Origin of the sequence: Massilia atriviolacea (assembly GCF_003953935.1) — a bacterium.
GTDB classification, from domain to species: Bacteria; Pseudomonadota; Gammaproteobacteria; order Burkholderiales; family Burkholderiaceae_D; genus Telluria_A; species Telluria_A atriviolacea.
Genome location: NZ_RXLQ01000030.1, coordinates 1 through 41,463, shown reverse-complemented (window position 1 = coordinate 41,463; position 41,463 = coordinate 1). Strand labels below are relative to the sequence as shown.

General features: G+C 56.8%; 30 protein-coding genes and 2 pseudogenes. 9 read left to right on the top strand and 23 right to left on the bottom strand.

What is annotated here, in order from left to right; all coding sequences use genetic code 11:
- A pseudogene (locus EJB06_RS30520) lies at window positions 1–609 on the top strand (IS3 family transposase); the annotation flags it as partial.
- A 669-nt stretch (window positions 610–1,278) separates the two neighbouring features.
- Here EJB06_RS30520 and EJB06_RS30510 read toward each other — a convergent pair.
- Complete coding sequence (locus EJB06_RS30510; RefSeq protein WP_126077792.1) at window positions 1,279–4,164, bottom strand: LPD7 domain-containing protein; 2,886 nt, start codon at window positions 4,162–4,164, stop codon at window positions 1,279–1,281.
- Window positions 4,165–4,392: 228 nt separating this feature from the next.
- Between EJB06_RS30510 and EJB06_RS30505 the strand changes: the two genes are divergently transcribed.
- Both EJB06_RS30505 and EJB06_RS30500 read left to right on the top strand, forming a co-directional pair.
- Window positions 4,393–4,917, top strand: a complete 525-nt coding sequence (locus EJB06_RS30505; RefSeq protein ID WP_126077791.1) for a hypothetical protein — start codon at window positions 4,393–4,395, stop codon at window positions 4,915–4,917.
- Window positions 4,910–5,626, top strand: a complete 717-nt coding sequence (locus EJB06_RS30500) for a hypothetical protein (protein WP_126077790.1) — start codon at window positions 4,910–4,912, stop codon at window positions 5,624–5,626. Before EJB06_RS30505 ends, EJB06_RS30500 begins: the two co-directional genes overlap by 8 nt.
- 64 nt (window positions 5,627–5,690) lie before the next feature.
- Here EJB06_RS30500 and EJB06_RS30495 read toward each other — a convergent pair whose 3' ends face one another.
- The 16 genes from EJB06_RS30495 to EJB06_RS30420 form a co-directional block, all read right to left on the bottom strand.
- Window positions 5,691–7,898, bottom strand: coding sequence for a hypothetical protein (locus EJB06_RS30495; RefSeq protein WP_126077789.1), 2,208 nt, complete (start codon window positions 7,896–7,898; stop codon window positions 5,691–5,693).
- 57 nt (window positions 7,899–7,955) lie between these two features.
- Window positions 7,956–8,888 carry a DsbC family protein gene (locus tag EJB06_RS30490; RefSeq protein ID WP_164558084.1) on the bottom strand — a complete coding sequence of 311 codons (933 nt, stop codon included), beginning with the start codon at window positions 8,886–8,888 and terminating at the stop codon, window positions 7,956–7,958.
- Window positions 8,885–10,009, bottom strand: coding sequence for a secretion/conjugation apparatus DotM-related subunit (locus tag EJB06_RS30485; RefSeq protein WP_126077787.1), 1,125 nt, complete (start codon window positions 10,007–10,009; stop codon window positions 8,885–8,887). The genes EJB06_RS30490 and EJB06_RS30485 overlap by 4 nt, the downstream gene beginning before the upstream one ends.
- Before the next feature lie 505 nt (window positions 10,010–10,514).
- Window positions 10,515–10,637, bottom strand: coding sequence for a hypothetical protein (locus EJB06_RS32935; RefSeq protein WP_267876922.1), 123 nt, complete (start codon window positions 10,635–10,637; stop codon window positions 10,515–10,517).
- Between the two features lie 24 nt (window positions 10,638–10,661).
- A complete protein-coding gene (locus tag EJB06_RS30475; RefSeq protein WP_126077785.1) occupies window positions 10,662–11,174 on the bottom strand; it encodes a hypothetical protein in 513 nt (170 codons plus the stop codon).
- A gap of 11 nt (window positions 11,175–11,185) precedes the next feature.
- Window positions 11,186–13,342: a DotA/TraY family protein gene (locus EJB06_RS30470; protein ID WP_164558083.1), complete on the bottom strand. Its 2,157-nt coding sequence runs from the start codon at window positions 13,340–13,342 to the stop codon at window positions 11,186–11,188.
- Window positions 13,339–13,902: a hypothetical protein gene (locus tag EJB06_RS30465; RefSeq protein ID WP_126077783.1), complete on the bottom strand. Its 564-nt coding sequence runs from the start codon at window positions 13,900–13,902 to the stop codon at window positions 13,339–13,341. Before EJB06_RS30465 ends, EJB06_RS30470 begins: the two co-directional genes overlap by 4 nt.
- A gap of 31 nt (window positions 13,903–13,933) precedes the next feature.
- Entirely contained in the window at window positions 13,934–15,151 is a 1,218-nt protein-coding gene (gene traW, locus EJB06_RS30460) for a conjugal transfer protein TraW (RefSeq protein WP_126077782.1), read from the bottom strand.
- A complete protein-coding gene (locus EJB06_RS30455; RefSeq protein ID WP_126077781.1) occupies window positions 15,148–18,207 on the bottom strand; it encodes a putative type IV secretion/conjugal transfer ATPase in 3,060 nt (1,019 codons plus the stop codon). The genes traW and EJB06_RS30455 overlap by 4 nt, the downstream gene beginning before the upstream one ends.
- 11 nt (window positions 18,208–18,218) lie before the next feature.
- On the bottom strand, window positions 18,219–18,968 hold the full coding sequence (locus tag EJB06_RS30450; RefSeq protein ID WP_126077780.1) for an HNH endonuclease: 750 nt from the start codon (window positions 18,966–18,968) through the stop codon (window positions 18,219–18,221).
- A gap of 43 nt (window positions 18,969–19,011) precedes the next feature.
- Window positions 19,012–19,473, bottom strand: coding sequence for a DUF6750 family protein (locus tag EJB06_RS30445; protein WP_126077779.1), 462 nt, complete (start codon window positions 19,471–19,473; stop codon window positions 19,012–19,014).
- Window positions 19,474–19,501: 28 nt separating this feature from the next.
- Window positions 19,502–20,035, bottom strand: a complete 534-nt coding sequence (gene traQ, locus EJB06_RS30440; RefSeq protein WP_126077778.1) for a conjugal transfer protein TraQ — start codon at window positions 20,033–20,035, stop codon at window positions 19,502–19,504.
- An 8-nt stretch (window positions 20,036–20,043) separates the two neighbouring features.
- Window positions 20,044–20,844: a hypothetical protein gene (locus EJB06_RS30435; RefSeq protein ID WP_126077777.1), complete on the bottom strand. Its 801-nt coding sequence runs from the start codon at window positions 20,842–20,844 to the stop codon at window positions 20,044–20,046.
- 22 nt (window positions 20,845–20,866) lie between these two features.
- Window positions 20,867–22,126 carry a conjugal transfer protein TraO gene (gene traO, locus EJB06_RS30430; RefSeq protein WP_126077776.1) on the bottom strand — a complete coding sequence of 420 codons (1,260 nt, stop codon included), beginning with the start codon at window positions 22,124–22,126 and terminating at the stop codon, window positions 20,867–20,869.
- Window positions 22,127–22,135: 9 nt separating this feature from the next.
- Window positions 22,136–23,260 carry a DotH/IcmK family type IV secretion protein gene (locus EJB06_RS30425; RefSeq protein WP_126077775.1) on the bottom strand — a complete coding sequence of 375 codons (1,125 nt, stop codon included), beginning with the start codon at window positions 23,258–23,260 and terminating at the stop codon, window positions 22,136–22,138.
- 11 nt (window positions 23,261–23,271) lie between these two features.
- Window positions 23,272–24,045 carry a DotI/IcmL family type IV secretion protein gene (locus tag EJB06_RS30420; protein ID WP_229427362.1) on the bottom strand — a complete coding sequence of 258 codons (774 nt, stop codon included), beginning with the start codon at window positions 24,043–24,045 and terminating at the stop codon, window positions 23,272–23,274.
- A 281-nt stretch (window positions 24,046–24,326) separates the two neighbouring features.
- Here EJB06_RS30420 and EJB06_RS30415 point away from each other — a divergent pair, with 281 nt between their 5' ends.
- Window positions 24,327–24,779, top strand: a complete 453-nt coding sequence (locus EJB06_RS30415; RefSeq protein WP_126077774.1) for a hypothetical protein — start codon at window positions 24,327–24,329, stop codon at window positions 24,777–24,779.
- 64 nt (window positions 24,780–24,843) lie between these two features.
- Here EJB06_RS30415 and EJB06_RS30410 read toward each other — a convergent pair whose 3' ends face one another.
- From EJB06_RS30410 to EJB06_RS30400, 3 genes and pseudogenes are all read right to left on the bottom strand, one after another.
- A complete protein-coding gene (locus EJB06_RS30410) occupies window positions 24,844–25,725 on the bottom strand; it encodes a hypothetical protein (protein ID WP_126077773.1) in 882 nt (293 codons plus the stop codon).
- 72 nt (window positions 25,726–25,797) lie between these two features.
- Window positions 25,798–27,027: an ATP-binding protein gene (locus EJB06_RS30405; protein WP_126077772.1), complete on the bottom strand. Its 1,230-nt coding sequence runs from the start codon at window positions 27,025–27,027 to the stop codon at window positions 25,798–25,800.
- A 595-nt stretch (window positions 27,028–27,622) separates the two neighbouring features.
- Window positions 27,623–28,639: pseudogene (locus EJB06_RS30400) on the bottom strand (IS5 family transposase).
- A gap of 320 nt (window positions 28,640–28,959) precedes the next feature.
- On the opposite strand from EJB06_RS30400, the gene EJB06_RS30395 reads away from it, so the two are divergent.
- Window positions 28,960–29,370 carry a hypothetical protein gene (locus EJB06_RS30395; RefSeq protein WP_126077771.1) on the top strand — a complete coding sequence of 137 codons (411 nt, stop codon included), beginning with the start codon at window positions 28,960–28,962 and terminating at the stop codon, window positions 29,368–29,370.
- Window positions 29,371–29,437: 67 nt separating this feature from the next.
- On the opposite strand, the gene EJB06_RS30390 is transcribed toward EJB06_RS30395, so the two are convergent.
- A complete protein-coding gene (locus EJB06_RS30390) occupies window positions 29,438–32,347 on the bottom strand; it encodes a collagenase (protein ID WP_164558082.1) in 2,910 nt (969 codons plus the stop codon).
- 902 nt (window positions 32,348–33,249) lie between these two features.
- Here EJB06_RS30390 and EJB06_RS30385 point away from each other — a divergent pair.
- Window positions 33,250–34,344: a M24 family metallopeptidase gene (locus EJB06_RS30385; protein ID WP_126077769.1), complete on the top strand. Its 1,095-nt coding sequence runs from the start codon at window positions 33,250–33,252 to the stop codon at window positions 34,342–34,344.
- A 43-nt stretch (window positions 34,345–34,387) separates the two neighbouring features.
- Complete coding sequence (locus EJB06_RS30380; protein WP_126077768.1) at window positions 34,388–36,070, top strand: MFS transporter; 1,683 nt, start codon at window positions 34,388–34,390, stop codon at window positions 36,068–36,070.
- 145 nt (window positions 36,071–36,215) lie between these two features.
- On the opposite strand, the gene EJB06_RS30375 is transcribed toward EJB06_RS30380, so the two are convergent.
- Window positions 36,216–39,023: a TonB-dependent receptor domain-containing protein gene (locus EJB06_RS30375; RefSeq protein WP_229427361.1), complete on the bottom strand. Its 2,808-nt coding sequence runs from the start codon at window positions 39,021–39,023 to the stop codon at window positions 36,216–36,218.
- Window positions 39,024–40,012: 989 nt separating this feature from the next.
- Between EJB06_RS30375 and EJB06_RS33170 the strand changes: the two genes are divergently transcribed.
- The gene (locus tag EJB06_RS33170) at window positions 40,013–40,156 is read left to right on the top strand and encodes a collagenase (protein WP_370660167.1); all 144 of its coding nucleotides are present in this window, start codon (window positions 40,013–40,015) and stop codon (window positions 40,154–40,156) included.
- Window positions 40,157–40,321: 165 nt separating this feature from the next.
- Window positions 40,322–40,528: a collagenase gene (locus EJB06_RS33165; protein WP_126077767.1), complete on the top strand. Its 207-nt coding sequence runs from the start codon at window positions 40,322–40,324 to the stop codon at window positions 40,526–40,528.
- 502 nt (window positions 40,529–41,030) lie between these two features.
- Here EJB06_RS33165 and EJB06_RS30360 read toward each other — a convergent pair.
- The coding region (locus EJB06_RS30360; RefSeq protein ID WP_164558080.1) for a transposase at window positions 41,031–41,463 on the bottom strand (433 nt) is incomplete at its 5' end.

Here is a 41,463-nt window from a genome sequence, read left to right as displayed (position 1 = left end):
AACCTGTTGAACCAAACGTTCGCGCCAACCCGGCCTAACGAAGCCTGGGTAACCGATATCACGTACGTGATGACCGATGAGGGTTGGCTGTACCTCGCTGGCGTTAAAGACGTTTTTACGTGCGAGCTGGTGGGCTATTCGATGGGGCCACGCATGACGCAAGACCTGACGGCGCAGGCGTTGTGGCGGGCGGTACGCAGCAAGCGCCCGGCGTCTGGCTTGATCCATCACTCGGACCGGGGCACCCAGTACTGCGCGGATGACTACCGCAAGCTGGTCGCGCAGTTCGGTATGCGGGCGTCAATGTCGCGCAAGGGGGAACTGCTATGACAACGCGCCCATGGAGAGTTTCTGGGGCAGCTTGAAGAACGAGATGATCCATCATCAGAGATATGCCAGGCGGGCTGACGCGGAGTCAACAATCAAGGAGTATATCGACATCTTCTACAACCGCCAGCGGCGCCANATGCCAGGCGGGCTGACGCGGAGTCAACAATCAAGGAGTATATCGACATCTTCTACAACCGCCAGCGGCGCCACTCGCGCCTTGGCTACGTGTCGCCAGCATCATTCGCCGAAAACTTCAGGAAAGAAGCGCTGGCTGCTTGAAACGGACGTGTCCACTATTGACAGTACACCTCAGACCCCGAAAAACCGTAGCGAGCGGTGCAATTTTCGCGCTGCGCTGCTCACCGTATCTTCGTACGGCTGCGCTTGTCGGAACCTGCACCGCTCGCTACGGTTTTGAGGCCTCCTACGTGAAAAATGGACCATCAACTCGCATGATCACACTTAACCGTTACCGCCTAACGCCAGATACGACTCCAGAAGGTACTATTCGGATCTGTCTGGCTTGGGGGCGGAGGAGGGACAATTGGGAACTGAATCGGTATTGACCTGGTCGGCACCCCGGGAATCTCCATTGTTGGGATTTGGGTGGCCTCGCGAATCTTGTCGCTTGCGACGCGACATGCCTTCTCGGCAGCGTTATTGAAAATATCCCCAAGCGACGGGAAAACGGGGACAACCAAAATCGATGATATGCCGCCAACGCATCGTCCGACGACATTTGACGACGCACTCTCCCGTTTTTCATTTTCTATTGCCGCAGTCTTGTCGCGGTTATACCCATACTGCGCGCCCTGAATAGCCGCAGCTTCACTACGACATGCCGAATGAGATGAGGCACAGACACTCGCGATGAGGGCGAGTGCGATACCGTGATGGACCTTCATCGTGTCTGCTCCTGTTTGTTAGCGTGTCGGCGGTTGATCGGACTTACACCCCGGGGCGCTGCCGGTGCGCGCGGGCCGTTGCGGTTGGAATGGCAGCCCGTGAACTTGGTATTGGGCGGCGACTTTCGTCACGCCACTTCGCATCCAGGCGGAACGCACCGTTAGGGCGAGGGACGACGTCTCTCTCGGAGACGGATGAGGTTCTACCGGGTTGATCGGCTGAGTAGCTGGCATTTTTCGGGCGAGGTGCTTGCCGGGATGTATTTTCAACTTCCCAAACGACGCGTTGAATTCGTTTCGACGCTCCCTTCGTAGCCTTTCCTTCGGCGTCCAGGCCGGCGGCCGGGACATAAACCGACTTCTTTCCCAAATTTTGAAGAACAACGCTATGCCCTGATTTCACGCCGGCGCTCTCGGTAGCCCGGGCAAGATCAGCCCCCCAAACTGTATGTCGTCGGCCGTCAGCATTTTCGAGCTCAATGAAGTAGCTTGGCGGGCTGCCCGCGTTATGATGTAACGGGGCGCTGCCAAGACTAACCACAGTTCCTGCAAGACGGTTGATTGGATCCTCAGCCTGCACAGGCTGTGAACTGGAGGATGAATTTGAGGGGCTGCGGCTTTGTGCGGAAATGTCGTGCTGGGGACTTCTTCGGGCGTTGGCCGCGCCATCGGATTTGCTGATGTCGGCTTTGATGTGTGTTGTTTCGCTGCGTCCACCACTGGCGGCGGCCGACGCTGCACCATCAGGTATCGAAAAATTGGAGACTTCCCACTTGTTTCGGTGGCTCATGATTGTCTCCCGCCCAATGATTTTGCCGCTCTCGTCGCGGACCGGTTGCTGCACCTCAACTGGCTGCTGCCCGAGGTTTTTCAACAGGATCGAATCATGCATCGTCGCGTTCGCTGCTGCCAGGGCACGCGGCAAGTCAACTCCCCAAAGCGTTTTGATGACCCCATCGGTATTTTCCAACGTCACAAAGTAGCTCATTTTATTGTCAGGAATATTGTGGAAAGGTGCCTCTCCATGATCAAGCAGTTTTCCTGCCAACCGGTCAACCTTGACGGCCGACGGCGATGGCGCCGAGGCATCGGGTGAAGGCGAATCCCAGCCGGTAGGCGAGGCGTCGTGGAGATCTGTTGACAGCGTGGATCGGGGATACAGGTCGTCAGCGGTGGGCGACGCAGATGCACTTTGCTTCGCTTTCAGATCGATCGGGTCGACCGGATGTTCGGCCGAGGCCGCGAGGTATTTCACGGTCTCTCCCTTGTTTGCAAGCTCACGGTGCAAGGCATGTTGTTCGGGATTTTTCAGCCTGACATCAATCCCGTACTTCAGCATCACTTCGATTGCACGGCGTGCGAACTCTCTATTTCCCGTAATTTCGAACGCCCCTCCATATTTTTCTTTTGCAAGGAGTATGGCCCCCAATATCGCAAGCTCATCGTGATCGGTGCCCTTGACCATGAGTAGTTGGTCCCCGTGGTCAACGAACGCGGGGCGGTCATCGATTGAATACATGACGCTTCCGTCCTTGCGGCTGCTGTACGTCATGCGCTCAAGGAGATCGCCGATCGGCTCGATACTACGGTCGTTGGAACTCTGCATCCCAGGGGAAAAGCCGTTCAGTCCATGATGATCGATTTGCGCGGTACGCCGGGATTGATGCGACTCGGTTGCAGAGGCCGGCGCGAGAGGCTTGTGGGAAGATTCGTCGTCGGCGGAAATGAGATTTTCTGGCTCACCGGTAGATGACCGCTCGTCCACGTCAGCAAGAAACTCGTCGTCGGAAGAATGTCGACGGTAAGCGTGCGATGTCGGAAGCGGCGGGCTTTCTGATGCCATTTCTGGGCGGTCAGATGGTGAGTTCGATGGCCGTAAGCCTGGAAGAGAATCCGACATTCCCTGCACGGGATTTGCGGCCGGAGATGCGGGTGTATTCGGCGGCTGTCCATTCCTGTCGGCAGCCGTCCGGATTGATCCGGAAGTTTGTGCTTGCACGTCTTGAGTGTGCATTGTCTCAGGCGCGTTCGGAAGCTGCATTTCCGGGCGGTCTTGAATGCTTGAGATAACTGCCTGCACCTCGTCAATGTACTGCACACTGATACCGTCAAGCAGCTGCACCACGTTTGCGTGAATGTCTGCCATGCGCGCTTTGTTCATTAGCAGTACTTGAAGATTCTCATCGGCCCCAAAGATATTCTCGAGAATTTTCCATGGCATCAGGCCCTTGTTAGCGGCAATGAAATCTGCCACCGCTTGAACCTCGACCTGGACTTTTCCGTGGGACGGTATCTGCGCGGATTCGGCAACGTGGGCAGCCTCGCCATCGCTTTCATCACGGCCATGGGGCTTTTCGACCGCATCGTCTCGTCCCGTTGGTGACGTTATCGCAGCATGCACTTCCTCGATGCGCGTCTGGGGCAGCCAGTGAAGCCGCCGTCGAAGATCGTCGTTCATGATTTCCATTTTGGCAGAATCAGCTAGCAACTTTCTCAGTGTTGGAGATGCCTGCTCGATTCGCTCACGTATTTTCTTGGCTGAGAGATTGACTGCCTGCAAGAAAAATTCCGCGAGCATGATCAACTCAACAGTCGGCTTTGCGCGTGCGGCGAGCACTGGGTCGATCCAGCCCAATGCCTCCGCATAGCCGGGATATGCAAAACTGTTTTCGGCAATCCGGTTTTGTACGCGTACCTTTGCCTCGCTGCCGATGCTATGATAAGTAGCGACGTCGGCCAGGACCCAGGTACCTACCAGCTGCTCGGACAGGTGAGGTTCGCCGAGGGCGCGCTTGGACTTCCATCGTTCAAGGTTTTCATTTCCGCGACGCTCAGCGAGCTCACATAACAGATGAGCGGTGCGAACTTCTGCGTTTGCGGGAGCTGAAGGCGGGAGAATTTGCTCTGAATTCGTCGCTGCGGTTTCCATATCAGCACCTATTTGGGGTGATGTATAGTGCTTTTCGATGTTTCGCTGACAAAAGTCATGTGACGGCTGGCTACTTTCCCTAAAGTAAAGTATGGGCAAATCACATTTTCTGTATAATTTATCTTATACAAAATTCTGATGGTTTTGGTTGACTTCGCTATCAAGTGAGACGCAGATCAAACTTTGTGATGATGAAATCGTTTACCAATTTTTTTCTTCGGCATCGATATGACCGACCAGACTCCCCCAATCTGCGGCGCCGATCTTGAGCGATGGCGCGTTGGCAATGGCCTGACGAAGGTCATGGCTGCGGATGCGTTTGGGCTTCAGTTGGCGAAGTGGGAAGAATTGATAGGCAAGGATCAGCTATCCGAGCCCGTCAACGATCCGGTCGTTGCAATGATCTTGCAGCTTTATACCGAGCATCCGGAATCGGCACCCATACAAAAGGCGCTTGATATCAAGGAATTTTACGAGTTCCTCGGGTTGCAGGACAATCCAAAAGACAAGGAAGCGTTTGCGACCTTGATTGGACGTTCCGCCCCTTCTGTATACCGCCTGTTAGTCCATGACGGCAAACCCGGGCGTCCGCTGATCAGATGGATGGAAGCCGTAAAAAAATTGCAGCTAAGCCCGCGGGCGAGTCTGAAAACAATGGAGTCTGTGGTGAGCAAGGTTGGGTTTCGCCAGAAAATGGGCAATGTCCTCGTTGACGGATGGAAGCGGAGCAAGCGAAAGGTGAGTGATGAGTAGCGTTACAAAGCCGGCGTCCGCGATTGAACTCTCTACTGTCTATTTCTGCGAGGGGCCCGTGCCGCCAACGATTTCGCTGCGGGATTGCGGGCTCCAGTTGAAAGGGGCCCATCCGGAAGCGCTGACTGCATTTTACGGGAACCAAAGCAAGCAAGATGGTTTCATGGCAGCGCGTGAGTACGCAGAAAAAAATCGTCTTCAGTTTACCGTGATCGATTTTCTTGTCGCTTTGGACCACCGTATCAATCCTGGCTTGATGAAACCCGATGAGTTAGCGAACCATGACTTCATTGCTTTCCAGCGTCTCTCGCGTAGCGCCGCAGATGAGATTCAGAATATTCTTCAGAGCGGCGTGCCGGGCAATTCATCATGGGAGAATGCGGCCGATCCTGTTGCGGACGGGTTGAAGCCCAACCAGCTGGTGCTCGAATCCCCGGACGTAATCGATGCTCTCACAGCCACGCCGGCTTTGCGCCACGTTAAAGTCATCGCCCACCAGGCAAAACTTCTCATAAGCGAGAAGGTGCTCACTGTAGGCAGTGTGCCCTTTTTTCACTGGGGGGCAATTGTAGAAGCAAGCTGTCGCCTCAACCCAACCACTCGTGTTGCCCTTGACGGTCCAGGAAAAAACGATAAGCCAAGTGAAAAATCAACCCTGGCCCCAGCGCCGGGCGCGCGAGCAAAGTCGAAAGTCCCCCGTCCGCGCTGATGCGAAAATTGCTTGTGCATGCGTGGCTTTCCCCAAGGGGGCGGGCAACGCCGTCCGGCAGTACTCACACATTGCCGTCTTCCGTTCCTTCAAGATCCCAGTTGTCATCGATGCCTTCCGCGTCCGGCCGTGCCTTGTGCATGTACCCGCTTCGTCCTTCGATACGCGCCTTTCGCAAAGCGGCGCGTGCGGCCTGAAAGAGTACGATACCACGCTCAACCGGGCCCACCTTGAACCGCGATATCTCATTCATGTGGGAGGCGGCGGTTTTGATGGCGGTCAGGACTGGATCGTCGAGCAGGGGATATGCCTGTTCCTCGCCACGGCAAAGCTGGGCAAGAATGTAGTCCGCCAGGCGAGAATCCTTTTCGCCGATCTTTTCGGCACTGTGGGGCAGCTTGCGGAACGTTGGCCGCGCGATCTGGAGGAAACGGTTCAGATGCAAAGCCAGCTTCGCGCTCTTCTTGTCCTCGTCGCGGATGTAAAAGGATGCGCACGGCAAGGCTGAATTCTTGAAGATCACGATGCCCTCTCCAGGATTCAGTTTTTTCAGGTCGCTCAGTTTTATTCGATCCTGTTTCTGAATCCTGGTCGTCGTTTGAGCCCGGTACGACGTCGAAAAGGTGCCTTCCACAGCATCGTATCCGTCCAGCATGTTGAAATAGGCGTCGCCACCTGCCTTCCGGAACAGATCGAAGGTATCTTCAGGATCTTCCAAAGCCAAGGTCCATTTGATCTTGGTATTGGCAATCAGCGAGCCGACTTCCTTGCCGGCTTCGGCGCGCTTCAACGCTTGTACGTCCTGTGCGGAAGCCACCATCATGTAATTCAGCTCTCGGGCCTGGGCATACATCGTCGCTATGCCTTCTGCGAAATACGCCTGGAGTTCGTCGTTAATGATGATGGAGGGGTTTGGAGCGTTGGTGGGATTGGTATCGAGAATTTGAGCCCTTGTCCCTTCGAGGTGATGACCGAGGTCCTTGGCCATGCTGAGTCTCATCGCCGAGACGTACAACTTGCCGAGCGCTGCGGCCTCCGACGCCGACTTTTCCATCGAGGGGATCATGACGACGAGGATGCGGTTGTTTTGCAGCGCATCCGAGATGTCGACGTCGGGATACTTGTCCAGGAAAATATGGCCGTACGTGTCCATCAACATGGACAGCGTGCGCGCGAACTCACCGGTCAAATAACCGTGCTGGTTGTAGATCTCGGGGTCCCACTGTGATGGGTCGTGAGCGAGACTGGGATTAAAGCCGGGAAGGCCAGTTTCGAAGTAGGCCTTGATCGGCAGGAATGCCAGCTCGGGAATTTTTCCGTCGCGCCCTTCGAGATATAGCTGCACAAGATTTGGCAGTGCAAGATAGTGTCGGATTATGCCGACTGATATGTCCAGTTCGCCACGCGCGCGTTTATAGCAGAGTGTGCGCAGCACGGCGTCGATCATGTTCAGCGCGCGCTGCTGCCATTTCTGTCCCTCTCCGGTCGCTTTGGGAATGATCGACGCCATCAACTGAAGCAGAAAGTCCGCCGACCCATCCGCAAATGCGTTCATCGAATTTGATTGGCCGAGGTCGCGTCTTCCGATAGTACGGCCTTCATCGTGGTCGACCATGGCGAGAAACGGATCGGCCCCTCCAGTAAGAAAGTTCAACACAAGAAAGTCATCTTCGCGCCCGAGCCGGCGGGCGAGGGACCAGAGGCAGAAAGGCACATTTGAACTGGCTTTGCCGTCTCCATACACGCAGCCAGAGCCCCAGGACAGCGCGTTGTACGCCAGGCCGAGGAGGGTCTCGCTTTTACCGCCACCAGTGGTCGCGGCGAGAAACAAATGGGTTCTCGCATCCGAATTAGTGAGCCACATCTCCCGGCCTTGCTCGGCCGAATATTGAGAACGCAAATAGCCCAGGTACAAAATGCCTCCGGCGACCATGGCAGTGCGTGCTATTCGCGATTTGCTGATTAACCCAAACAGAAAGCTGTCCTCCACCAAGTCGTCTCGATAGTCCCCGTGATCCAGCCCACCTAGGTCTTTCGGCATCCGAAGCGGCATTCGGAACTGCCGGCTATAGAAGGACATGGAGATAAACAGGATGGTGAAAATCCACACCGGCCAGAGCAGTGGGATGTACAGTTGCAGGGCGATGAGCAACAGCAGAAAATTCCGGAAGTTCGATGGCCGAAACAAGGCGTCGGCAAACCGAGTTCCGCTGGGCTGGGTGTCGCGGGCAAGCTTCGATGGATCGATTTCTCCTGGTGGACGCACCAACATGATGTAGGCCTTTGCGCTTGTGTTCCGGACGCAGTCGAGCAACCGGCACAATTCAATTCACTGACTGGCAGGTGCGCCTTTTGCCCATGCCGCGATCGCAGCTGCCGTGTTCGGACTCGACTCTGGATAGGTGAAGCCGTTCGAGGCAATGATCGCCGGAGTGCCGCTCAAACCGGCAGCCCTGAAAATTTCGTTGTTGGCTGCAATCGCCTCGTCGCCCGCCGCGCAGCCACGAGCAACAGGTGCGCGGTCAGCGGCTAGTTCCCGCCACGCCGCCGCGCGCAGTTCCGTCCCAGCGCACATGATGGGGCTGACACGCTCTGCCGATTGTCGTCCGCCGATCACCGAGACAGGAAACAGATGAATTGTGAAGCGCTTCGCCAGTTTTGCCAGTTCTGGTTCGAGCGCTCGGCAGTAAGAACATCCGGGATCGGAAAAAATGTAGAAGACTCCCTCCTTGCCTTTCGATAGGCGTATCGAGAATTTTTCGGCCATGGCCCCGTCGGCCATCGCGCGAGCAAGTTCTGAGGACTGGGGGATGACCCGCTGAGGTGCCGCCGCGAGCCCTGACGAAACGGGCAACGCTTGACCGCTATGTGAAGTTTGTATTTGCGCTGACGCGGCTTTGGCATCGGATTGCCGTGTCAGTGCAATGTTCAACGACAGGGCAAGCAAGAGCGCTACAAGCGGCGCGATGACCCAGCCCAGAATTTTCTTCATCGCGTTCTTGACTCGCCGGATGAAAACGTAGCGCCGCATGAACTTCTGGAGATATTGAAAGGCGTTTTCTGCCAACTCTTCGCTTGGAAATCGCTCGATCATTGCCGGGGAGGGTTCGGTAAAGAAGTGAGCGCGAATCACCGCTCCCTCAAGGGCAAAGCGCACGCCGTCGTCGAGGCGTAGTGCGGTAATGCTGCCGCTTGCTCCGGTTGCAGCGAAGTCCAGAAGCATCGAGTGCCCGAACAGGCAAATGTCATCCTTTGTTCTCATGAAGGTGCTCCAGTACATGATGAAGGTGAGAGAAGTCCAACTTTGACAAGGTAGGCTTCGATGCCGTCAACGGCGTCGTCGACGCAGGGTTGCGTCAGCCGATAGCCGCGATCAGATGCAAAGTCTTCCCACATTGTCTGGGTGAATACGGCTGCGGATTCGACAAACGGCGCCTTTCGTCCAGTGGTGTTCAAGGCATACCAAAGCGGGCGGTCAATTCCCTTGAGCCATCGGAAATGTGATGAAGGCAGTCGGCCGAAAGCAAGCGCTGCGGCGTGCATCGCGTGGAGAAGGGTTCGAGGGTAAGGGTGCTTTGCGAGCCACTTCTCTGCGTCCGGATGGGACGCGTACTTGGCAAAGGCGGCGTCGCAAAGCGCGAGATCGGGATAGCCTCGCCTGTCGTTCCAGCTACCGGTGTGACAAGAGCGGTTGAGCTGATCCAACAGCACCTGGGCTGCGCCATGGTCGGCGCCGTCGGCGAGAAGGCGGGCGCCAAAGATTGCAAACATCGCCTTCTCGTGCCTGGATAGATCGCTCAGCGACGACACCGGCGCTCCCAGATCGGCGACGAAAAGGGCGCGGCATCGAATCCTGTCCAGCATCCCATTGACGATCAGGGAGTTCGTCGCGGCCCATTCTTCCGGGTTGATCGCGCTACGGTGGTCGTAAGGATCGGTATTGAGAAGGTCCCCGTAGTACAGGCTCGGGATCACTGCGGGCGAGTGTTTCGCCATGATCCGGGGAAGGTTCTGGGCCGTGATGCGGCGGCGCGTTCGGTTAGCCGGGTGAGTGTGAGCAAGCCATGCGGAACGCAGGGTCATTGCCAAGGGAATCCATATGAAGAGGTAGCCCGCCTTGTTCATCACCTTGACAAGCTGTTCAAGGGAGAGGCTTTCCGGATTCAAGGCAAGAGTTGCCGCTTCATGGCGCCACTGCTTGACGAAGCCAGGGCTGAGCGCCCAATCCGCACATCCGAGTTGATGCCACGTCCACTTCAAGCCCCAGTAGCTGATGTCTCCGTGGGCCGCAAGCCACACCACGTACAGCATGCCGCTAAAGATGGCGGTGATGCCAACGTAGACCGTTCCCATGTCGTCGCGCTTGACGTCGTGCCTCTCCATGCGTCACCTCAAAACTTCAGGGAGTTCAAATACACTTTCCGGATGTACTGCGCTTTGTGCTTGGCTGTACGGGAATGGTAGTGTCCAACGCCATCCCAAAAATTTCCGTTAGCTAGGTTTATTTCGTAACGCACGATATAGGCGGCAGCTCGTGCCGACCAGCAGAAGTCGTGAGTCAGAGTAAATGGGGAAATTCCGAATGCCGCCTCAAGTTTCCTGGCCCAGACGGTGTTAATCTGGAAGGGACCATGGTCCCGTGTGCCGTTAGTGTTCCGGCTGATTGTTCCGCTCCGGCCGCCTTCAGTATGCAATATGCCCAAGATTGCGCGCGCGGGCAGGGCGTAGTCGGCTGCAGCCTGGATCAAGCACGGAGGAACGTCTGGAGGTGGCGCGGTAACGGGTTGCATCGGGAGCTTTCCGGGAAAAGCATATTGCATGGCTGCTTTTGTATAATATATTCAATACGAAAAATAACAATCTGACTCTATGCCGGCATTGAGATTGGTCAGCAGACGTTGCGTCCGTCATCCTGGTTGAGCAGTGGAACAGCGCGACTGACCACGCCGTTGTCTGTTGCCGAGCAGTCGAGGGCGCGCCAGTCCTGCTGATCGAATGCTACCCCGCTCATTGAATTTCCGACCGCATATGAAAATTAGTATTGAAGAGCGAGATTGAGCTTGGCCGCCAGGTCGTGCCGGTGAGCTGGCGAGATGAAAATCTTTAGAGTGGATAACTCGAAGCTGTTGAAGCTAAACAGGACGTACGTTTTAAATCCATCCCCTTCGATTTTCCATGCGCGCAGGAAGTCAATCCTCTCGCACCGCGCGATCTTTTGCTTGATATCGACCAACAGAAGGTGGTCGTTCTTGTGGTCGATTCCAAAATATTCACATGCGTGGGGACCACTTATCTCGATGGTTGCCTGGTAATTGTCCGGCTTGATAAGCTGGATTGTTTTCCTGAGCGCGTCGTGCCGGTATTTCATCAGCTTTACCAAAACGATGAATCCCCCGAATGTCCAGATGGCGAAGGAAAAAAGCGTTTCTCGCTTGTCGGCGGATAACGAATTAAAGCTGAAGTCCCATAGGTGAACAATCGATGCAGGTACGATCAGGATTAATGAAATCAAATAGAGTGCGAAAAGTCGGGAAATCAGTTTTTGCATTTTGAAGGCCTCTATCGTTTAATGCCGTTGCCAGATTTGTGGCGCGTCCCTGAATCGGGAGGCGCGCCCTTTCTCATGTGCTCCAGTCTGCTCATCAGGACATTCACCGAGCTCTTCACAGCATCGTTCGTATCGCGCCCAACAACTGGTGACGCGGTGCCGCCAACCCAGTTAATGACCTGATCGGGTACGATAAAAATTAAATTGAAGCAACTGTGAATGAGCGTCAGGCAAATTGCAAAGTAAACAAACAGCAGGGCAACCATACTGACGAGTCCAGTTATCGAATCAAACTGAATATTGGCTATGGCAATTCCAAATATTTCATTCAGAAATGTTCCGCCAACCACCAAAATAGCGCCGCCCCCGAAAAATCCTATCACCATAAGCATTGGGCGCGCCATGACATTCAACAGAAAAATGTATCCGTGCGCTGATTTGGCCCCCATTCCATCGCCTTCTCCGCTCAGATGCGTGATTGCCCATAACGGCGCGGCAATAATCGCCTCCAGAACGACCACTAACCAGTTAATGATGGCGCCAAACCACATGATGAACGGAATCAGCGGAAGGTAGATGGACAGCCCTGCGCCAATCAGAAATACAGGAATTATTATCATCAAGAAAAATGGCGTTGCGGCCTCGACCGCGCCGGCAATGGCATTGCCGGCGCCGGTGACGACGTTTGTGACCACGGCTACAGCATTGACTCCCTCCGCGACCGATGCAGCTGCTTTGACACCGACATAGGTTACGGTGGCGGCCTCTGCGGATATCAACGTGTAATCGCCGAGATTTTTCATCTTGATCAGGGGATTGGTTGTTCCGCCGCCGCCACTGCCGACATCGAGATTGACCATGTAATAGACTATTTTCTGGCCGGGTTTTTCGAAGATTGAACCGAGAAATTTGCTTGTGTCGGTGTTCGTGACGCTTGTGGTCTGTCCGAGGGCAACCGCGTTCGTGTCGTTGGCTTGCTGAGTACGGTAAAGCTTCTGTACCGCGACGCGGACGCTTGAGACCCCTTGGTCGCCAGCAAAGCCTTCGCCGTATGTTTGCGCCTTGGCCGCCACGGCATTCGAAAGCTTGCTGTTTGCATGAGCAAAAGTTTGATACCAGGCCCCCAAAGTCCACCATCCGCCATCCTTGATTCTGTCGCTCAGCTTGGCAGCGAGGTCGCCGATGCTGCCCGCTTTTAGGCCGGCTTCCTGATTGACCGATGCTTCGTACGCAAGCGCCGCGCGTTGGATAGCGATCGACATGTCGGGCAACTGTGTGTCCATACCGTTAAGCTGGGACATGGATGCGTTGACAAAGGCAAGTGCCTCCTGTGAAAGAAACTGCTGCATGCGGTTTAGTGCAGTCAGATGGGCACGATAGATCGGGCTGGTATCAATGCTCGATCCGAACCACTGAACTCCCTGTGGTGTTGCTTCGAGCAGTTTCGCGTCAAGTCCGGCACCGCCACAAATCTTTCCCTGGCTTGGACTACGCAGGATGAAACCGCTGGCTGTACTGAACTGCTGAACATATTCGCCCGCGTAGCTGAAGCCGCCATTCGCTACCGCCAGGGCTTGGCCAGCATTCATGGAATGCATGCATAGATCTGCCTCGAGAACAGAGCGGGCGAGAGAGACCGTGTCGGGCATCGCAGGCTGAACAATCATTCCCTTGCCATTGTTGAACGCGGCGACTGCGGCATCGGTGCCCAGGTTGGCAATGCCCACGCCGAACAGGGACGCTGCCCACAGCATGAGCAGCTGCGACAAGGCCCATCCGTTCGCGGTTGGAACCAGGCTGGCAATGCCCCAAACCAGACGTACCGGTCCCCACATTGTTGTTTGGGATTTTCCGAAAACAGTCCCTTCGTGGGCGACCTGGCTGAGCTGGTGCCACCAGACATAACAGGCAAAAATGCCGCCGATGACGAGCAGGCCCGCATTGGTCACCTGAAACAGATTGGCGAGTATGGTATCGGACCCGCCGCCGGCGATTGCAAGCGGGTTGTTGACGACATCGCCGAAAATTGAGACGAGAGCTTGCCTGCTCTTGTCGCCGGACCGTTTGGCGGCCTCGCCGATTGCTGACAGCGAGGAGCCGTCACCGGCGAGTGCGGGAACGGAGACGCATGCTGCGATAGCGAATTGGACCCATCGCTGTAGTTTCACCTTCGCTCTCCTGACGATTTTCCAAGCTCGGGATCCAGAACCTCCCAGTACCAGCCGTCGATCTCCTTGATGAAGTCCTGCAGCCCGCCTTTTTCCGACGGCGACAACCGTTTGTTGCGGAGTTGCCAGAGCCGAAGTTGTGCCGACAGCGAGGCCATGAAGAACAGGGGTAGCGCCGACAGCAGGGTGGCGATTCCGAGCATGTGCCCGGACGCGATTGCGCCGATTGCAAGCACTGTGAACAGGGCAGCGGCAGCAAGCGCCCACCGCTTCTGGCGTAAAAAATGCCGCGTCAGCATGTCGACTGACGGTGCATTTGCAGCGCGCCTGTCCATCATTGCCTGGAAGGACTCGATATCGCCGGTGTCGTCAACGGCCTGTCGCGCCTTTGCCTGCGTACGGATGCCGTCGAACAAATCGCGGATGTAGGCGATATTGCGACGATGATTGTCTCTCGCCTGTCGGAATGCGTCGACATTCTTCTTGATCGCGCGGGAGGGCATGCGTAGAAGAGTTGCCCCTGCCTTGCAGGCGCAGATCACGATGTTCCTGAGCGACATGATGGTTCTCCTGGTGCTATACGGTATGGCGTTACTGCGTAACTCGGCCAGGAACCGATCGGTATTTCAGTGCGAGTATCGGCTCGAATTCCTGCCTCGCCTGGCTGGACAAGGCCATTCCGTTGATCATGTTCGCTTTTTGAAGTTCGTTCTTCATGGACAACATGAGCCAGCTGTTGAGGGAATTGACGCGAATGAGTTCACGCACCAGGTTATCTCCCGCCATGGCTTGTAAATCCTGCTGATAGGCCGTGTTTGCGTACCGCCGGCCAACCTCGAACGCTTCGAATTCCCGTGCCGACATGGTTCCGCTCGCTTTTGCGTTGGCGGATGCGATCAGCGCGTAGTAGCTCCTTGCGGCCGGTGAGGTGAGCGCCTCGCTCAGCAGCTCTTTGGTCACCGGGCTGGGCTGGCTGTCGGCAATGCGCTGTTCTTGTGGATCGGCCGCAGCGGAGGTGATCGCGTTGTACTGGTTCATCAGGCCGATGTACTGGGCGCCGGCGGCGGTGTCGGCTTCCAGCTTGCGTAGCTGCGGACCTATGGACCGGCGCGTGGTGTTTTGCACATACATCCGGGCCGCATCGATCTGCTGTTGCGAGTACGTCAGATCCTGCTTCTTGCCATTCGGCCCGGCACCCATCTGGATGGTGTCGAAGCGCTTGTCCGCGCCAGGCATGCTGGCCGATATGGAGGGGCAGGACTGGGATCCTCCATATGCGGCATGATCGTCGGCATCGCAGAACTGCGCATGGATTCTTGCTGCCCGGGACGCATCGACTCCCTGCGCCACGGGAGGCGTATTGACGGCCTGGGCAATCTGGTAATTGCCGATGGCGCCACCGCCGCCCGGACGAATGCCGCCTCTCGTCGCCGCAGCGAACTCGGCAACCCGGGCCGCGCCCCCGGATGCCGATTCAGCGCATATGCTCGATGGTATGTCGTAGCGCTGGCGCGCATCTTCGAGGCGGCGGTTAGTCTGCTGCACGGTATCGAAATCGCGCTGAGACTTCGATGCCGCTTCGATCGTGCTCGCGACTTTTTGTCCGTTCTGATTAATCCCCATCCCGATGTTGTAAAGGAGATTGGAAACACTGGTGTTCAGCGCGATGACCGACGAGTTTACGAGATTGACGGCGGCCAGAACAGCAGCGTCGAACACGGGATAGCCTGATGCCGATGCCGGGGTATTTGCTATCATTCCTGCAAGAAACAAGGCACAGGGTGCGCGGCGAAGTTTGATGGTCTTCATGTTGGTATCTGCCTATGAGTAGTGGCTGCGTAAGCGGCCGCCAGATTGTTCGCGAGCTGCTCGATTACCGTTGCGTCTTCGGTGCTGGAGGCGGCGGCACGCATCTGCTCTATTGTCTCGATCGCAGTGCCCAGTGGGAAATGCTCCGCCAGTATCTTTCTGGCCGCGTAGGTGCCGATGCGTTTGTAGAGACGGGTACGTAGCGCCACGTCTTCCAGCGTTGTCGAGAAGGCCCAAAGCTCAATCGGGCCGACGGTATTGGTCAGCATTTGAACGACGAAGCCGACTTTGGTTTTGAACAGGGCCAGGAAGTTCACGCCGTCAGGACCCGGCCCGACAGCTTCGAGCTGGAGGCGGCGGATCGCTTCGCTCGACACGCCATACTCGTCGCGCAGGACCGCTTCGTCCCCAAGATTGCCACCGCGCAAGACATATAACGAGGTGGCAGCGGCTCGCAGTGCCGGCGGGTGATCGGTAAGGTACTGGGATGAAGCAACGACCCTCACCCCGGCTTTGCGCCCCTCGCGCCCGTCCTTGATCAGCGTTTCCTCGAAGGGCTTGAGCCCTCCTGCATTGTGCGTTTCGTCAAAAAACTCCACCTTCTTTTCGTCCTGGATTTCCGCCACGCGCTTGAGGTGGTATGCGTGATACGGCGGCGGCAGAACGGGGAGTAGCGTTTCTTCGCGCAGGAAGTAATTTTTTGCTGCCATGTGTCGCGCAAACAGAAACATGATTGCCGACTTCACGTTGCCTTCAGGCGTCTTGCTGCCAATGACATCGTTCAGATCGATCGCGACCACGCGCGTCTCGCTATTGAGTTCGAACCTTGTTCTTGAATTAAAGAGCGCGTAGCTGGTCGCGGCCACTGTAAAGCAGCGGCGCATGTATGTCAGTATGGACTCGCCGTTGCCGTCGAGCCTCGCCTCGCCGAACAAATGGCGAATGGTTTCGTGATTGAGACAGGCGGTAAAGTCGGGCAGGCACGGAACTGCCTGGCGTTGCGCGTACGAGGCTTCGCGGATGAAGCCGCGTTCGAACAGCATGTCGGTTACCTCGTACCACGTTGCCGAGCTCCACCATTCGTCGTCGAATTCCGCCCGCAGTCCCGAGCTGGCGAGGACCGCATCGACTTCGGGAGCTACATGCGACTCGTAGAGATGCTGCGCCTTGCCGGCTCGATCCTCATACGCGATGGACAGGAGGAGGGTGTTGACACGCGCACAGTCCGCAGGTGCCGCTCGTCGCTCAGGGTCTGCGCACAGTGCGTTGAGAAAGTCGATCAGGAAATCCGCTTCCCGCGCTGTGGGGAAACGTGCGCCCAGTTGGGTATCGAACAGATTCACCGCGAATTCGGGCGAGTTTTGCAGCCGGAGGTAAATCGCTTCGTTTTTTCGTGGCGCGGGGAGCGAATCGCGGATCAGCTGTATTTGTCCGATGGATGAGGGCCCGACTTCGACAATCATCATCAGCGGCAGTTTGACGTTCCCGGCGTTGTGAAGGGTGGCGCTGCACATCGCACTGAGCAAGCCGGACTTCCCCGAGCCAGGGGTGCCGGCGAACAGGTCGATCCAGGTGTCCTGGAGGCGGCTGCCAAGCTGAATCGGATAGATCTTCCCGTCCAGGGTCCGCATCAGCATGTTTCCGCCTGTGCTCCACGGCGTAGCGGGGCGCTGCAATGGCAGCATGCGCAGGGCATCCGGGAGCGGAGGGACCAGCCGGTTCGCCAGGTTCCTCGTCGTGAACGCGGGAATGGTCGATGCCCATGCGCCGACAGGATCGCCATGGACGGAGGTGACCAGGCATGTTCCCCATGCCTGGAGCGCTTTTTCCAGTGCGGCCATGCGGCGCCGGGTACCGATCTCGGTTGAGGACCAGGTCGATATCGTGATCTTCATCGAGCAGATCGCATCTTCCTTGCTGCGTTCGACGAGGTCGACAAAGGACTGGCGGATCTGCCGGTTAGCTGGAAGCATGCCAACGAACGCCACCATCATCTGCCGTCCGCGCATTTCATCGAGTCCGCCCGGACTCAGGTCAATGCGTATGCGCCAGGGAATTTCACGGTCGACATTGTCGAGCAAGGCGGAGAAGGAGAGTGGGTCCTGCGGACCGAGTTCGATGGAGAGGTTCCCATGCACGAGTTCATCGGTCTGAATGAACTCGCCCTTCGTGCGCACATCGTTCGTGCAGATCTGGTAGCTGATTAGCGGCGCGGTCAGGTCCGAAGCATCGCGCTTGTCTTCCCTGCCATGCGGCGTGAAACGGTCGCCGGGCAGGGTAGGGCGGAATTTCTGGGAGGTGCGCTCCCGGTTGACCATGACGCGCACGGCTTTTACCGCCTCATGAGCGCTCATCTGCCGCATCATCACTCCCAGCTTGCCATCCGGGCCGCAGCGCTCATAGTCCAGGCGAATTCGGTCGAGCATCGCATCGTGCCGGTACTTCAACGCGATCAGAACCGATGCCGGGCTTTGGCCATGCTCGATTCGTGGCAACTTGTGATCCACGGCTTCTTGCCTGCGCAATTTCAGTTCCCGCTTGCTTTCTTCCTTTGTCATCACGCTCATGTGGGTGTAGACGACCAGCAGGTTCTGCTCCCATGCGACCAAGGGGGCGTTGCGGCGTACCCGATCGAGGATGATGTCCTCCGATCTGATGCCGATGCGGCGCGCCGTGTTGATCTGCGGCTCGGCCAGGCGCATGAGCTCATCGAGTGCGCGGTCCGGGTCACGCTCGAAAGAAAATGTAAGGGAGTGGCCGTGCTTGCGCATGTAGCCGTTTTGCCTGATTCTCAGGTTCTCGATCATTTTTTCGAAGTCGTCCGGCGATTGAATCTGGTAAGTTCCCTGGACGTCAAAAACGCTCAGCAAGGCGTTGTCGCGTGTGACCAGCGTGTAGGGATCGCGAAGTCCGGGTCGGCGCTTGATGTCTTCGTCAGTGAGCCCCACGGCCGTGGCAAGCTCGCAGTAGCTTGCCAGGTCGCGCCCGATCATGTACTTGGCCAGAAACGCAAGGATGTCTTCTGCCGCCTCGACACCTGATTCGAGCAGTTTCATCACGGTTCCCTTCAGATAGGCGCGTTCATGACGTCGTGGTGCACCTGGCGCCACCGCTGCAATGGATACGGTGCGTATGCCTCGGCGACCCATTTGGCGGCATGGGACGCAAGCGGCGCGGGGTGGAACACGAGCGCGAGATTGTGGAATACTATTTCACGCAGTCCCCGCTGCTCGTCGTTGAGGCGCGCCAGCGCATCGGAGAAGGCAGCCGGGGAAAAAGTCCCCCAAACCTGCTTCACATAGTCGCGATGCGACGCGGCCCAGTTGAGCAGGGCCAGTGCATCGGCCCGCTCATCGTCGTCGCCACTTTCCAGCGCAACCATCATCGAGCGCTGGAGGTGGTTCACATCCTGGCCCGACAGGCCGGGAAGATAGGCAACGACGGCGTCGTCGGCACCGAGTTCGCCAAGATGGCTCCATCCGTGGCATAACTGGTCGGCGGTCCACAGGTTATCTTCGCGGATGTCGTTGTGATTGTCGTTGGCATTGTGAATGCCGTTGTTCCGGCTTTCGAATCCGCAGAAGCGGCATCGGAATTTGTCGCGTCTCAGAGCCCGGTCGCGCAGGTCCGTGGCAGTAAAACCGGAAGCAGCGGGTTCGGTAGCGCCCGGCGCTGCATCGCCCCAGATGCGGCTCTTCGTGGAGATCAGCAGCGAGGGAAACAGGGGCGTGTCGAAGCCCTGGCCCAGCGATTCCTCGGGCACCGGAGCGTCGTCCGCCCTGGCCTCGGTGTCGGCATTGTTCGTATCGAAGTTCATGATTTTCTGGGCGGCGTATTGCAGCCGCCCATCCAAGTGAATGTCAGGTCGGAACCACGCCCATGTCGCTACGCTGTATACCGACCGATTCGCCCGCCTTGATCATGACAAAACCGATGGCGCCCAGTGCTGCACCAGCAAGAATGGGAACGAAAATCTGGCTGCCCTTGATATGGCTTTGCTCGCCCTCTTTTCCCTTCCGCCACCAGTTCCATCCACCGAAGCCAGCGCCGGCGAAGCCAGCCGCAGCGAATACCTTACCCAGGGATAGTTTCACACTATCTGCCTGTGTGCCGGCCTTGTTCACCAAGCCAGCGATACCGTCGCTGCCTTGTGCCGAGGCGGCGGTCGCCACCAGAAGGCCGCCACATACGATGGCCGCGCTGACGAGCATCAGCCGGTGCTCGCGCGAAGAACCTGACATGGCGTCGCGCGTTGCTGTCAGGCGCAAATGGGCTTGAAGAAGGCCATTGCCTGCTGAATTCCAAGCATTATGAAAGTTCATTTTTTGCTCCTTCGTGGTGAGTGAACGGTTACCAAAAAAGATGAGCGGACTGCCGGAACCGTTCGATGGTGTCGCCGATCTGCACCAGCAGCGATCCGCCGACCATATGCGTCAAGGCGCGCCAGACCGTATCATCGGCGCCGTGCGAAGACTGTCCTTCGACAGTCGCCTTCTTGAGTAGCGTGACGCCCTTGAAGAAATAGCATCCGCCGGCGACGCTTGCGAGCGTCAGCACCGCATTGATGGCGTCGGCCATCTTCCCGAATTCTGCGGCTTGTGCATAAGCTACCGGGCCATAGCTGATTGCGCCTGACGCCATTGAATTCCAGGTCGTGTTGATGAAGAGCCGCAAGTTGAGCAGCAGCGAGCCGACGATGATGATCGGCAGGATATCGCCGACGGTCACGGCGCTTTGTCCGGGCAAACGAGATGCACGCGACATGCGCAGCAAGGCACTCCCGACATACAGCATGCCTACCAGCGCACCTAATGCCCATAAAATCCTCCACATTGCGACCGGAAATTCTTTCGCAAAATTGACGAGCATCGCTGAGATATCCATGACATCCTCTAGCGGATGATGCCGCGTGACGTCAGCACCTGGTGTTCGCGCGCATCGATACGGATGACCTTGAAATCTTCGATGACGTCGCCTCGCTGCACAACGTTCAGATGCCCATCGCGTACTATCCAGGCCTGTCCGGTATAAATCGTGTTGAGCGAATAGCCAGGCACAACAGGCGCTGCAACTCTGTCGGCCGATGTTCGAGCTCGTTCGTTTGAACGGACCTGTTTCTCCCTTGGACTGTTCTTGTTTTTTGCCGAGTGCCCGGGTAATTCAAGGCTGGGTTTGTCCGGTGCACTCAGACGTGCCTCCACAACAGCAAGGCGCGCGCCAAGATTATCGATAGCCGCTACCAGTGCGGCAGCTTGCTGTGCCTGTGCCTGGATGATCTCCCCTGCCATTTCCAGCTGCTGGCTACCAGTTGCCCCAGGGCCGTCGCGCGGGAGGGCGACTTGTTTTCCGGATGGGCCACGTGGCGCAGTGTTCTGTCCTGTCCGATCGTTCGGGAGTGGGGTGGAACGAGATGTCGTCGATCTGAGTTGCGTGTTTAGCACAGGGGAGTTCTCGGTCGAAGGTGTTTTAGAGTTTTCCGCAGGCCATGCGAGCCAGACGACGGCGATGGCTACGGCCAGCCCCGCAAAATGGCGGGGGCCGATACTGGCGAGTGCATCGCCGTCATTCGTGCTCGTGCTTCGCATGCCAGCGAGCGTGTCGTGAGGGGGAGGCGTCGTTTCGCGAGGCAGAGCCATATCGAATACATCTGGTGCTGCTTCCGGTTCGTCATTCGGAGAATTTTCGTTGGTCATCTGAATGCCTCGTATTGGAAATCTAGCGCTGATGGACAGCTGTGTCCGGCTGGCTTTTACCTGCCGATTCCGGTGCCGCCGGGGCAGGCATGGCATCCTGTTTCTTGTCTACCTGCGGCTCGACCTCGTCGCTGCTAACGACCGGGTCTATGAACCGGATACCGATTGTTTCGTTGCGTGGGATGAGCACCTGTTTAACGGGAAGCTGTGCTGCATCCGCACGCAGCACCTGGCCTGCTTCTTCGGCGGCGCCACTTGCGATCGCACCGGCAATGGTCCTGCCTGATGGCGAGCCGGAACGCGACTGAATCTGGCCTCCAAACGGTGTGACGACCGTTTGCGTATTTGCCTGCTCGAACAACTGCCCGGTTCTCGCCAGTCCGATTGCCAGGGCCGGCAGGAGGATTCGGGAAAAGTAGCGGTTGTTCACTTCACCTGACAAGGAACTGCGCATCGTGCTCTTGTCGATCGACTTGGCGTTGATGCGATAGCTCCGATTTTTCCATTTCATGAACGTGAACGTCATATCCACGCTGTCGTTCATGCGTTTGTAGCCCATCGCATACAACGTAGCGCCCGCAAATGCTCCCGATGGAATGAAGGCTTCAACCATCGAGTCTTCGTCGGTATCGATGTCCGTTCCCAGAAGGGCAGGCACTAGCGAGAACACCGGCACGACCAGGTGTGGCTGCCGGGATTCGGCTTTACCGTGAGGCGCCAGTGCATCGAGGCGTATTGCCGGCTTGTCGGGCAGGCGTGTACGTTCGATTTCACCGATCCGAGCGGTGGAGTGCGGCACCGCAGCCCAATTCTGCAAGAGCCCTTCAGTTTGCTGTGCCAGGCGCTCCTGTTGTTTCGGATCGGGTGGTTCGGACGGTGCCTGGCCAGGGGCGGGGCGTTGGGACGGCTCCGCAATTCCGTCCGAAGGGGCAGGTGGAAATGGCGTAGTTGGCGCCTGTAGCTGATATGCCTCGGCTCGTGCAAGTGCTGGCGCGGGCGGTACGGTCTGCGGCCGCGAGGAAAACACTGACACGTAGGTCTCTTTCGATTGTGATGCAGCGGAAGCGTTCCTGACATTGTATTTTTCGAGCACTTCACTGTAGTGTTCGCTTTCGACGACCGGAGTGCTTCCATTCCGCAGGACGGCATTCACGGCCGACTGATTGACTGAGGCAGCCCCGGAGTAGCTGTAGGCGAGATATGCGCCTGCGATCAACACGACGGCTGCACTGGCAACGAGCACCTTCGTCTGTCGTCCAATGTCTTCCTGGATAGCATTCATGACGTCCTCCTAGTCAATTTCGAGCTGCATCGTCACGGACCGGCCACCTTCGGAAAAGGTGATGAACGGTGTAGGCGGAAGGCGGTACACCCTGGTGCCGTCGCCGGCAGCGATGCTTTGGTCGAACGCCGTTTGAATATCGAGGTCGGTACGCAGGAAGAGCGCGCCATCGAGTGCCCATGCTTTTGTCCGGATGTCGCGTGCCCCGTCAATCCGCACGGCCTTGGCGGCTGGCGGCGGAATGCCGTCCAGAAAACGCTGCATGGTTTCGTCGTAAAGCGCGATTTTTGCCGGTCCCATCTTGCCGTCGGGCGTGCCAGGGGCGCGTCCCGGAATGCGCAGGTCAAGGCGGTAGTCGACGACCCGGCTGTCGGACTTGGAATCTGGTTCGCCGGTGGCGAGCTTGATGACGACCGGAGTGGCAAAACCCTCCAGGAGCACACTAAGGTTTCCGTCTTCGTATGGTGAAAGGCCGGAGAGTACGACGGTTGCCGTACCTTTCAACCATTCGGCGTCGAAGTACCGGCTGTCGGAGACGCGCGGCGCGGCGGCAAGTGGCCACGGGGCTCCGGTGGCGTCCAGGAACATCAGGGTTGTCATCTCGCCGGGCAGCATCCGCGCAATAGGCGGCGTCGAGCCCGGTGCCAGGTCCACAGTGATACTGCTGATGCGGGGGATGGTCCGCACTGGACGGAATGCTTTCGCTTTTCTTGTGCGGTCGTAGCCTTTTCGCATTTGTACTATCTCGGCTTCGCTGAACGGAGAAACGGCTGCCTGCCCTTGCTTGAGATTGTCGGGCGGGACGAGAGGCGGAAGCGGGGCGATTCCGTCATGGCTTTGCACTGCGCGCGCTTTGTTCTGATGTTTGGCCGGGGCGTATGTATCCGGTCCGAAATTCGACTGCTGAACTGGCTGATTTGGAACGGGAGCGGGGAAGGCCGGCGCAGCATTTGCAGGCAGCGTCCGGGGTGTTGTTGGAACAGCGGACCGGGCTGACTGCGAGCCTGGGCTGACGGTGGAGGCGGATGGCGCGCGAGGCTGCTGCTCGGCCGCCGGCTGTGTTGGCTGCAGCAGGTTCTGGGCTACTGCCGTCCCTGCGAGAAGAACGGCCATGAGGGAAAGGGACAGCTTCATTTGTCTTTTCCTTACAATGGGGACGTCACCAGTTGGCCGATGCCAATGCCCTCGATCGAATCGAGAGTGGGTACTCGTTCGATGCGTACCGTTGTCAGAAAGCGCTGTGCAGGTAACCTGGTTGTCTGTCCTTCCAGGCGTACTTCGATCGGAAGCTCGACTATCCATTGATAGACGCCATTCTCAGTGCCTTCTTTTGTCAGCACGCCGGTGCCGGCGGAAATGGACATGTTCATGCGCTTTTCTTTTACGGTTTCCAGCACGCCTGATGCCTTCAGTGCTTCCAAAAACGACTTGAATCCGTCACGGGTATAACCGGGCCTTACATCCTCCAGTTGCTGTCTCCAATTGAGGAAATCCATCGTGAAAGAGCGCGTTACATTATCTTTCGCGTATTGGATGACGTCGGCCGTTTTACGGTACGGCTGGGACATCGGGATCATCGGGAATATCCGGCCGTTATCGGCAGCGAAGTACTGGCGATCCGGGTGAGCCGCGTGCCAACCCAAAAAAAGATTTGATACCGCCAGCAGCGCCACTGTACCTACCAGAATGAAGTTGAGTTTGACGGACGCGCCGGCGATCAGCTGAACATGCTTACGTTCTTTCTCCTGGCGCAGTCCAGGATCGACAGCGTCATGAGTTTGATGCAGGCGATCCAGTATCTCGCTGAACATGGCATCTATCGCCGCGTCATCGTTCTGTTCGCGAGAAACTCCGGGATTTGAGTCCTCCACTAACGTCGACGCGGCGGGTGCCTGCGGTAGGCCTGGACGGGCGATCACGAAACTCTCCTAAACTGGTATTTTTGTACTATATGCTAGATACAAAATTTAATACTGGTCCTTTTGCTGATGTTTGATGCTCGTCAGTGGAGGTGAAAATTAAGAGCGGCTGCTCGTTTTACAGCGGAAATTTTGAGCGTGATCCTTGCTCTGGGTAAGAAAAGGTGTCGCTTGAAGAGTTATTTGATATGCAATAAAGTAGTCATTGTTGGAACCATCTATTGTGAATATGAAAAGTCGCGTTAAGAAACGTTTCAAACGACGTCGGTAAAGGACTTCACATGAATGGGACGGTTGATTCGCCACCCTGTTGCGAGTCGTTGCAAGTGGGCGAGCTGTGGGATCTGCATCACGCGATCGCCTGTCTGGATGTCGAGGTCGAACGCATCCTGCGCTCTCAAATAACGATGCGGCGCGCCAATCAGGCGTTGAGGTCAGGTCGTGACGACACATTGCGTTCAATGCACTTTGCGGATGACCATATCGTTGAGCTGCGGTCTCGGGTAGAAATGGGGCGCAATGGATTTCCGGAGTACGTGTTTCGAAACAACATCAATTTAATTCGTAGCCTGCGTCGACAACAGGCCGAGTTGACTCGGCAGCTAGCCGGCATGCCGGGACACATTGCGGGCTCGAACCTTATTCGGTCGAGAAGACGGATACCGTATGTATGCGTCACCGATAACCCGGGAGCCGTGCCTTTTCTCGCAGCCTATATTCCTTTCATCCGGTGAATGGCCACCCAGCCCTGCGGGGCCTTACCTCCGGCGACCGGTGCCGGATGATTGTGCGCGTGGATCAGGCGGTGATGTCGTCAGCGTCATCGCAACCGTCGCCTTCAGAGTCGCCCGGGTTGTTACCTTGGTTCTTCGGCGAGCGCGGCTTCTGCGGAACGCGTCTGTGCCTCAGGTTGTGCATGCCGTTCGTTATCAAGCGTTCGTGTGGCCATCCGCGTTGCCTCATGATGTCTGCCAGAACCTGTTTCGCGGCGTCGCATGGGGAGTCGTTGATCAGGTTCTCCACGGCCGGCCTGCTTGGTGATGGCCGATGGACGTGTTCGTATATCTCCTGGTCCGGTCGGTCCAGTGCTTGCGGTTCCTTCGACGACGCTATACCTCTGCCCCGTCTACGATTCAACTTGCTATGCAACATTGAGGACAACGCGGACGCTTGCCCTAAAAACACGTTCAGTCGATACGCCAAGCTCTTCCAACAGGATGCTCGGCTGTTTTTAACAACGGCTTTTCGTTGGCCGATGTCTCCCTTGCGCGACCGTGCCTCGTCAGCGCTGCTCAGCTTGTATTCCGTCTGAGCACGGAATCGCCGCTCGACTTCCAGCCAGCGCTCACCTCCCAGGAAATGGGGGCCGGATTGGTCGTCCAGTCCGAGGACCTGAAGTAGGGCTGCAGGCAAGCCGTCAAGCGTGGGTTTGCTCATTTCTTCATAGCGCACGCAGTGCAACAGGGCGACCCCGGGGTGCAATTTCTCGCGTGGAACCGTGCGTTCCGGCATGCCAGTCAGAAGCCGAAGTTCATCGAGCGAACGTGTAACACGATCGATGTGGCAAATATCTAGCCAATCACTTTCGACGATGGCCAGGAGTTCTCCTCTCAAAGCGGATTGAATCCACTCATCAATTTGAAAGCGGGGACCGTGTTTTGGTATCGGATGGTTTTTCATGAATTTCTCCTCATGCATTTCTGACGTCTCGGCAGGCAGTCACTGTTTCTGGCGGCCACCTGCTTTGACGGCTCATCCCACCTGACTGCGACGCGCTCTGTCGCGAAGCCTGCTTAGCGGCGTGGAGCGCGGTAGGGGACGCTCCGGTCCAACTGGGGGCCAGGCACCCGCCTGGTTAAGTTTGGCGAACCACTCGTACATCATGGCTTCCTGGATGGCATAATCGCCGCGGGCGGATTTCCAGACCATTGACGGCGTTCGGGTTCGCAGGACCTCCAGCACGTGCTGTACTTGTTGAGCGGTGACGCGTTCATCTGTTTTTTCAGCATAGAAATTTAGGGCATCGGCATCGTACGGGCGGAAGTGCGAGCCTTGATCAAGCAAGCGCCACAGGACCGACTGTTCAAGAGGGCGCAAGGCGAGGAAGTCGGATTTCATGTGTGCCTCATCGTCTGCCAGCCTCTTCAATGCGGCAGCTACCAGGCGGTCTTCACAGCTCTCGGGCGATGGGTTGAGCGGATTGAGCACGTCACCCAACGCACTTGCGAAAAACTGAGGTCTGCAGCTGAGCGTGTTGAACGCGATGAGCAATTTATCGACATTGATGGGATGCCGGGCGGGCAACTGTTGCTCGATCAAAGCAGCTGCGCGGCTGACAAATTCCAGACCGAGATTTGGCAACTGCTGAACAGACGAGCCATAGAAAGGCGCGCCGTTACTGTTGACGAGCCTTAGAAGCTTGTCGCGGTCCGAACCGGACATGACCAGCATGAGATTGAACCTGCCCGGGCGGTTCATTTGGTCGCGCGCAGATTTCAGCGCGGTCATCGCTGACTCGCCTAATGTGCTCGTCAGCGAATGTTGAGCTTCGTCAATGATCAGGGCTATCGGCTTTTTCGCTACCTCGTGAAGTGCTTTGACCGCGTCAGTGAGGGTGATGCCGTCGATCTTCCCGATGCGCGTGGTGTCGATCTTCATCCAGCCAGCGAGGTTGACCTCTTCAAGTCCCATGGACTTGGCGGTGCGGGCGACAATGCCTAAGTGTTTTGATAGCTCGTTGGCAATAGAATCAGCTATGAGGTGCGCAGGGTTGCGTTTTGTATCCGACCAAAGGTCGCAATAGACGACCACGGCGCCGCGAGATTCCAGTTCGGGCGTGAGATCAAGTTGAAGAAATGTGGACTTCCCCGTTCGGCGAGGGGCAGACAGGAAGAGACCGCTTGAGGCGTCACCGAAGGCGGCGCGTCCTTGAAGGCCGTCAGCGAGAGTCTTGGCGAGGATAGGGCGAGCGAAGTGTTCCATGATAGAAGACGATTTGATGACGGCGTGGAAATTATGGGAGCTGGGATAAAAGTCGATAAAACCTGCCGATCACTCACAACAACTGAGGATCGACTGGCCTTTAATATCCAAGAAAGATAATTTTCGTTTTGTATAATAGTACAAATACAAAAACTCCGTTTGGCCTTTTTGTAGTCAGTTGATCGAGATCTAACTGAAGAGCTCCGTGTTGCTGCGCGCATAAAAATTGGTGATTGCCCGAAAGAACAGTGTGACTTACTACTCAGTCATCGGCAGGAAGCCGATCACGTTGATGATCAGCAAGCGGTGCGCCTTGATTGCCTGAGGCATGAGCGCGTGCTCTGGAAGGTACAGTCACCGGCGAAGCTGAGTGCGACGCTTTGTTACTCCTGGTAGGGATAATTAAACGGGAAAAACCGAATTGGTAAGATTCTCTCCGTCACATGTACTCAAGGGCACCTTGAATTACCGGTAAATTCCGCATGAACGCCGGTCGCGATGCCAGCAGCCTCGGATTTTGATGCAAGGCTTAGTCTGTTGCCGCCCGTTGTATGGGCACTTGATCATTTTGTGCAACCCAGACCGACTGCGGGCGTCAGAACGCCCCGACTCCGGCCTCTTTCAAGTAGACAAGACGCCGCGAATTGTATGCGGCGACTTTCCAATTGATCTGGAGCGTCGCGCGCGCCAGACCGATAGCACGCCGTGCCTTGCGCCCAACTGCGTCATGCCGTGGGCGCGGGTCTTGGCGATAGGATTGTTGCACCGCTCCTGGGCCGCCGAGATCGGCATGCCCTTGCGTCCTTTGCGCTGGATGTGCATGCGCCAGCCCTGTTTGCTTAGGCGCTTCACGCTCTCTATCGATGTAGCCCTTGTCGGACAGGATGTTGCGGTTGGTGTTGGCCGGATCGAGCACAGCTTCAAAGTGCACCGTATCGTGCTCGCTGGCCGTGCTCACCTTGATCTTGCGTACCAGCTTATAGCGCTTGTTGGCGTTGGCCGAGACCTTGTAGCCAAAGTAGGACTTGCCGTACTTCTTGGTCCACCGCGCGTCCATGTCCTTCTGCCGGCGCTTGGCAGGTTTCCACTCGATGGGCATGGCGTTTTCTTTCACCACTGCCGTCTTCGTTTTGCTCAGTGACTGCTTCGGTGCCTGCACGATGCTTGCATCGAACATCTGCCCGCCCCGCGCGATCTAACCGTGTTTGCTCAGCTGCCGGTTCACGGCCTCGAAGATACTATCGCTGGCGCCGGCCTGAATCAGGCGTTCCATGAAGGTCCAGATTGTCGTCCGATCCGGAATCTGACTGATCGAGCGCAACCCTACAAAGTGCTGGAAGCTTAGGCGGTCGAGCAACTGAAACTCCATCTGCTCGTCGCTCAGGTTGAGCAATTGCTGGATCAGCAAGTCGCGAACCATTAGTTCGGTCGGAAACGGAGGGCGGCCGCCGCGCTCGCGTCTGGGGCGCGGATGTGCACGGTCCACTTCATTGGCCAACGCGCCGAAGTCGACGTGCTGTTCCATCACCTGCAACGCATCGCCCAGCTTGTTCAGCTTGGCTTCGCGCTCCAGGTCGGCAAGCAGACTGGTTTGATCATGAGAAAGCGTCATAATCGGTGCTTCACCAACATGTCATGGACGAGATGGTTTTTCGAGGTCCGCTCAAGTACGAATACATCTCTACTTGGTCATTCAGCCTTTATTACCCGTACGAATGATGAAGAAAGAGTGAGCGTGGACTGGCCGCGCCTGTCCGCACCGGCGGCTGTGACGACGTAAACTATGGCGCTTTTAAGCGTCATCGATGGCCACAGCACTGAGCCATGGACCTGCTCGCCGAACTCTCCCACACCGGCACTAATCCCGCGATGCTCGCGCAGGTACGGGCGCTGCTCGAGCAGCAACAGGCTAAGATTGCGCGGTAAGAATCGGTGCTGGTCGAGAAGAAGTTTAAGATCACGGCGCTGACGAACGAGTTAGCCTACTACCGATGGATCCAATTCAGCAAGACTAGCAAGTCTCTCCTCGGCGAGCAGCACCTGTCGTTCGAGGAAACGGTTGATATGGACCTGGCAGCCATTGAGGAAGAGCTCTACGCCGAGGTGCCTGCCGAGAGAAAACGCGAGCGCGTTGGCTGCCAGCCGCTGCCAACCGAACCGTGCAACCAGGAACAACGCCGGGCAAGATATTTTCAACCACCAAGATGTTCTACAATCCGAAGCGCCGTCACGGATTTAATGACAGGCTTTCGCCAGCAGAGTTTGAGCAAGTGCATTTTAAACAGCTCACAAGTGTCTAGTAAACTCGTGGCGATTCAATGTACCGTGCGGCTCACTGTGTAATTGAAGGCCCCCACGACGACGCATAAATGGCACGCGGCGGACTGAACGCCGCGCGCCACAAAACCGATCAGTTAAACACGATTTTTACCTGTGCTCCGGAGAACGCGGATTGACCATACAGGCTCACGTACAGCGGACCTGCTGGGGGATTCGCCACGACGACGGATTCGCTGTTGCCGCTGTTAAACGAGCCGTAGTTATACGAGTTGCGGGTAGCCCACTGACCTAAGGAGTTCACGTACAGGTCTGCATTGCCGCTTCCTCCCGAACTGGTGATCGTCACACTGCGAGTGTTGGCGGGAACCATCACGTACATATAGCTGTAGTCTCCGGCTGGCGCCGACAGATTCGAACGCACGCAGTTGTTGCCAAGCTGCTGAGCCGAACCAGGGCATTCCGGCAATGTGGTTCCGCCACCGGTAACCTTGACGGCGGCGCTCTTCACGTTCGACTTGGCGCCCTTGTTATCGGTGACGGTCAAGCCAACAGTGTAGGTACCGGCGACAGCGAAGGTCTTGGAAGGGCTCGCTGCGCTCGAGCTGGTGCCGTCGCCGAACGTCCACGCATGCGAGGCGATCGTTCCATCGCTGTCGGTCGACAGGTTGGTGAAATTTGCCACCAGGCCGTTGACAGTGAAGGAGAAATTTGACGTTGGCGCAACGTTGCTCGTGCCGCCTCCGACGCTGACCGGGGCTGAACGCGCCACCGATTTCGCCCCCAGATTGTCCGTTACCACCAGGGTCACGGTATACGTGCCCGCTGCCGCGTAGGTTTTCGATGGGCTCGACGCAGTCGAGGTGGTACCGTCTCCAAAGCTCCACTGCGAATTTGCGATAGTTCCATCGCTGTCGGTCGAGGTATTGGTAAATTGCGCGCTCAGCCCTGTTACGGTACTGGTAAAGCTGGCACTCGGGACTGCGTTTTCACCAAGGCCGCTACATTGAGGCAGCGCCGCGTCGTTCACGCAAGGCAGCCACTTCTTGAAATCGGCGTCCATGCTTGCCGCCATGCTGGCGCTCTTCATGTAGCCGGTATAGCCCGCGTAGTTTCCCGGACGCAGATAGCCGAGTATATTGCTGACCTTCGGCCGCTGTTTTTCGAACATGTAGCGCACGGCCAGATAGCCCCAGTTATAAACACGAGTCTGTCCGGAATTGTAGTCGTTGCCAAAGATAGTGCTCAGGTTATAAGTCCCCAGTGCCGCCTGGGTTTTCGCGCCGTCGTAGGCCAGATTGCGATAGCCATACGAAATGTATTCGGCGAAACCTTCGATCCACCACACGGAATTGACGCCCATGGCAACGCCGAAGTCGCCATACATATTGAAGCGGCCATCAAGGTAGTGGATATATTCGTGGGTCAGGTTCCATATCTCGAACTTGGGCAGCATCCATTCGGCCTGATAGGCAATGAACCGCGCCTGGTTGCCAGGCGCGGACGGGTCACCTTCCAGATACATGCCGCCGTTATTGGTATCAATCCCGTAGATGGCGCCGGCGTACGTGCCATAGTCCTTGCTGCTCGTGAAGACGACCATTTCGAGCTGGGTGTTATTGTCGTTCGGGACAGGTATCTTTCCTGAGGCAACTTTATTGTGGAAATATGTTTCCTCTCCCCCCACGATGGTACAGGCCTCCGTCAGCTGCGCCTGGGTCAGGGATTGCGCTCTGAGTTTGAGCGTTGGGCTGCAGCTGTAGCTCACCGGCAGAACGCTGGTCGCCAAGCGCGTGCTGAAATCGCACATGCCGTAGTAGCTGCAATTCGCTTTGTCGTAGTAGTCAACCTGTTCGCCCAAGCCGACCCACAGCGCAGCCGTTTTCCCGGTGATGCTGCTTTGGTCGATTAAGGCTTTAGTACGTACTTTTGCCAAAGTTTTGATCGGCGTATTTTCCGAATATTGCAGGAAGCGCCCCATTTCCCGGCCAGCGTTCGAGACTAGGTAGCCATTGTCGGTTCCCAACAAGTTGAAATTCCAGTTGGCGAAATTGTAGAGCGTGTCGATGATCGACGTGTCCGTTTTGACCAGCGCCTGGAAATCGTCATTTTGGTGACCGCGGAACAGGACCGTGAACACATTATTTGTGGCCGACATCATCCACCAGTAATTGGCGTAGCTACTGTTGTACGAAGTGAGCATCTTCTTGACGACCGAATTGAGATAGCGGGCGTTTTCCGATGCGCTATCGATCAGCGTGACAAATTCCGACAGCGTTTCGCCGTGCGCATCGTTGACCAGGCCAAAATTGCCGTTGTTGACAAAGGCATCGAGCGCAGCGCGGATGGAGGACTTGAGCGCTGCGCCATAGGCGCCAGTCGAGGCCGCGTCGTAATAGTTGACGTAGTAACCGGCACGCAGGAACATGACCAGTTGCAGCGCGCTGGTCGAGTTTGTGCCATTGTAGGCAGCGGCCGTATTCCTGAAGGCGTCGGCAATGGTGACCATCTTGCTTTCGCTGAAAATCGCGCCGGCGGTTGTGCCCGAGACGCTGAACAGCGAGTTGACGCAGTCTGTGGTGCTCGCCTTGACGGCAGCGACCAGTGCTGCGCCGTTCGCGTTTGCGAACGCAGCAGTGTCACAGGCCGCCAGTGCCGCATTCGCGCTCACGCCGGCTACGCCTTTGGCCGAGTTTCGCTCGCTGAGCACCTTGGATGGGCGCAGCAGGGCTTTCGATTGCGTCTGTTGCTGCTCGGGGTTGTCGCCATACTTCTGGCGCGCATTGACGCTTGGTGGGACGCTCGGCTTGCGTTCGCTTGCATCGAGCACCTTTTTCTGGTGGTGCTTGCCGCGATAGAGATCCTCGATCTTCGCTACCTTGGGGTTGGCATCACGTCGTTCAGCCTTTGCGCGCGCTTCCATGAGTGCCGTGTCCGGCGCAATGCCTTGCGCCGCAGAGGCATTCATACACAGCAGCACCGCCGACATCAGTGCAGTCAGTACGAAGGTGTCTTTCACCGGCAGCTTGTTAGATATATACATATTGTCTCCATTCATTGTCTATTTGTTTTAAACGCCACCGGCTTGAAAACCAGACAATCGCCTGGCTTGCGGTGCAAGCCGGAATAAGCGCGGGCGATTGCTATCAATCGTATTCATGATCCTGCAACAGTCTCATTCAAACAGTGCCAGGCGGCCGATTGCCCCCACGCAATGAGGGCAAGTGTCGAGCCAGATCTACGATTGCGTGCAATGCGTGAATCGTGACCTGGATCGATTCACAAATAGTATCCAAATATTGCATCGCGCTTTGTGCCGTTTTGACGTTGTCTGTCGTCTAAATTCGATTAACAGCGCGCACGCATATGCATGTAATCTCGCGCGGGAAGAGAGAGGGGCAGGAGATCGTGTAGAAAATTATCCAGCTTTAAACTGCACTGTGTATGCCACGTTCTGCGGAGTGATCCCACAATTGAGCATATTTATAACGTGTTTGTGGTTTTTTTGCGTGTGCAGTAGGGACTTAATAGCATAATCAAACAATATTTTCTCTATGAGTTTAAAAATTGTATAGTCAACTGAAATGTAAGTCTAATCGCGATATAGCTTGAACTGGCTATCGTTCCTGCAGGGCTTACCAGCATGCTGCCGTTTTAGCGCGTTTTGCCAGATGCCCGAATCAAGACAGCGACGCTACTCATTCTTATCATGATCGTGTCTCCCCGTTGCCAGAGCTTGGGCGCAAGGGTATACGTCCATTGACGGCAGATTGGAGGAGCCGGTGGCTCCTCTCTTTTTAAACGTGCCATGGACGCGCCATTTCAAACCGTTGCGCCTGCCGAAAACAGGGCGCCGGCGCGATCGACGACACGCGCGCCTGTCGCTGCCGTTGCGGTGCATCCATCGAATCCTCAGAAATGTGCTAGATCGAACCTTATTAACTTATGCTCATTCCCGATTATCAAACCAGAATTGCCAATGCCCAGGAGGTGATGCGCTCACGCGGTGTTGACGCATTGCTGGTCTTCTCGCCGGACAATCTCCGATACCTGACCGGATATAGCGGCGAGGCCGCTTGCGGCATACTCGCGAGACATTCTTTGCATCTGATCACCGATTACCGATTTGTCGAGCAAGCCAACGCCGAATGCGTGCACTCCACCGTGGTTTGCCGGGACAGAGAGAATACGACCCTGCCCGAGGCCATCGGCGCTGCGCTGGGCGATGGGAAAGTTTCCAATGTGGCGGTCGAGGCAGAATATCTGTCTTTGGATTTGTTCACGAAAATTCAACACCATTTTCAGCGGATAGTGCTAATTCCGAGCAAGGGGATTGTGGAAGGTTTGCGCGCGTGCAAGTACGAGTGGGAGGTCGCCCAGATCAGGCAGGCTGCAGGGATCGCCGACCAAGCCCTGGAACAGCTTGTGGGACAGATTCGGCTCGGCGTGACCGAGCGCGATCTGGCCAGGGAGCTCGAATACCTTACGCGGGCCATGGGGGCCGATGACGTTGCGTTCCCTATCATTGTCGGGTTCGGGGAAAACTCGGCAAAGCCCCATTGCGTGCCAGGGTACCGCGCCTTGAAAAAAAGGGATTTCGTCCTAATCGATTTTGGGGCAATGGTCAACGGATATCGGTCTGACATGACGCGCACCTTCGTCGTCGGCGCGCCGAGCGTACAGCAGCTCTCGATGATGGGTACCGTCCTGCGCGCGCAGGAAGCGGCAATCGCGTCGACACGCGCCGGTGTAGCGGGGTGCCAGATCGATCGGGAGGCACGACGCGTCATCGAGCGTTCCGCATTCGCGCAGTATGCGGGGGAGGGACTCGGCCATGGTGTGGGCTTGAAGCTCCACGAATACCCGTTCCTGGGACCGCGCTGCGAGGACATCCTGCAAAGCGGATTTGTCGTCACCATCGAGCCAGGCGTCTACATCCCTGGCGTTGGTGGTGTGCGCTATGAAGACGATGTGCTGGTTGGCGACGATAGCGCAAGCTGTCTGACTCACGCACCGAAGTTTTTCCAGATCAGCGTATGAGTTGCTCCAATACCGGAACCATCATCGGAGGACGAGCCCGCCCATGAGAAAGAGCCAAGGGATCCGGTTTCACCGGTCATTCTATGTCGCCAATTCGATGGAAATTTTCGAGCGGCTGGCCTGGTACGGGTTTTTCACCGTATCGTCGCTGTACATGACGACTCCCCGCGCTCAGGGTGGACTGGGTTTCAGCGATGAAGAGCGGGGATTTCTCCAAGGCATAGTCCCGTTTGTGCTGTACATTCTCCCCGTCTTGACCGGCGCGCTGGCGGATCGCTATGGCTACCGGAAGATGTTTATTCTTTCATCGTTGATCATGGCGCCCTCCTATTTTTTGTTGGGGAAGATGCACAGTTTTTGGCCGTTTTGCGCGGTATTTGTCTTGGTTGCAGTCGGCGCTGCGATCTTCAAGCCGGTGGCGGTCGGGACGATCGGCCGTACCACGGATGACAGCAATCGCGGGCTGGGCTTCGGCATTTTCTACATGATGGTCAATGTCGGCGGTTTCCTTGGTCCTATCGTTGCCGGTTATGTGCGGACGATCAGCTGGGAAATGGTGTTTACGATGTCGTCGTTTTGGGTGGCGATCAATCTGATTCCGTCGCTCTTTCTCTACCGTGAGCCAGCCGCCGCCATCAGCGATACACGCTCTCTCAAGACGGTGCTGGCCGACTCGCGCGAGGTGCTTGGCAACGGGCGGCTCCTGATCCTGGTGGTTCCCGTTCTCGCCGTCGGCATGTACTTCATCAAGACGGCCGGATCGTTGCTGGTGCTGGTAGCGATCCTGCTGGCCTGGATCGCTTTGAACATCGGCTGGAGTGTTCTGGTCCGTACCAGCGGCTCAGAGAACTGGTATGCCCAGCCGATCAAGGTCGGCGACCGGCGCTTTGTGGCCTACCTACTGATCTTGTCGGCATTCTGGGCCGTCTACTATCAGCTATTCCTGACCCTGCCGCTGTTCATCAAGGACTTTGTCGATACGAGCGACCTGGTGCGGTTTTTCAATGCGGTATCGCCGCGCGTCGCTGATGTGCTCGCACACGTCAACCTGGAGGACGTGAAAGCACTGCTGTCCAACGTTCAGCGGCGGCCGCCCACCACCGACAGCGTCGTGGAGGTGGGCCGCGCACTGGCCAATCTAAGGATACTCGTGCCGGACGAGGTACTTCATCGCAGTCTCGACGCGCTGCAGTCCGGGCACATCGACGCCGCAAACCTCGCCAGGCAGCTCGCGGCCACCTATCGCCAGATTGCACCGGAGTATATGATTAATATCGAATTCTTGATCATCATCGTCTTTCAGATTGCCGTGAGCGTGTTTGCGCGGCGCTTCCGAGCCCTGCCGGTGCTGGTGTTCGGGGTGTTCACCTTGATGGTCTCGCTCATCGTCATCGGCCTGGCGGCAGGTTCGGCCCACGGCGGTGCGATCGTGCTGGCGGCCATCGCCGTGTTTGCCATCGCAGAGACCATCGTATCTCCCAAGAGCCAGGAGTTTGTCAGTTCGGTCTCGCCGCCAGGGAAGACCGCCATGTTCATGGGCTACTATTTCATATCGATGGCACTGGGAAGCCTGCTTGCCGGCGTTCTTTCCGGTTGGGCCTACGCCGCCATTGCGAAGGGACTCCATCAGCCCCTTCTGATGTGGTGTGGCTTTGCCTTGCTGGCACTGGCTTCAGCAACGGCGATGCTGGTGTTTGATCGCAAGACGCGACGCGCAGACTGCTAACGCCTGGTGAATCGAAGACACCAGCACGGACGTGCCCTCGTGTCGATTTTCGCATGACACCGGGCCGTCTTCGGTGAACCAAGTTCTTGCGTGAGCCGGATCGAGCGGGATGGTTGCCCTGGCAGGGCTCCATCCCGTTTCGCAATCAGAAGCTCACGCCGCCATTGACGTAGAACTGTCGTCCCAACGCGCTTGCATAGCGCGCGTCGTAGCCGGCCTGGTTGCCGCCGCCGGCAGTACGAATGCTGAGCGGTGGATCGGCGTCGAGCAGGTTGCGGATGCCCGCCGTAATGGTCAGGTTGCTGTACTGCTTCCATTGCATGCGCGTTTGCCAGTCCACTGTCGTGAACGACTTCACCTTGCGCGTCAGGCCGACGAAGCCGACCGGCAAGCTGCCGTCCGCATTGACCAGCTTCAGCGCATTGTCTTCCGGCGTGAGCACCTGGTCCTGATACCCGGAACGGAAGTTGACGGCGAGGGTGTTGCTGTACCGGTCTGAACTGGCAAGACTGGCCGACAAGCGCGACACAGTTCTGGAGGTCGCGTTGTTGTAGGCGTCGAAGCGGCCTACGCTGCTTTCCGTGGGAGAACCGGGCACCTCCACTTCGGACTTGAGCATGTAGGTGCCGTTCCATTTTAGGTCGAGTTTGCCCAGGCCGGTCTTGACGGTGTAGGAGTGATCCCAGTCGATACCGCCGTAGCGCGCGGCCGCCAGGTTAAAGGTCGGCAGCAGGGTGACCAGCTTGTTGGCCCCAATGCCCTGATCGAAGACAATCGAAAAGTTGTTGTTGAATTTGGCCGGGTCTGCGAACGGGAATTGTTCCGGCAAGGTGGTCAACTGGTCTTTCATTTTCACGGACCACAGATCGAGCCCCAGCGACAGATTTTTTACCGGATCGACACGCATGCCGATCGAATATTGTTGGGACCTTTCCGGGCGCAGGCCGCTGGCGCCCGTCAGATTGTTCCCGCCCGAAAGCAAGTACTGCTGGGTGGTGCCGGTGCAGTAGGCCGCGCGTGGATCGGGTGCTTTGACCGGGCAGGCGTAGGAACCGGAGGTGTTGCCGGCCTGGACAACTGGGGAGGCGATCGAGTCCATGCTGGCGACCTTGAAGCCGGTTCCGTATGAACCCCTGAGCAAGACGTTGTCGACCGGGATAAACCGGAACGCGAGCTTGTAGGTCCCCTTCTTGTTCGCATTGCCTTGCTCGGCGGCGGGCAGGAGCTTGCCGTCCGACGGGTCGAACACCATCTTGTTTTTCACAGCCGAGTACGCATCGTAGCGCGCGGCCGCAGTCAATTCCAGCGACTTTGACACCGGTGTCATCCATTCGGCCGATGCGCCCCAGTTGCTGCGGCTGGCGCGCACCGGCAGGTGATCGGCCGAGTCGCCTAGTGGCGTGTCTGTATAGTTGGGCTGCTGCGCGTTGCTTCCTTGGGAAATCGGGCTCGGCATGAAATCGTAGCGCTGGCGCGCATAGTCCGTGCTGAGCGCCAGTTGCGATGCTCCGCCCGGCGCCTCGAACAGCGCATGGGCGAGCGAGGCACTGAACCTGTCCAGGGTGACGTCGGTTGTGTTTTCGGTGGTATTGAGTATCGCGGGCGCAAGCACGGCGGCGGCGCTTCCGGACGGACCGAAGGGATTGAATTTGCCCGACGCCACAATATCGTTGTAGGCATTCTTGCTCAAAAAACCCGCGACGAAAGTCGATTCCTGGCTGTTCTCGGAATGGGTCAGCGAGGCCGAATAATCGAAGCCGTTCTTCACGCCCGATGCGCCAAGGGCGAGGTGTTTCGCCTTAGTCATGTAGTCGCGTGCCCGGCCGCCGGCGTCCGTAAAGCGGATGTTCATCGATGCTGATTTCACGTCGCCCGGCGCGACCCCTATCTTGCCCAGGTAGGGCAGGACTTCCCGGGCATACAAGTCGCCGTTCAAGGGCAAAGTCAGGCGTTGCGCGGCCGGGGCGTAGCGCGCCGTCTGGGTAAATTTGGACAGGACCAGTTCGCCGAACACCGACAGCTCGTCATTGACCTTCATGTTGAACGAAGAAAAGACACTGTCGCGTACCGATTTGGGAATCAATTGCACCGTGCCTGCGTAGTCGTACCAGCACGACTTGTCGTCGCTGGTGCCGACGAAGGCGGTATCCGGTGCGCATTTGCCATCCTTGTAGTAGTTCGGCGAAAAAATCTTGACCGAATTATCCTTCAGGCTCAGGGTGGCGGAAGCGGGGGCGGTATTCGCGGCCAGCAGGTAGGTCGAGTACGTCTTGCCGTTCTCGGAAAACTGCCGTAAGCCCGATTTGGCGAAGTCGCGATCCTTGGCATTGAGTTCGCCTTGATTGTCGCGCGCATACGTCACCAGCACATTGAAGCCGTCCTGATCGAGGTCGCCGAAGCCCTTCGAGACGGAGAAGTTGGAACTTTGCCCGCCTTTCCTGCCGGGACGGCTGGCACCGGCGTCGAACCGGAAGTCTTGCTGGTTCTTCTTGAGGATGAAATTGATCACGCCGGCGATGGCGTCTGATCCGTACAGGGTGGAGGCTCCGTCGGTCAACACTTCGACCCGCTCCACCGCAGTCATCGGAATGCTGGCGAGGTTGACGGCACTGCCCGATCCATAGGAAGCAAGTCGGCGGCCATTGAGGAGCACCAGCGTGTAGGCGGCGCCTACGTTGTGCAGCGATGCCGTTTGAACGCCGCCGCCGCCGCCATTGACCGACTCGGAGGAGGTGACGAAGCCCTGCATGGCGGTGAGCGACTGCACCAGCTCTTCCACGCTCCTGGCCCCGGTTTTTTGAATATCTGCAGCACTCAGAAATTGCACCGGCAATGCACCTTCTTTGGCAATGCGCTTGATTGCCGATCCGGTAATTTCGACGCGCTGGATTCCGGCATCCTGCGCGTGCGCGGCCGGCGCGCAGACCAGACTGCCACCGATGGCCATGCTCATGCACATGAATCGAATGCTTGCACTGATTATTTTTTCTTGCACAAAAGTCTCCTGAAAATTTTTTTGATGTATACGACGACATTTCCGAATAAATGCTACCAGCAGCGTAAAATGTAAAAAATCGCAATATTGCAATGGCGATGAGCCGGAAAATGATGCTGTGTTCGGAATCGCATGCATTGCCGCAGTAACTATCGGGAAAAAGTGTTTTGCTTGTTACCCGAATAGAATGCGAAAAAAAGCAGGTTCGGGCTAGATAGGCTAACCAAATTGGATAAATCCGTCTATATGACTTTCGACCGCTTTTGCGGGGAAACTTACACAGGCTTTTGAAGCTCACTCCGCAGGATCTGTTAATGCTTTAATCACACAACAAAGCCGAATATTTACGGCTGCGGGAACGTGATCAATAAGTCGTCCCGCATCGTGGCGTTTCGAGTTAATCCGGAGTATTTGGAAGCGCCTTTATTATGTTGAAGCAGGGTGCTTGCGTGATGCGGTTCCTGCGCTGTGGTTTTGAGGATTGATTGAGGAAACCTAAAGAAATCGGCATACAGCAGCAGTAATAAACTCCAGTGCAAAGCGGCTGCCTAAGGATGGTTTTAGATTCATTCACAGCATGCGTCCAATGTATTCGAGATCTTTCAACTCCTTGTACGTTGCAGCTGTCCTGCCGGCAGCCACGTGTCTTTGTTTGCTGCCAGCACCTCCGCTCGACGCATGGACAGCGTGGACACAGTTCTCAGCCGTAGCTGGCGCTGGGGCTCGAGTGTAACCCTGCGCTCGCACACGCTGACGCGCGAATTGGAGACTGCCACGTGCGCATCGCTGAGCGGTCTAGAGCAACGCTTCCATTGGATGTTCGGCACCACCGGCAAACCGGTTTCAGATGACCTCAACGCGACCTTGCGCGCAAATATTTATCGCTGAAAGCCGAGTATGCAAAATACGCTGGTGTGCATTTCCACATTCCGACGCATAATGGCGGCATGTATCTGGAAGGCTTTCCTGGTCAGCCCGGCAATCAAGCGAAATTCATCGCCAATCAAAAAGATAGTGGCGGTATCCACAATCTGAAACACGAATTGGTCCACTTTCTTGATGCTGGGTTCAACTTGCATAGTGATTTTTGACGCAATCTGCATCGTTCACATAGCCCGCCTGAAAACTGCCCAAAGCCGGCGCCAGCTACGCCCTATCTGGTTTGGTGGTCTGAAGGAATTGCAGAATATCTAGCGCGAAGAGAGAGTTGTATCCCAAAGCAATCGAGATCGCCAAATGCAATGCATATAACCTAAGTGCTCTTCGACACTGGTTATGAAAGAAGTTGCTGGCCGGAACACGTGTACATCTGGAGCTATCTTGTGGTTCGTTTCATGATCAAGAATAAGCGCCAGGAAATCGAAAAAATATTGGATTTTACATGCGTCGGAGATCATCCAAGATGTCAAGCCGTGATACGGAAGGGGGCGAGAGATACGATAAGGAATTCGCCGGCTGGTTAGTGTTTCGTTTCGTGTGATCATGTTTCCAGTCGCAGCATGGTAGTTTCGCGGCAATTAAATTAAATCGGGAAGATGGTGATGGCTTACCGGCTTCACCACTGGTGCAAATGGCTCGCACAAGCGCTGATCGATGACAGTGCTGGCCAGCAGAGCGTCCGCGTTACGTTCGCGCTCGCCATGGCAGGTTAAGCTGCGCAGATTCACACCGAGCGTTTCGCGCGGGTAGTCTCGCAAATCGACGATGCAGATGCACAGCCCATAGCGGCATAGGCACTACGTTCGAATGGGCCGGCAGACTCATTACCGCCACTCTCGGCCAACTAAAGCAAACCATGGGGGACCCGACTTACCGGTAAAGTCCGCGCGCATGCCGGTCACGATGCCAGCAGGCTCGGATTTTGATGCAAGGCTCAGTCTGTTGCCGCCCGTTGTATGGGCACTTGATCATTTTGTGCAACCCAGACGGACTGCGGGCGTCAGAACGCCCCGACTCCGGCCTCTTTCAAGTAGACAAGACGCCGCGAATTGTATGCGGCGACTTTCCAATTGATCTGGAGCGTCGCGCGCGCCAGACCGATAGCACGCCGTGCCTTGCGCCCAACTGCGTCATGCCGTGGGCGCGGGTCTTGGCGATAGGATTGTTGCACCGCTCCTGGGCTGCCGAGATCGGCTTAACCTTGCTTCCTCTGCGCTGGATGTGCATGCGCCAGCCCTGTTCGCTTAGCCGCTCTTCACGCTTGCCGTCGACGTAGACCTTGTCGGCCAGGACGTTTCGGTTCGTGTTGGCCGAATCGAGCACCTCTTCAAAGTGCAACGTGACGTGTTCGCTGGCCCTGCTCACCTTGATTCTGCATACCAGCTTGTATCGCTTGTCTGCGTTGGCCGAAACCTTGTAGCCATAGTAGGACTTGCCGTACTTCTTGGTCCACCGCGCG

Excerpts from the sequence above, each read along its gene's own strand:
- EJB06_RS30435 (WP_126077777.1), bottom strand. The coding sequence starts at position 20,844 with ATGACCAACGAAAATTCTCCGAATGACGAACCGGAAGCAGCACCAGAT.
- EJB06_RS30485 (WP_126077787.1), bottom strand. The coding sequence starts at position 10,009 with ATGGAGAGGCACGACGTCAAGCGCGACGACATGGGAACGGTCTACGTT.
- EJB06_RS30490 (WP_164558084.1), bottom strand. The coding sequence starts at position 8,888 with ATGAGAACAAAGGATGACATTTGCCTGTTCGGGCACTCGATGCTTCTG.
- EJB06_RS30410 (WP_126077773.1), bottom strand. The coding sequence starts at position 25,725 with ATGAAAAACCATCCGATACCAAAACACGGTCCCCGCTTTCAAATTGAT.
- EJB06_RS30445 (WP_126077779.1), bottom strand. The coding sequence starts at position 19,473 with ATGAACTTTCATAATGCTTGGAATTCAGCAGGCAATGGCCTTCTTCAA.
- EJB06_RS30390 (WP_164558082.1), bottom strand. The coding sequence starts at position 32,347 with ATGTATATATCTAACAAGCTGCCGGTGAAAGACACCTTCGTACTGACT.
- traQ (WP_126077778.1), bottom strand. The coding sequence starts at position 20,035 with ATGGATATCTCAGCGATGCTCGTCAATTTTGCGAAAGAATTTCCGGTC.
- EJB06_RS30425 (WP_126077775.1), bottom strand. The coding sequence starts at position 23,260 with ATGAAGCTGTCCCTTTCCCTCATGGCCGTTCTTCTCGCAGGGACGGCA.
- EJB06_RS30380 (WP_126077768.1), top strand. The coding sequence starts at position 34,388 with ATGAGAAAGAGCCAAGGGATCCGGTTTCACCGGTCATTCTATGTCGCC.
- EJB06_RS30450 (WP_126077780.1), bottom strand. The coding sequence starts at position 18,968 with ATGAACTTCGATACGAACAATGCCGACACCGAGGCCAGGGCGGACGAC.
- EJB06_RS30385 (WP_126077769.1), top strand. The coding sequence starts at position 33,250 with ATGCTCATTCCCGATTATCAAACCAGAATTGCCAATGCCCAGGAGGTG.
- EJB06_RS30375 (WP_229427361.1), bottom strand. The coding sequence starts at position 39,023 with ATGAGCATGGCCATCGGTGGCAGTCTGGTCTGCGCGCCGGCCGCGCAC.
- EJB06_RS30510 (WP_126077792.1), bottom strand. The coding sequence starts at position 4,164 with ATGGAAACCGCAGCGACGAATTCAGAGCAAATTCTCCCGCCTTCAGCT.
- EJB06_RS32935 (WP_267876922.1), bottom strand. The coding sequence starts at position 10,637 with ATGAGCGGGGTAGCATTCGATCAGCAGGACTGGCGCGCCCTCGACTGC.
- EJB06_RS30475 (WP_126077785.1), bottom strand. The coding sequence starts at position 11,174 with ATGCAAAAACTGATTTCCCGACTTTTCGCACTCTATTTGATTTCATTA.
- traW (WP_126077782.1), bottom strand. The coding sequence starts at position 15,151 with ATGAAGACCATCAAACTTCGCCGCGCACCCTGTGCCTTGTTTCTTGCA.
- traO (WP_126077776.1), bottom strand. The coding sequence starts at position 22,126 with ATGAATGCTATCCAGGAAGACATTGGACGACAGACGAAGGTGCTCGTT.
- EJB06_RS30455 (WP_126077781.1), bottom strand. The coding sequence starts at position 18,207 with ATGAAACTGCTCGAATCAGGTGTCGAGGCGGCAGAAGACATCCTTGCG.
- EJB06_RS33170 (WP_370660167.1), top strand. The coding sequence starts at position 40,013 with ATGTATCTGGAAGGCTTTCCTGGTCAGCCCGGCAATCAAGCGAAATTC.
- EJB06_RS30500 (WP_126077790.1), top strand. The coding sequence starts at position 4,910 with ATGAGTAGCGTTACAAAGCCGGCGTCCGCGATTGAACTCTCTACTGTC.
- EJB06_RS30505 (WP_126077791.1), top strand. The coding sequence starts at position 4,393 with ATGACCGACCAGACTCCCCCAATCTGCGGCGCCGATCTTGAGCGATGG.
- EJB06_RS30405 (WP_126077772.1), bottom strand. The coding sequence starts at position 27,027 with ATGGAACACTTCGCTCGCCCTATCCTCGCCAAGACTCTCGCTGACGGC.
- EJB06_RS30415 (WP_126077774.1), top strand. The coding sequence starts at position 24,327 with ATGAATGGGACGGTTGATTCGCCACCCTGTTGCGAGTCGTTGCAAGTG.
- EJB06_RS30495 (WP_126077789.1), bottom strand. The coding sequence starts at position 7,898 with ATGTTGGTGCGTCCACCAGGAGAAATCGATCCATCGAAGCTTGCCCGC.
- EJB06_RS30465 (WP_126077783.1), bottom strand. The coding sequence starts at position 13,902 with ATGTCGCTCAGGAACATCGTGATCTGCGCCTGCAAGGCAGGGGCAACT.